This window comes from Vibrio gallicus, assembly GCF_024346875.1.
GTDB lineage: Bacteria > Pseudomonadota > Gammaproteobacteria > Enterobacterales > Vibrionaceae > Vibrio > Vibrio gallicus.
The window spans coordinates 1-57,671 of sequence record NZ_AP024871.1 but is presented as its reverse complement, the minus strand read 5'-3'; the positions used below and the strand labels follow the sequence as shown (position 1 = coordinate 57,671).

The following is a 57,671-nucleotide window of genomic DNA, read 5'->3' as shown; positions in this document are numbered from 1 at the left end:
GTAGTGGTCACTCTATCAACACAACTAATACTATTGTTAAAACTAAGTCAATTTAACGAAAAAAGCAGCCACTAATTTGTGGCTGCTTCTAATATACCTAGAAAAAATTAACCCTTATAAATCTTAGGGTTAAATGCATCTCTTAACCAGTCACCTAATAAATTGATCACTAAGACTAGAGTAACTAATACCACCCCAGGGAAGGCCGTAATCCACCAAGCTCCTGAGAATATATAGTTAAATCCAGTACTGATTAGTGCGCCCAATGAAGGCTGATCAACAGGCAATCCTAAACCAAGAAATGACAGGGCTGCTTCTGACATAATTGCATTCGCAATCTGTACGGTTGAGATAACCAAGATTGGCGATAAACAGTTTGGCAGAATATGACGAAACATGATTCGAGGAGCCTTAAAGCCCATCACTCGCGCCGCCTCAACATATTCCTTTTTCTTTTCGGCTAATACCGAAGCACGAATGGTCCGTGCATACTGCGGCCACTCCGCAATACCGATAATAACCACCAGCATAATCACTGCGTATTGGCTATAAAAGTCCCCACCAAAGCTGGCCTTAAAGATCGCTGAAACGATAATCGCAACCATCATAGTCGAGAACGAAAGCTGAATATCAGCAAAGCGCATTAAGAAACTATCAATACGCCCGCCAAAGTAACCAGCCGAAAGACCAATCACGATACCTAATACCATTTGTACAGCTACAGCAAGGAAACCAATGGTTAACGAAAGCCTAGCCCCATACAGAATAGTGGAGAAAATATCACGACCTTGCTCATCGGTGCCAAGCACAAAGTGAGCCTCGCCCTCGTCCATCCATGATGGCGGAAGCTCTGCATCCATAATATCGATAGCAGTCAGATCGTAAGGGTTTGTAGGTGCGATGATCGGCGCGGCAATAGCGGCGACCAAGAAGCAGGCAAATACAAACGCACTGAACATTGCCACTTTATCGCGTAAAAAGTAGTACAGAATGTCTGAGTTCTTAATGCGCTGCCAACGGCTAGGAGCGGTTGCTGCTTGTTCCATAATTAAGCTCCTTTGCTAGTTAGGTTAACGGTAGGGTTTATCAAACCATAGAGAAGGTCGACTATGGTGTTAGTAACAACAAATATCAGACCAACAAAGATAACGTATGCAGTTATAAGCGGTGTATCGACTCGGTTAATCGCCTCTAAGAATAAGAAGCCCATTCCTGGCCATTGGAATACAGTCTCAGTTAATATGGTATATGCCACCATAGTCCCTATCTGCACTCCCCCTACCGTAAGAACCGGTAACATGGTGTTCTTTAGGGCGTGTTGATAATGAATCTTCTTAAGCGATAACCCTTTCGCTTTACCAAATTTAATGTATTCAGAACCCAGTACCTCAAGCATTTCTGCTCGCACTAGTCGAATAAACAATGGAAGCATAATTGAGGCCAAGGAGACGCATGGCAATACCAGGTGCGCTAGGCCATCCTTGGTAAAGAAACCTGATTCCCAGCCAAAGATATTCGCCGTCTCTCCTCGCCCATATGAAGGCAGCCAACCCAAGGTGATAGAGAAGACATACATCAACATAATAGCGGTTAGGAATACTGGTATTGAAATGCCTACCGAGCTCATTGCCATTACAAACTTGGTGAAGAAGCTCTTAGGGTTAATTGCGGAATAAACCCCTAACGGAATAGAGAGGGCGATAATAATTAGACTGGCACCAAACACTAACTCTAGGGTTGGTATCAACTTATCTAATATGACCTCTGTCGCTGGGCGTTTAAAGAAATAAGATGTGCCTAAGTCACCCTGCACTGCAGCGGTAACAAAGCGGGTATATTTAGTAATGAAGGGGTCATTTAATCCCATTTCATCACGCAGAGCTTGTCGCTCAGCATCTGAAACTGACTGACCAACTAGTTCACGTAGAGGATCACCAAGATTATCTTGGATAGCAAACGCCACCAAACTGATCACAAACATCACTACCAGGGCCTGATACAGGCGTTTGACTAGAAACGAAAACATTCCTTTGCCCCTTAATCCAATCTAATAAAATTTTCAGTCTTAAAAATGGTACCTAATCCGACTGAAATAAGATTAGGTACCGAAAGTGACATTTCTGCCAAATTTTAAGCGGTCATGTCATTGCAGGGAGCTTAAGTATCTCTCCCCGCTTTTCTGTATGTACTATTTTTCGTCGACAACCAAATCGCCAAAGTATGGGAAGTTCATTGCGTTGACGATTGGTTCAATATGTACGTTAGACTTTGCACCCCAAGCTAGGTTTTGCCAGTGTAGAGGAACAAATGCCGCGTCATCGTAGAGCATCTTCTCAACCTTCTGCAGCATTGCCGAACGCTTAGCTGGGTCAGTCTCTACGTTTGAAGCCTCAACCAGTTTATCTAGCTCAGGATTCGAATAGTGACCACAGTTATACTGACCGCGACCCGTTTCTTCGTTACGCGTCATAGTTAAGAACTCAGAGAAGTTTGCTGAATCCTCTGTATCTGCATGCCAACCAATCATCAGCATATCTGCTGCACACTTATCAAACTCAGGCCAGTATTGCGCTTTAGGCATGGTCTTAAGGTCAACCTTGATACCAATCTTAGATAGCATTGCCGCAGTTGCTTGAGCTACTTTTGCATCATTCACATAACGGTTATTTGGTGCCATCATGCTCAAAGAGAAGCCATCTTCATAGCCAGCGTCTTTCATCAGTTGCTTAGCTTTCTTAAGGTCATAGCGAGGCACTAGATCTGCATCATAGCCTGCATAACCTTCTGGACCTTGTTGGCCCGCAGTGGTTCCAAAGCCTTTCATGATCTTCTTAACAATTCCATCATTGTTAATTGCATGAACAATAGCCTGACGCACGCGTACATCTTTAAGTGCTGGGTTACTTTCTTGGTTCAATTGGAAAGTGATGATTCGAGTGCCTGGTAGAGTCACAAGATTCACACCTTTCGCATTTTGCACGCGGTTGTGATCATTAGGTGCTACTGGTGCAATCATATCGACACCACCAGAAAGAAGCGCAGCAACACGGGTCGCATCTTCTTTGATAGGCACTAAAGTTAGGTTGTCTACATTGCCTTTAGATTCTTTATCCCAGTAACCGTCAAAGCGTTCAAACTCAACCTTTACGCCTTGCTCGCGTGATTTAACGACGAATGGACCCGTACCTGAAACATGAGTAGAAGCAAATGAGTTGCCATGTTTCACAACCTCAGACTTATCTAAACCATCAGTGGTTTTACCTGAGTAGAACTTACTATCCATTGGGAAAATGTAGGTTGCAGTTTGCAGCACAAGAGGAAAAGCCCCTTTAGATACAAGCTCTACGGTGTACTCATCTACCTTCACCATTTTCTCAAACGGAGAAAAGATAGCTTTAAAATCTGGAGAGTCTTTTAGACGATCAAATGTCCATACAACATCATCAGCTGTCATCTCATTGCCAGAATGGAACTTCACACCCTTGCGCAGGTTGAAACGCACGGTTGTATCATTAATACGGTCCCAGCTCGTTGCTAGGCGCGGTTCAAAATCTAGCTTTTGGGTATAACGAACAAGTGGGTCAAATACCATGTGTGACATTTGAAGTGTGCCACCTGATAGCTGCTCATGCGGATCAAGAGATACTGGATCGGCATCATAAGCAACTTTGATGTCGGCAGCACTTGCACCAAATGCAAGGCCAGCAGCTGCCAAAGCGACAGCCAATTTGGTCTTAATGGTTTTCATTGCATATCTCCTTTATGCGGGATTCTAGTCCCTAGTTTGTTTTAAGCGCTTTAGCCTAAGCATCGGCTAAAGCGGAGTTTTGTTCATTAATGTCGTATTCTCTTAATCCTTTGAATTCAGGCATTAATGAAATTAATTGCTGGCTGTAATCATGTTTAGGGGATTCGAATAGTTGTTCTGTCGGGGCAACCTCAAGCAAGGTTCCCATTTTCATCACACCAATTCGGTCACACATCTGACGGATAACAGGCAGGTCATGACTAATAAACAACATGGTTAGATTCAGTTCATCTTGAAGGTCTTTCAAGAGATTAAGGATCTGCGCCTGCACCGAAACATCCAGTGCAGAGGTAGGTTCATCACAAATAAGCAAGCGAGGTCGAGTCGCCAATGCGCGTGCTATCGATATACGCTGACGCTGTCCCCCTGAGAATTCATGCGGGTATTTCACCGCGGCCATACGCCCTAGCCCTACATGATCAAGCAGGTCATATACTATCTGGCGAGTTTCATTTTCATTGCGTGTAAGCTTATGAAAACGAATAGGTTCTGCGATGATATCCATGATCTTCATGCGCGGATTCATAGAGGTATACGGGTTCTGAAACACCATCTGCATCTGACGACGCATCGGGCGACGCTGTTTTTCAGTTTTAAGTGCGGTAAGGTCAATCCCTTCAAAGCTCACCTTGCCAGAATCAGGTGGGTACAGCCCTGCTATAATTCGAGCAATGGTTGATTTCCCTGATCCAGATTCCCCCACTAAACCAAAGGTTTCGCCCTCGAATACCTCAAAGCTAACCTCGTTCGAAGCTTGAACATATTCCCTGCGGCTCTCAAATAGTGAATCCTTGGTAACAAAGCGCAGGTTTACATCCTCAACCTTAAGTAAAGGACCGCTATAGTCACGTTGATCCTGGCTTTGACCTAACCAGTGATTCTTAACATCTAACGGTTCCATCTCCGTTGCTTCTTCGATGTAACTTACCAATGGAAAGCGGTCTAATTTTTTGTCTGAGCGAGGAACCGCTGAAATAAGACTACGCGTATATGGGTGGTCAGGGTCACTTAGTACCTTAGAGGTTGGCCCAAACTCAACTAAATCACCGCGATACATAACCGCCACACGGTCGGTGACATTTGAAACCACACCCATATCGTGAGTAACCAGCATGCAGCCAACATTTTGTTGAATACATAACTCTCGGATTAGATTTAGGATTTGATCTTGAATTGATACATCAAGTGCTGTGGTTGGCTCATCGGCGATAATAAGATCGGGTTCGCCAGCCAGTGCAATTGCAATCACAACGCGCTGACGCATACCGCCAGAGAACTGATGAGGGTATTGCTTTAACCTATTTTCAGGTTGTGGAATCCCAACCTTATTCATTAACTCAAGTGAACGAGAATATGCCTCCTCATCCGTTACCTTCATGTTGGCATGAATGGTCTCCTTGAGTTGGTGCTCCACTGTAAACAGAGGGTTTAATGACGTCATAGGGTCTTGAAAGATAAACCCTATTTTTGAACCGCGAACCTTACGCATCTCCTCAGGAGATAAACCAGATATTTTCTCACCATCTAAAAATACCTCGCCATCGGCAATCATTCCAGGAGGACTTAGCAGGTCGATAACCCCATTGCCAACCGTGGATTTACCCGCGCCAGATTCACCAACCACACCCACGATTTCGCCACGCTCAACGGTAAGCGATAACGATTTAACCGCAGCATGTACTCCATGACGCGACGGGTATTCTATACGGAGATTTTTAACTTCTAATAATGACATTACCAGACCTCTACTGCGGGACAGTTTTCTGCCTTGTCTGTAAATTGAATCCATTCTAATGGCGTGACTGATTTGCACTTCAGTCTGCGCTCTTGAGAGCGTCTTCACCCACAACACAAAACAAATGTTTCATGTTTGAGCCACAATCTGGCAAATAATTCACACAAAATCAACAACTGAAGAATAAAAACTGGTCTGGGCGCACAACAAAACAATTTAATAGGGCATAGAACGATTGAATTTGGCGCATAAACAGTCGGGGTAACCATACCCAAAGTGTCAGCAACCTCAACGATATCAAGGGGCGAGTTAGGCTAATAGTAAGAATAGTAACTTAGGAGTGGTTTTTTATTTACACGCAGATGAGGTTTATAAACAGGAGTAAATATCAGGGGGTGATTAACAAAATTTTCACAAGGTGATCCAAGGCAAATGCAGATTATATGCGACGAGTTTGCTTATTTGTGCAGAATATAAACCCGCCACCGGGGTTAATTAGCAGTAAATAATAAAAAAGCTCCCAATGGGAGCTCTTAACGTTATGAGTCGCTGTTAGTGAGAACAAACATTCACTTCATTAATACGCATCACTTCACCATCGAAGATAACCTTCTGGCGATCGATAAAAAATTGAACCATAGCTTCAAAATCAAATCCTTCACGGCTACAGGTTCTAAACTCTACCCCTTCACCAAACTCAGCAATCGCCCATTGGTTTAGCTCGGACTTTGTCATTGGCTGTAAACGAAGTTGATTTAATAGTTTATGTGCATGCACTGTCATAATTAGCTCCTAAGAAATTGGCCCAACTGTAGCGTATTTCACACAATTGAGTTTGCTCTGAATCAATGAATATAAGATTTATTTATTATACACCTTATAGGTGCACACTCAATTCAGCCCAATTAACATAGTAAAATCCAACAGCGGCTAAAGTCAGTAGCGCGACCAAGGCAAAGGCAATCCCCCAGATAAAGCGACCGCTACGAGGGGTCAGCCCCTGCTCACATTCTTTGCATACTTGTATAAATTGCTTACGGTCTTCTAGCTCAAATCCATCTTCATGCAGTATTTTATTACGGATGGTTGCCACATAACGCAGTTTCTTAATAATCTCATGTGGGAGGCGCTCCTCACTACTTGAGATTAATTGATGTAAACCGCGCCCGTTTGCGTGAAATTGAGTACGCAATAAGCTTTCGATACGGCGCGTTCTTGTTACAACCTGATCTATATCGGACATACCCTTACTCCATTCCTAATGGCCACTGCGGTTTCGATCCATAGAAAACCCAATAAAGTGTGGTCCAATATTACAATAAAAAATTAGTTCGGAACTCTATGTTGTTCAACTCGACATGTAAATAGCGCGCCCTGTTTCGCTTAGCAAGGCCGACTGTTATTTACGCTTAGACTCACTTATCGCGCTTCTGGTTCAGCTTGGTTATGTGAAGCTATCGTCAAATTTGATTACCTTTTATTATTCAGATCACGCTATGTGATTCATCTACAATCATTTTAGCCGTTCAACGGTACACTTTGATGCAAATTATCGACAGAAGGAACTGTCTTATGCCTCTATATTTTGTTGCTATTATCATTGCCTTAGTAGTTATTGCTGCCTTGCTTTTTCGAGCCAGTTTTACCCGCCATGTACAAGGAGAAGGCGCACAACCAAAAACTGCAAACGTCACTATTATCGATAAACAAGCGGTCGATATCCCTGATGCCACCATTGAACAAGAAGACCGTGAATACTGGATATACGTTCAAAAGGGAATGCTTGGACCTAAACGAGAGTTTAAGGTAGGCATTCATTACTTCGAAGCTTTGCAACCAGGCAACAAAGGCGAACTGACTTATCAGGGTGATAAGTTCATGCACTTCTCTCTAAAGCGCAATCACCAAGCCTAAGGTAATAGCCAAGCTGTTTTAGTTGAACGAGACAACAGCCAACTTGCCGCAAGTGATAAACTACCACTGATTACTATCCATATAGGGATCATCCATACAGGATGTCCCTCATACCATGCAAACTCATTCATTGGCCACAAGAAAATCGGGTGCAATATATATATTCCAAGGCTATGTTGGCTTATAAAACTGACCACTTTGTCTGTTTTCTCAGACAGGTTTTCACCCACATAACGGCACACCATAAACACCATGCTTGCCGCTAAAACCGTATTAAGTGTTTTATAAGATAGCCAGCGCCCAAAGGCGTACTTGTTCGCCTCTAGGCTCATCTGAACAACCTGATATATAGTTGCGGAAAACGCAGCTAAACCCAACACCACAAATACAAATACACTACGTCGGTTAAGTGGCACCTTTTGATACAAGATATACCCAAGAGGAAGTAAGCCTGAATAAAGCCATAGCTGAGCGCTCCATAGCCCATCAATACGCAACAGGAATAATCCGGTGGTCAATAACCACAAGCCCGTCAGTGCATACAAGGCCCAATCGTCATATCGACGAACAAACAGTTGATATAGGGGAATGACAAAATAAAGGGGAATGAAATAGTAAAAGAAGCCTAAGTGGTAATAGGTCGCCTTATCTAAGCTATTGGTTAAAACTTGTGTGGCATGAGCCGCATCAAAGCCATGCAGACTCCAACCAGAAAAATAGGCATAAAAAAGCGACCACGCTACAAATGGTACCAGCACCTTACCTAATCTGCGGCGCATGTAGTAACCTAAGTCAAACTCTCGCTTGTCACTTAGCATTAAGGCCCCGGTAATAAGAATAAACACCGGAACCGCCCAGCGGCTTACACTATTAACGCTGATTGCGGTAAACCATTCATTAAATGGAATATCACCAAATTGATATCGATACGGGGCTAGAACATGGATTGCGATTACGGCAACGGCAGCAACACAACGCGCTAAATCAAAAAACTTAACCCGATTTCTCATTCGCCTTTACCCTACCCACACATAAAAATAATCAAGCATATCAATCAAATATCACAGCCCTTGGATATACATCATAGCAACAAAAAAACCAGGCATATGCAACCTAACTTGTATTTCTTTATTTATTTTCGATAGCATCCACTCGTTTTGGAAGCTTGATAGAAATAAGGGTCGCGATGAACAGAAAGATAACCGAAACCCACAAACAAGCTACAAACCCTGCAACCTGAAATACCCAACCAGACAGTATTGTCCCAACCAAACGCCCCATAGCATTGGCCATATAGTAAAAGCCCACATCCATAGATACGCCATCACCTTTGGCATAACTGACAATAAGGTAAGAGTGAAGGGAGGAGTTAACGGCAAAGATAGCGCCAAAGATAAGAAGGCCGACCACTATAACCATCTCTGGCTGCCAACCCACTTGTACCCCATAAGCGATAATCCCAGTCACTACCGTTAACAATGCGGCCCATAGTAGCGCCGCCTTTCCGTCAGGCACTTTTCCTTGGGCTTTACCAGTAACGCGTGGAGCAAATCCCTGCACAACGCCATAGGCTATAACCCAAAGCGCAAGGAAACCACCAACCATAGAGTGATCCCAACCAAAGACACTGCCAAGGTAGATGGGCAATGCAATCACAAACCATACATCTCTAGCGCCAAACAAAAACATCCGCGCCGCTGAAAGTACATTGATGCTCTCAGACTTTGAAAACAAATGCTTGAATTTAGGCTTACTCTTAGCTTTACCCATATCGCTTTCTAGCCAAACAAGACTGCCCACTAATACCAAGAAGAGCACTGTAGCCATAGCTAACACCGCGCCTTGGAAGCCCAGAGTTGATAGCAACACACCACCTAAGAAGAACCCCGCCCCCTTAAGCGCATTCTTTGAACCCGTCAGTATCGCAACCCACTTGTATAGCGCACCTTGTCTTTCATCAGAAACAAGGGTCTTGATTGCGCTCTTAGCGCTCATCTTGTTTAAGTCTTTAGCGATACCAGACAGAGCCTGAGCGGCCATCACCCACGCAATGGTTAGCCATGCCTGAGGAACAGCCAGCATCACCAAGGCAAAAATTTGCATCCCTAGCCCCACATTCATGGTGCGATTGAGGCCCAGCCTTGCCCCTAACCAGCCCCCCACAAGGTTGGTCACTACGCCAAAGAATTCATAGAATAAAAATAGAGATGCAATAGTTAAACTGCTGTATCCGAGATCGTAGAAATACAGCACTACCAGCATACGCAGTGCACCATCGGTCAGGGTAAAGTTCCAATAGTTAAATGTCACCAGCATATATTGGCGAACACTTTTATCTAGAGTCGATAACATAGAAATGATCCGAGTGAATCTTATAAGGGCTGAGCATGCCTTTAATTAAAATAAAAGGCATGCCTGTATTACTTGTATGGGTTAATGATTTTGAGCAAGCGCTTCAACGTAGTTAACCTGAACTGGTTTACTAAATGCTCCTGGGCGAAGCTCTTTTACTTCAACCACAACCTTGGGCAGTGACCAACCAAGCTCCAGTAAAAGGTTGGCCGCCAATAGGCCGGTACGACCTGAGCCTCCCATGCAGTGCATTGCAATCTTGCCACCATCTTCAACAATCTGATGTAACTCAGGGCTTGCCACACTCCATTGCTCCGCAAACTCAGCATCGGGAGCGCAATCATCCTCGATAGGAAGATGGAACCACTTAAGACCTAGCGCTTTGGTTTTTTCACCTAGTTCGGCAACGTTTTTGCTCGCCATTTCTTCATTATTGATTGCAGTCACAATTGCAACAACACCTTGCTCCTTCAGTTGAGCAAGAGATTCATCGAGACCGAGTTCTTTGGTGCCTGGGCATGGCGTCAATACCAAAGCAGCGTCGTGCTCGATAGAAAGTTCCCAAGTAGGATGTGTCATTAGTATTTCCTCAAAACAAGAGCACAGCTACGTGTACTCTATATGGTATTTATTTATCGGTTATTTATTACTTATCAGCTAAGCCAACGGTACGAACTAATTCCGCAGTACGTGTTGCGTAACCCATCTCATTGTCATACCAAGCGTAAATTTTCAGCATACGAGTTCCGACTAACATGGTAGATAGACCATCAACAATGGTTGAGCGTTGATCGCCCTTATAATCAATTGATACTAATGGGCGCTCTTCAAATCCGAGAATGCCTTTCAGTTCATTCTGTGATGCCTCTTTCAGTAGTGCGTTGACTTCTTCAACCGTGGTATCACGTTTCACATCGAAAATAATGTCAGTTAGCGAGGCGTTCGCCAGTGGAACACGTACCGCATGACCATTAATCTTGTCTTTCAAATCAGGGAAAATCTCGACAATTGCTGTTGCTGAACCCGTAGTTGTCGGAATCAAGCTCATACCGCATGCACGAGCACGACGCAGGTCTTTATGCGGTGCATCAAGGATGGTTTGAGTATTGGTTAGGTCGTGAATAGTGGTAAATGCCGCCTGTTCAATACCCAACTTCTCGTGAATAACCTTAACCACAGGAGCAATACAGTTGGTCGTACATGAGGCTGCAGTCACAATTTTATGAATCGCAGGGTCAAAGATTTCATCGTTTACACCAACAACGATGTTAGCAATGCCTTCTTCTTTGACTGGAGCTGAAACGACTACTCGTTTAACACCTTGGTCTAGGTATTTATTTAAGAATGACGTCTTACGATGCACACCTGTTGCTTCAATCACAACATCACAACCAGACCAATCAATGGCATCGATATCGCGCTGTTGGGTGGTCTTCACTGATTGACCATCGATGACCATATTGCTGCCATCTACTGACACTTCGTGGTGCCAGCGACCTTGTACTGAATCGAATTCCAATAAATGCGCCAGTGTCTTTGTATCACCCGCCACATCATTAATCTGAACAAACTCAACTTCAGGCCAGTCAAAAGAAGCCCGAAGCGCTAAACGTCCTATACGGCCAAAGCCATTAATACCAATTTTAATTGTCATCGTTGTTGCTCTCTAAATACATTAAAAGTAAGCGGGAATTAGTCGCAAGAAACCGACTCTATGAGTCGTTGGATATCTTGCTGATACTGCTGCTGTAAACAGTTGGAGCTTTTTAGCCCATCAATAATGGCTAACGCCCAACCTGGGAGATCCGGCGAGATGTGGTAGAACACCCACTGTCCCCGACGCTCATCAATCAAGATTCCCGACTGTCGCAATTGAGCTAAGTGGCGAGAAACCTTTGGTTGGCTCTCTTGCAAAGACTGAGTTAAATCACATACACATAACTCATCATTGCGAGCTAACATCAATAGACAACGCAGGCGAGTTTCATCGGATAAAAGCTTAAAAAACTGATGGGGTAGCATTAGGTAACCAAAATCAAATATATGGATATGCGAATATGATACATAAAAAAAGAGGCGGTGCAATAATATTAAATTAATGTCATAAAAACTTAATAAAGCAGTGCCATTAATGATGATTGGAGTGACTACATAAGCCAGCAATGCGCAACTCCATATTACTTCTTAATTTCAGCAGTGGTATTCTGTTTGTAACTTGAACAGGAATGAAATTCGATGTCTATCAACGCTGCGCACACTTGCACCCAAGAAGCCGATTTTGAGTATCAGATAACATACCCTATCGCTAAATTTTGGAATAACAGGGAGCAAGGCTTTGCTCTAGGAAAGGATAACAAAAAGATCCACTGGATAAGCCTTACTTCACCATTACACGATAAAGCTATCTTAATGGTGAATGGTCGAACCGAAAGCGTATGGCGCTATCAAGAGCTGTTCTTTGACCTATTTCGACAAGGATTTGATATATATTCCTTCGATCATCGAGGGCAAGGTGTATCAGAAAGATTGTTAGACGACCCCCATATGGGGCATGTAGAGAGCTTCGATGACTATATCCAAGATATGGATACCATAATCAATCAATTTGATTTTAACCGCTATAGTCGCCGCTTTATTCTGGCTCACTCTATGGGTGGGGCTGTCTCTACTCGCTATATTCAAACCCACAGCTCTCATCCATTTCATGCCATCGCCGTTTGTGCTCCCATGTATGACATCAAGATGCCAGCCCCTCTGCGCGCAATAGCGAAGCCCTTATGCAGCACCCTAGTACAGTGGCGCAACCAACCACATTATGCTGTTGGGCAATCGGGTTATCAGCGCACCCCATTTGAAGATAATTCACTAAGCCACTGCAAAGCACGCTTTGAATGGTCGGCAGACTTGTTCGATAGTATGGATGAGATTCAGATGGGTGGCCCAACATCAAGATGGGTCTACGAAGCAATCAAGGGCGCAGAGCAGTGTGTACGTCACGCCAAAGAGATTAATGTTCCGTTATTATTAATTCAACCAAGCCAAGACACGGTTGTCGATAACCGAGCTCAGAATCAATTTATTGCCCGCTTGAGTAAGTATCGTCAAGATGCAGTTTTACTGCCAATCGCCAATGCTAAGCATGAAATTCTGGTAGAAAGAGACCAGCAAAGAAATCAGGCTTTGGATGCAATACTTGGCTTCTTTGAACAATAAAAGAAAAGAGGAAAGCGAGGTTTACCCTCTTTTCTTTACCGTTACTGACGTAAAATAACTACCAGTTATGTAGTTCTGCATAACTTAATTCAGGCTCTATCGAGCCTTTTATGCTCCTAAAATAAGAGAAAAGGTATGACCCACAACGCCAATGTATTTGAAGATATTTCAATTGTCGCATCAGACTTAGATGGAACACTGTTATCCCCCAACCACCAGCTATCTGAATTTACCAAGCAAACATTGAAGCAATTACATCAGCAGGGTTATACCTTTATCTTTGCCACAGGACGTAATCACGTAGATGTATCTTATATTCGAGAAACCGCAGGTATTCCCGCATATATGATCACCTCCAACGGAGCCCGAGTACACGACCAGCATGACAATCTTATGTACAGCAAGAATGTTGACGCTTCGCTCGTACAAGGCATTGTTGACACCATTCGCCAAGACCCAGAAATCATGATTCATATCTATGAGAATGAGCAATGGTGGGTAAATAAAGCCGATGAAAAAATCCTATCTTTTAGTAAGCAATCTGGCTTTAAATTTAAGGTTTTTTCCCAAGACAATGCTCCAAAACAGAACATAGCTAAACTGTTTTTTACCCATGAAAGTCATGAGCACTTAGCTAACTTTGAAGATCAGTTAAATCAGCAGTTTGGCGATCAGCTCAATATTGCCTTTTCCACACCATGGTGCTTAGAAGTCATGGCTGGCTCAGTATCCAAGGGGCACGCTCTTGAAGTGGTAGCCAACAGCCTAGGTAAAGAGCTTGCGAACTGCATCGCATTTGGTGATGGGATGAATGATGCAGAAATGCTCGCTGCGGCTAAGATTGGTAATATCATGCAAACTGCGCACCCCAAAGTAAAAGCCGCACTGCCAAACAACCCAGTGATCGGAAGTAACGAAGATGATGCAGTGGCTCACTATCTCAAGCAACACCTGTTAAACTAGCCTTTCTAGATTTATAAATTTGGCAGGTTGATTATGAAAATGCGTTATTGGGTAGCTCTTATCCCAAGCTTATTTATGTTGGGTTGTAGTCAGACTCCTACCCCACCTGCCAAAGCAGTCTCTAACCAGACTCAAGCAGTTACAATTGATAACTCAGGCCCTGCTCGCATCCTACTTAAGGGACAACTCGTGCTTGGACATGAGGTTCGAACCATCCAGCCCTGTGGTAGCCAGAACAGCTTTTGGGTCGATGTTGAACCTCAATTGCAGCAGTCTATTTCAGGTTTAACTAATCAGCCTTATCAACCGGTTTATGCGGAAGTGTTTGGCTACTTCAAGCCGACTGAGGTTGGGTTTTCTGAGCAATACTCAGCTCAATTTATCGTTACCGAATTAAATATGGTGAGCGCAGAAAATCAACAACGCTGCGATCTCCCAGCAAAGCCTGACCGTGCTTTTGGCAATGAGCCATCTTGGAGCGCTACTTACAATGAAAAGTCACTGACACTATCTTCAATACAAGCACAGCCTCAGCAATTTGCCATTACGAGTCTGGAGCAAGATTTAACTCAGTCCCGTATCAAATTTAAAGATGGCCAATTAAACATAGATAAGAAGCTATGTAGCGACACTATGAGCGATTCAATCTACGGCGCTACGGCATCACTTACTATTTCAGGAAAAAACTGGAAAGGCTGTAGCACCCAAAACAACCACACTAAATCTCAGGTTGTAGGTTCTTACTCGCAAACTCAAGAAGGTGGCACCACCACCACTCTAACCCTAAACCAAGACCATACATCCGAAACTCGCTACAGCTACGCTGATGGCAGTGCCGATATTGTCGAACACGGTTTCTGGCAGGTTCTACACAATGGTTTGCTTCAGGCTACCAATGTGAGTTATCAAGGCCAGAGGTTAATTGCGACGCGTGAATTTACTAAAGATGGGCAACAGTTATCTACCAAAACTGAAACCATCAATGGCATAGATTACCCCTTGATTGGCAATGGCTTAACCCTTAATAAAAAATAGGTATTAGAATATGAGCTGCCAACAATGTGGGTTTGCGCACAACTGTGTTTGTGAGCAATTGCCTCAAGTTAACATCGGTTTTGAGTTAGTCATTCTCTATCATCCAAATGAGCTGCAAAGGGCAACCAATACTGGAAAACTATTAACTAAAAGCCTTGTTGGAGCGACTCATTACCAATGGAGTCGTACCGAACCCCCAGCAGAGCTGCTGACGCGAATAGCTGAGCACGATAATGTTAAACTGCTATTTCCCAGCAACACGAGTGCCCCTTTAACTCACGATGAGCCAAACAAGGTACTCTACATAATATTGGATGCAACCTGGCAAGAAGCTAAGAAAATGTGGCGGCAAAGTCCATGGTTGCAGCAGCTAAGTCAGGTGCATATTGAGAGTAATAGGCTTTCACAATACACCCTTAGGCGAAATCAAGAACAAGGAAACCTATGCACCTTTGAAGTAGGGTCAGCTTTAGTCGCCACCCATGAAGGGACGCATAGCACCCAAAAACTAGAGCGCTTTTTTGAACACTACTTAAAGGTATTTCAGGCAGATCGATGCGGTCACAAACTAAATTAGGTCGAGTAGTTCTGGGATGCTATTTATCTCGATATCCGGTAATAGCGATAGTTTCGAGGCAGTGATCAAGGTTCGAGGCTTATCGTTAAACCATGCAGCTTGTAGACCAGCTCGCTTAGCTCCAGCAACATCACTAATTAGGTGATCTCCCACATGCAATACCTGCTGAGGTTGCAATTCAAGAGCGGTACACGCCTTATCAAACATATCAGAGAAAGGCTTGGCTCTTCCCGATTCCCCCGCCTTTAAAACATGTTGAAAATACCCATCAATACCAATCTGTTGCAGGTCAACATTTCCATTGGTAATCGCAACTAAAGGCATTGCGTTGCTAAGCTGCTGCAGTGTGTGCAATGAGCTATGGGGAACCGTCACCTGATTTCGTAATACATAGACCTGTTGCATGGTATCGGTTATCGCTTGAGAGGTAGCATCACAATCCAAACCGATCGCCTTGAAGGCGAGAAACAATTGCCCTGTTCGCGCTTTGGTAACATCGTGCCTTAATTCAGGTTGCTTGTTAATGGCTTGCTGTTTAAACCCAAACCAATCTTCACCACTAAAGCGTGCAAGGTTAGGGTAACGTGATTCCAACCAGTTTTTGAGCTGATGCTCAAGCGCTCGAATTACAGGATGATTATCATAGAGAGTATCATCTAGGTCGAATGTCATCGCACTAACTGGCTTTAATCCTCGGTAGAATCGCACTTATTCTTCTCGCTTCTTCTTGGCTCTAGGGTGGGCTTTGTCATACACCTGAGCTAGATGTTGAAAATCCAAATGAGTATAGATCTGAGTAGTTGAAAGGCTTTCATGGCCCAGCATCTCTTGCACCGCGCGTAAATTCCCACTGGATTCTAGGATATGTGTTGCAAAAGAGTGCCTCAATTTATGTGGTGTCACATGACTAGACACGCCTTGCTTTATTCCCCATTCCGCCATCCGTTTTTGTACATTACGGTGCGATATTCGCTTGCCCAGTTTCGAGATAAATAACGCAGGATCATGTTGCTTTAAAAGTTGCGGCCTAGCTTGACACCAGCGCTCTACCCACTCTTTTGCCTGTCCGCTAAAAGGAACGATTCGCTCTTTGTTTCCCTTACCAATAACGCGGATCTCACCACGTCCTCCTGAGATGTTATCAACATCTAGTTGAACTATCTCAGATAAGCGCATTCCAGTACCGTACATCAACTCCATCATCGCACGATCACGAATCGCCAGAGGGTCACTCATGTCTATCTCTAGTAACTGGTTGGTTTGATCTACATCGAGGTTTTTAGGCAATCGCTTATGGCTACGTGGTGAACTAACCCCTTTCGCTGGGTTTGCTTTCATTACACCTTTTAGCACTAAAAAATCAAAAAAGCTGCGTAAACAAGAAAGGCGTGTCGCTAAGCTATTTGGCTTTAGACCTTGCCGAGCTCCCTTAGCGGCAATTTGACGCACCCAAGCTGTATCAACCAGGTGCCATTCAACAATCCCTAAACTGGAAAGCTGCTCAGCAATAATAGTTAACTGCCTTTGGTAGTTAGATTGGGTATGATTGCTCAACCCACGCTCATGCGTGAGGTGAACAATAAATGCGTCAATGCGGCATTGTAAAGACTCAGCTACTGGATTCGGCATGCAGGGCTTGAACCTTTAGCCAAGGTAATCGGCTAAGTTGATGGGCCATAACTGTAGCAAGATGGCTTAAATAAAGAGTATCTTGGCTTGGTTCAAAATGACCGCCATCATCACTATAGAAACACAAGAAGCCTTCTACACCTGAATGATCGAAAGGAACAACTACCAAAGAACCCAGCTCAAATTCAGCCGCTTTTTCTCCTAGAATTAGTTCTCTATCGCTGCGCTTCAAGCGCCCTAGATACACACCGCGATCAACTAAATATTGCTTTTGAAATAGTTGCCATTGTTGATGGCCAATATTCACCGCAGAGTGAGCATGATCTTGAAGCCCTAAGGTCGCATGCAAACCCAATCGTTTTGCACAAGCCTCAAGAGCGCAATACACTTGCTCTCCACAATCCGCGGCTAACATACGCTTTTCAGCCTCCATAAAGCATCTAAGCGTATGATCATTGTGTTCAAGCAACTTTATAAGTTTTTCTTGTTCTGATTCTACAGCTTTAAGCTGCTCCCTTTGGCGCTGAAGCTTCAATTCAACCAAAGAGATAACACCCTTCTCATGATGAGAGAGGCTCAAGCTATCAAGAAGTGCCTCTCTACCGATAAAAAAATCTGGGTTATTTACTAAAAACTCTTCAACTAACAGAGCATTAAACTCAGACTCTGATATTTTTTGTTCCACTGTATGCAAATTAATTTCCTAGCAACTTATTTGACCATCAAACACATGAGTGGCAGAGCCAGTCATGTATAACGGTTTTCCTTCCCCTTGCCAGTCAATCCTTAACTGTCCACCAGGCAAAGATACTTCAACGGACGAATCAAGTAAGCCTTGTTGAATACCAATAGCAACCGCAGCACATGCTCCAGTACCACACGCTTGAGTCTCCCCAACCCCACGCTCATAAACACGAAGAGCAATGCTATCTCTGCTCTTTATTTGCATGAAGCCCGCGTTAACACGCTCAGGAAAGCGTTCGTGATTTTCTAGTAAAGGGCCTACTTGTTCAACATTTGCGGTTGCAACATCATCAACAGTGGTTACTACATGAGGGTTACCCATGCTTACTGACCCGCAAAACAGGGTGTGCTCGCCTGCTCTGAGGATATACGTCTTCTCCGCTTGCTTGGCCTTAAAAGGGATCTTGCTTGGCTCAAATTCGGGGATACCCATATTTACCACAACCTGATCGTCACCCTCTAGCTGTAGAAGGATCTTACCTTTCTTAGTACTCACTCGGATGCTGTACTTATTGGTTAACCCTTTCATCGTCACAAAACGAGCAAAGCAACGCGCACCGTTGCCGCATTGTTCCACTTCGGAGCCATCAGCATTAAAAATGCGATAGTGGAAGTCAGTTTCTGGATCATAGGGAGCTTCGACAACTAATAACTGGTCGAAGCCTACTCCGGTATGGCGATCCGCCAAACGACGTATAAGGTCAGGGGAAAAAAAGATGTTTTGGGTAATGCAGTCAACCACCATAAAGTCGTTGCCCAATCCGTGCATCTTGGAAAAATGAAAGTGCATTCTGTTTACTTACTCCGGGAGAAGGCTCTCTAACTGCCACAAACTCTCTAGGCTCTCACGCTGGCGAACTAGATGGATTTTGTCACCATCAACCATAACTTCCGCCACTCTAGGACGAGAGTTATAGTTTGAGGACATGGTAAAACCATATGCACCAGCACTGCGAACCACCAATAGGTCATTCTGTTGCAAGACTAAACTGCGATCTTTACCAAGGAAATCCCCTGTTTCACATATTGGTCCTACTATATCGTAAGTTTTCGCCTCACCATCACGAGGTTTAACCGGCACGATATCTTGCCATGCCTGATACAAAGCAGGACGCATTAAGTCATTCATGGCGGCATCAATAATTGCAAAGTTCTTGTCTGGCGTATGCTTTAAAAACTCAACCTTAGTCAACAGTACACCGGCGTTAGCGGCAATAGCACGACCAGGTTCGAAGATAAGCTCAAGCTCTGGGTGATTGTGCAGGCGAGCCAATAGTGCTTTAGCATAGTCCGACGGGCCAGGAGGCAGTTCATCTCGGTATACCACACCTAAACCACCACCAACATCAAGGTGCTTAATATCGATACCTTCAGCTTTCAAACCATCAATCAGGGTTAATAGGCGATCTACAGCATCAATAAAGGGTTCCATCTCCGTTAGCTGAGAGCCTATATGGCAATCAATACCTACCACATTGAGGTGCGGTAAGCCTTTCGCTATCTGGTAAACGCGTGATGCTTGGTCAAATGCAATCCCGAATTTATTGTCACGAAGCCCTGTTGAAATATAAGGGTGCGTTTTCGCATCAACATCAGGGTTAATACGAAGTGAGATTGGTGCCTTAACACCCATTTGAGCTGCAACCTGATTAATGCGGTCAAGCTCTGGCTCTGACTCAACATTAAAGCACTTAATCTTTAATTCTAATGCACGCTGAATCTCGGGTTCCGTCTTGCCAACACCGGAGAAGACCACTTTTTCTGGGTCACCACCCGCGACGATCACACGCTCCAATTCACCGCGAGATACAATATCAAAACCGGAACCTAAGCGTGCTAGCGCATTCAATACACCAATATTTGAGTTAGCCTTAACCGCGTAACATACCAAATGAGGGAATTCACCTACAGCTTGGTCAAATGCATTCCAATGACGCTCGAGCGTAGCTCGAGAATAAATGTATGTTGGGGTTCCGAATTGTTGTGCGATTTGAGTCAGAGTGACATCTTCTGCCCACAACAACCCATCGTCCTTAAAATTGAAATAATCCAAAAGTTAATCCTTACTACTGACTATTGCGCCGGTTGCTCTTGAGGTGATTGAGGCGTTGCGTCCTTTGGCATGTACAAAGGCCCAGTTTGGCCACAGCCTGCTAGAACTAATGCAGAACCAAGGCATAATAGCGTTATAATTTTTTTCATAGCACTTGAGTGATATTTTTAAGTATCCCTCTATAATCGCACCAACGTAAAGAAAAGCAATAGGAACAGCACATGAAGGATAGTGAGTTTCATCAATTAGCGGATGAACAATTGAACATCATCGAAGAAGCCATCGAAGAATCTGGTGCTGATATCGATTTTGAGATAACCGGAAATGTCATGACTCTCGAGTTTGAAGACCGCAGTCAAATTATTATCAACAAGCAAGAACCAATGCGAGAAATCTGGTTAGCGTCTAAATCTGGCGGCTACCATTTTTCATTACAAGATGAAAAATGGTTATGCTCTAAGACGGGAAAAGAACTGTTTGAGTTGGTAAAACAAGAGTGCGATAAGCAATCCGACGAAGAAATCGACTGGGCTTAAGCTGCACCAATTATGGCAGATGGGGTTGAATGCAGTTCGCTATCGCTACGATATGGAACGATAAAGCTTTCCTGCCCCTTCTGATGAATAATCTGATAGTACTGCGGCAGATTAAAGTTAGCTTTCTCGTCTGACTCTTTATTCTGACCATTGGTATAGAAGTTGTTCACCTCAGCTATCACATGATTTTTATCATTGTTATACCTGTGGTATGCCTCAACATTATTATCATCATCTAATACATAGATGTTGAACCCATCGGTTGTATCTTCGAAAAAGAACTGAATCAGTCCTTCACTGGCAAAGCCGTTCACCACATCTGGTAATGAAAATTTTGCTTCTTTATCAAGCTTATCCAGCGGTGAACCAGTCAGCTTGTTGGTGGAAATGCTTTGATAAAAATCAACCGAGTTTTCTAATTGTTGTACTGATACACCGCGGCGCTCAAAGAACAAACCATACATTTTCTCGCCAACACCAATCGCTTTAAATCGGCGGCGTTTTTCATTCTCGACAGGCTTCAAACGCATTTCAATACATTCAGCCAGTAGCTGATAAAGAGAATTACGCATCAAACCTCGGAAGTTCTTGCTGTAGCAGAACACGTCAACAGACTCTGGCGGCATAGCATCTTGGTGCATCTTGCCTAAAATGGTGGTGAGTGCGTTTAATACGCTAGTTTCACCCCTAAAATGTAAGGTTCGCACTTCATGCCACGAGTTTCTGTATACGAGGTCGATACTTCCGATCATGCATTTGTTGTCCTTACCACAAGAGAAAAGGTTGATGTTGCGGCTTTCTTTCTTGGTCTGCCTGGCACTAAGCGTCTCTGTTGGGTCTTCTTCTAAGTTAATAAACATCGCCAGTTGATTAACTTCACATGGGCTAGCCAGTGCTTCCATCGTCGGACGACGCTTACGCAAAGAAAATGTATTTCTAAGATCGCCGACCATCTGATACAGCTTATCTATATCAGTATTAGCGCTACGAACAACGGAGTGAAGATGAGTCGATTCGGTAATAACACCATTGAAAAACGCCCAAGCAACCAGTTTACTTAGTGATGTATGATGCTCAATCGGGGCTTGGCCTATAATCCGCTCTGCAATTAATGGCTGCTTGTACATGTACCAACCAGCAGGGTTGGCCCCACCGTCTTCTACCTGAATAAAACTCAGGTCGGGTTCATGTAAATCTTGGGCAATCTGTTGATTTAATAACGTTACTTTGCCCGGTAAAACCTCAAACGCAGCATAAAGCTTGCGAGCCAATATAGAGATATCTTGTGGGCTGATAACTGAGGTTATGTCATTACGGCGAGCAAACTGAATAAGATTGCGATAGCTCACCATTAAAGCGTCAAGTAGGCTGTGATGTACTACTTTAACACGCTCAACCTTCCAACTGCGGCGCGTATCAAGCTCTTCGATATGGTCTTGATTCCACCCCCACTCAGATACCATGTTTTCCATCGCCTCACGGCGCCAAGCCACAGATCCCACACTTGATTGTTGAGATAGCTTTTCACGGGTCTTCAAATAGAAACAACGACGCACTAAATCAAGGCGCTTTTGATCGCCAATGCGCTCTAAGTAACGAGTCACCTTTTCCAGCATAATACAATAAGCATCCATACCATACAGATCAGGAGTGCCAGCAAAGAAGCGACGCTTAGTATCAATGCTCAATAGCTGTGTATTAGGGTATTCCCAAGAATAAGCCTCAAGCAATATAGCTTTTAGAACGGACTTGTAAGGGGAATCAATACTCTTAAATAACTGCCATAAGCTAGAACCAAAATACTCTTCCGCAGGGATGGCATTGAGCTGACCAAAATCCAACCACTGCTCAATGTCTATTGCACCGCTATCAGATAGCTGAGCTATATAGTCGTCGTAACACGCTTCCATCTCTGGGGGAACTAGGTTCCACAACAAACGTTGCCCCGCCATGCGCATTGCTGAGCGATAAAACTCATCAAGCAATAACATGTGTTGAGAGGAGCCGCAGTTATCGCCAGTCATTGTCTCTGATAGTGCTTGTTTAAAGCGCTGGTCATCCATCAAGAAGAAGTTGGCTTCAACACCTTGCTGTAGAGCCCAATCTGTGATTTTTGAGCACTTATTTGCTAATTCACTGCGCTTGTCAGCCGGCATTTGAGGTGAGATACACACCCAAATATCAAGATCACTGGTTAGGCTTTGTCCAATTGAAGAGGTGCTGCCCATGGTATATAGGGCTAGGATATCGCGTTGTTCAGGGCTAGGTATATGATCACTACAAGACCTTGCAAGATCGGTAATCCAGTCTTGTTGATTAGGGTCTAATTCGAAATCAAAAATACCATGTGCAACATCATCACAAACATAACCAGGTACAGCGGGATGATTGTAATGAAGTAGAACGGGGATAGAAGAGAATACCTGCTTACCTCGTACATCCATCATTTCTAAAGATCGCTGTTTACGCTGCTCATTGAGCGCGTCGAGTCTAGCGATTAATTTGGAAATATATGCGAGCAAGTAAATCTCCTACCTAGAGGGTCATAATATTTGTGACTTTTTTTTAATCAAAAAGCCCTCAAAACGTGAGCAATCTAACACTTTCTAAGTATAAGGTAAAGATATTCAGATTTTCATACGCCTAACTTAGGCATGTCTAGATTAACCTAAAACATATATAGCATCACACTATTATGCTGCATCTAGGCTTTGAGCCGTGACTACCCTCACACATCAAAACAAAACTAATTCGTTTAATAATTTACTTCTCTAGCAAGTTAGCTTCTTCACTAATCTTTTGCCTGTCTCAGTGGTAGAATCAATGCAAATATATATCAAAACGCAGCGACCTATGCCTAACAAATCCTTAAGAATTGCTACTCGCAAGAGCCCGCTGGCTCTATGGCAAGCACATTATGTAAAATCTCGTCTTGAAGCATCTCATCCTGGCTTACAAGTCGAACTCGTTACCATGGTAACTAAAGGGGATATTATCTTAGACACCCCTCTGGCCAAAGTTGGTGGTAAAGGGTTATTTGTGAAAGAGCTTGAAGTCGCAATGCTAGAAAATAGAGCCGATATTGCAGTCCATTCCATGAAGGATGTGCCAGTGGACTTCCCTGATGGTTTGGGTCTTGCTGTAATCTGTGAGCGAGAAGACCCGCGTGATGCATTTGTGTCTAATCATTACGCCAGTATAGATGAACTCCCACAAGGCGCTATTGTGGGTACATGTAGCCTGCGACGTCAATGTCAGATCAGTGCTGCGCGACCTGACATCCAAATTAGAGAGCTACGAGGAAATGTCGGTACTCGCTTACAAAAATTAGATGATGGTAACTACGATGCTATAATTTTGGCGGCTGCAGGACTAAAGCGCTTACAGCTAGAACAACGCATCAAATCCTTCATTGAGCCTGAATACTCTTTACCAGCAGTAGGACAAGGAGCTGTGGGTATTGAATGTAGAACAGATGATCAGCGCATTCTTGATCTCATCGCACCACTAAATCATCAAGATACAGCCGATAGAGTCTATGCCGAGCGCGCCATGAATCTAGCACTTGAAGGTGGATGCCAAGTCCCAATTGGTAGCTACTGTGTCATAACCCAAGACAACCAACTGTTTCTGCGCGGATTAGTGGGTAAACCAGATGGTACTCAAATTATTAAAGCAGAGATTCGTGGTGAACGTAGCCAAGCGGTAGCTCTAGGTAATGAATTAGCGACAGAGCTGCTCGATGCGGGAGCGAAGGAAATACTTACTGAAGTTTATCAGCAGGCATAATAGATGAAGGTACTTATCGTAAGGCCAGAGCCCGATGCACATCAGCTCAACAACGAATTAAGTACCGTAGGGATAGCAAGCTTAAGCTATCCCTGTGTCTCCTTTTCGCCAATAACGCCCTCATTAGAAGACCTTTCTTTCTTGCATAACTCTGACTACATCATCGCGGTCAGTAAACCAGCAATACTATTCGCTGATACCCTGTTAACGGTCCCTTGGCCTAACACTCGTTATTTCACTATAGGAGCAGGCAGCTCCAAACAACTAACCGATTGCACAAAGCAGATCGTTATTAGTCCAAATACTGAAACTAGCGAAGGACTTATAGAGTTATTATCAGCCGAAACACTGCAAAACAAAGCCATTACTATATTGCGAGGAAACTCCGGTCGAGAATACCTTAAGCAACAATTAGAGAAGCAAGGCGCAGATGTTCGTTACTTAGAGGTATACCAACGCACTTGGCAGCCACTCTCTTCATACCAAGAAATATTAAATTGGCGCCTATTTGGTATCGACACCATGGTAGTAACTAGCTATGAGCAATTAAAATTCTTTGCACAACAAATACCTAGTAGAGATAAAAATTGGTTACACTCTTTACATCTCTTCGTTCCAAGCTTAAGGGTTGCTCAGCTCGCAACCCAAATGGGATTTAACACGGTGCGAAGTCTCAAGGGTGCCTCTAATCAATTAATCCTTGAGGCCTTACAGAGCGAAATCGATAGGAAATAAAATGACCGACGAAAAGAAACTCGAGAGTAACAACAACGACACTCAAGCCGATGTAGCTGCCACTCAAAAAAAACAGGCTCAGCCATCAAAAGAGACTGATAAAAAAGAATCGACCAAACCAGCTAAACGTATTGCAGTTGTAGCTCTGGTGATCTCTATAATCACCGCCGGTGGTGGCGTATTCTATATTCAACAACAGAACCAACTGTTAAAGCAGCAGATAACTCAGCTCAACTCTCAGTTAGGGTCAACACAGCAACGCCTTACACAACAGCTAGATTCAAACCAAAAAAACACCGAGCAACTCGCTAAAGATGCTATCAACAAGGCTCAAGTCGCTATCAGCCAACAACAGAAAAGCATTGAAAGCCTTCAACTAGCCATAGCCGATGTAAAAGGACGTCGACCAAATGACTGGTTGCTCGCTGAAGCAGACTATTTAGTTAAACTAGCCGGTCGAAAGCTATTCCTTGAGCATGATGTCGTTACAGCCACCAAGCTAATGGAAAGTGCTGACCAAAGAATTGCGACCTTAAATGATCCAAGCCTAGTGCCTCTGCGCAAAGTAATGGCCAAAGATATCACCACTCTAAGAAGCTTACCTCTGCTAGATAAAGATGGTTTAGTACTAAGAATCATCAGCTTACAAAATCAAGTAGACTCACTGCCTTTAGCCAATGCGATTCTACCTAAGGCAGAGAAAATTGAGAAAAAAGAGGTTTCAACCAACCTTCAAGACTGGCAAAGCAACCTAAAAACATCATTACAGAACTTTGCTGATAACTTCATCACATTTAGGGTTCGCGATGGAAGTGCCGTACCTCTGCTATCACCAGAGCAGCACTTCTACTTAAAAGAGAATATCAAAGCCAAGCTAGAAACTGCGATTAAGGCAACCTATTCAGAGCAAGAAGAGATTTATCAACTGGCACTGGTGACTGCTGAGAAATGGAGTCAAACCTACCTCAATCAAAATGATAGTGCGGTAAAACAATTCAATGCGTCGCTAGAAAAGCTATCTAAGGTTCAAGTAAACCTACAGTATCCAACTAAATTTGCCACCAATCAGGTTCTATCTGACATCATTCGTGAGCGTTTACGCCGAGAGGTGACCACCATTATTACGGAGGACAAATAATGGTACGCATCATATTTGTGTTTGTTGTTCTTGGTCTTGGGCTCTTCGCTGGAACCCTATTTGCAGGCCAGCAAGGGTATGTTCTTATCTCTATAGCTGACTACACCATTGAGATGAGTGTCACTACCCTAGTGATATTTGTTGTCGCAGCCTTGGTTGGTCTATTTCTTCTAGAGATGGTCATCAAAAGGTCAGTAAGGATCACAAACGCAACTTGGAACTGGTTTAGCATTCGTAAACAAAGACGTGCTCGCAGGTTTACTAATGAAGGCATCGTTAAGCTCATTGAAGGAGATTGGCAAACTGCAGAGAAGAAAGTAACCCGCTGGTCTAAGTCCCATGACATGCCTTTACTATGCTATTTGGTTGCCGCAGAAGCGGCACACGAGCAAGGAAAAACCCAAAAAAGAGACCACTATTTTGAACTTGCAGCAGAGCAACAAGACTCAGAGTTAGCCATAGGCCTTACTAAAGGCAAACAACATATGACTGACGGTAATTTTGCATCTGCGTTCGATATATTATCGAGCCTTACACATAGTCACCCTAACAACCCAAGATTACTCACCTTATTAAAAACATGTTATATCCAATTGGGTTGTTGGCAGCCTTTATTAGATTTACTGCCTAACTTGAAGCGTGTAAAAGGGGTCGAGAAAGATGAATATCATAAGCTGCTTGTTATGGGCCATAGTGGAAGAATAGCCGAACTGGCAACCCAACAAGGCATTGATGGCAGCATACGCTACTGGGATAAGTTACCAAAAAGCTTAAAGGGCGAAAGCCAGATTATCGTCGCTTTTGTCTCTGAGTTAATTAATCGAGGGGCAGATGCAACCGCAATTACGGTCCTTAAAGAGGCAACCCAAAGAAATCCAATAGCCGAGTTACTGAACATTTATCCAACCCTTAACATTACCGACTGGCACCCTGTGATTAGCCATTTAAAATCGCTACAAAAGCGTTACTCAGATAACGGTGACCTAGATAGTGTTATTGGCCAAATTCTAATGACAGAAGGCAAATGGAGCGAAGCACAGGGTTACTTTGAATCAGCGTTAAAGATACGTCCCGATGCACATGATTACGGGCAACTTGCCAACGCACTCCACAAACAAGATTACACCAACGCCGCTAATGAGGTATCACAAAAGGCACTGTTGTTACTGAGTAAGTAAATTTAGTCAATTAGTCGATGTTTGCTAAAGCCGCTACTTGTTAGCGGCTTTTTTGTATCGGTGTATCGGTGTATCGGTGTATCGGTGTATCGGTGTATCGGTGTATCGGTGTATCGGTGTATCGGTCAGTATGTGGGTCATGCCTGACGTGTCAACATCTAGTTCATAACTATAAGCCAAACTGAAGGCTGACTCCGTCGCCCCGGTAGTGTTTTAAGCCGGGGTCTGTCCTAGCATTAAGCTAGGCTTGTTGCTGTGGAAGAAGCCTTTAATAATCTCAATGGTAGAGAGATTCGAACTCCCAAACGCGCGCTGTTTTGGTATTAGGTGAATCCGCTGCTCTGTCGCCTTTCTCTATATTACACGCATTATTACACGCATTAAAAAAGGCTCCAGCATTTCTGCTAGAGCCTTTAATAATGGCAGGGGTGGAGAGATTCGAACTCCCAACACGCGTTGTCTTGGTATTAGGTGAATCCGCTGCTCTGTCGCCTTTCTCTATATTACACGCATTATTACGCGCATTAAAAAAGGCTCCAGCATTTCTGCTAGAGCCTTTAATAATGGCAGGGGTGGAGAGATTCGAACTCCCAGCACGCGCTGTTTTGGTATTAGGTGAATCCGCTGCTCTGTCGCCTTTCTCTATATTACACGCATTATTACGCGCATTAAAAAAGGCTCCAGCATTTCTGCTAGAGCCTTCGATAATGGCAGGGGTGGAGAGATTCGAACTCCCAACACGCGTTGTCTTGGTATTAGGTGAATCCGCTGCTCTGTCGCCTTTCTCTATATTACACACATTATTACACGCATTAAAAAAGGCTCCAGCATTTCTGCTAGAGCCTTTAATAATGGCAGGGGTGGAGAGATTCGAACTCCCAACGCGCGCTGTTTTGGTATTAGGTGAATCCGCTGCTCTGTCGCCTTTCTCTATATTACACGCATTATTACACGCATTAAAAAAGGCTCCAGCATTTCTGCTAGAGCCTTTAATAATGGCAGGGGTGGAGAGATTCGAACTCCCAACACGCGGATTTGGAATCCGCTGCTCTGCCAATTGGAGCTACACCCCTAAAACTGTGATTGAAGTCGATAATTTATCAGGCTTCAGATTCAGAAAAACCTCGCTTTGCGAGGTTATCTAAATAAGTGGCGGAGTGGACGGGACTCGAACCCGCGACCCCCGGCGTGACAGGCCGGTATTCTAACCAACTGAACTACCACTCCGCAGTGGTATCTTTTACTAAATAAAGTCTTAGCGTTGGTCGCTTTATTTAGTTTTGTTTCCAGATTATTCAATCTAAAAACGCAATTAAAGCCTGGCGATGTCCTACTCTCACATGGGGAAACCCCACACTACCATCGGCGCTACTGTGTTTCACTTCTGAGTTCGGCATGGAATCAGGTGGGTCCACAACGCTATGGTCGCCAAGCAAATTTCTTATTTGTCTTCAGCTTTTTCAAAAAAAGCTAAAAGCAAAAATTAATAATTCGGAAAGCTATATTTAAAAGTTTTTATCACACATTCAAAGTTCTACTTTGAGTCCACAAAACCCCTTGGGTGTTGTATGGTTAAGCCTCACGGGCAATTAGTACAGGTTAGCTCAATGCCTCGCAGCACTTACACACCCTGCCTATCAACGTTCTAGTCTCGAACAACCCTTCAGGACACTTAAAGTGCCAGGGAAGACTCATCTCAGGGCTCGCTTCCCGCTTAGATGCTTTCAGCGGTTATCGATTCCGAACTTAGCTACCGGGCAATGCCATTGGCATGACAACCCGAACACCAGAGGTTCGTCCACCTTGGCCCCTCTCGTACTAGGAGCAGCCCCCTTCAATCTTCCAACGCCCACGGCAGATAGGGACCGAACTGTCTCACGACGTTCTAAACCCAGCTCGCGTACCACTTTAAATGGCGAACAGCCATACCCTTGGGACCGACTTCAGCCCCAGGATGTGATGAGCCGACATCGAGGTGCCAAACACCGCCGTCGATATGAACTCTTGGGCGGTATCAGCCTGTTATCCCCGGAGTACCTTTTATCCGTTGAGCGATGGCCCTTCCATTCAGAACCACCGGATCACTATGACCTGCTTTCGCACCTGCTCGAATTGTCATTCTCGCAGTCAAGCGGGCTTATGCCATTGCACTAACCACACGATGTCCAACCGTGTTTAGCCCACCTTCGTGCTCCTCCGTTACTCTTTGGGAGGAGACCGCCCCAGTCAAACTACCCACCAGGCACTGTCCTCACCCCCGATAAGGGGGCTAAGTTAGAACATCAACACTACAAGGGTGGTATTTCAAGGACGGCTCCAACGATACTAGCGTACCGTCTTCAAAGCCTCCCACCTATCCTACACATGTAGGGTCAATGTTCAGTGCCAAGCTGTAGTAAAGGTTCACGGGGTCTTTCCGTCTAGCCGCGGGTACACTGCATCTTCACAGCGATTTCAATTTCACTGAGTCTCGGGTGGAGACAGCGTGGCCATCATTACGCCATTCGTGCAGGTCGGAACTTACCCGACAAGGAATTTCGCTACCTTAGGACCGTTATAGTTACGGCCGCCGTTTACCGGGGCTTCGATCAAGAGCTTCGACCGAAGTCTAACCCCATCAATTAACCTTCCGGCACCGGGCAGGCGTCACACCGTATACGTCATCTTACGATTTTGCACAGTGCTGTGTTTTTAATAAACAGTTGCAGCCACCTGGTATCTGCGACTCCTAGTAGCTCCATCCGCAAGGGACTTCACCGCCAAGAGCGTACCTTCTCCCGAAGTTACGGTACCATTTTGCCTAGTTCCTTCACCCGAGTTCTCTCAAGCGCCTTGGTATTCTCTACCCGACCACCTGTGTCGGTTTGGGGTACGATTTCTTATAATCTGAAGCTTAGAGGCTTTTCCTGGAAGCATGGCATCAATGACTTCACTGCACGTAGCAGCTCGACATCGTATCTCAGCGTTAAGAAAGTCCGGATTTACCTAAACCTTCCGCCTACATACTTGAACCTGGACAACCATCGCCAGGCCACCTAGCCTTCTCCGTCCCCCCCATCGCAATTATAAGAAGTACGGGAATATTAACCCGTTTCCCATCGACTACGCCTTTCGGCCTCGCCTTAGGGGTCGACTTACCCTGCCCCGATTAACGTTGGACAGGAACCCTTGGTCTTCCGGCGAGGGGGTTTTTCACCCCCTTTATCGTTACTCATGTCAGCATTCGCACTTCTGATACGTCCAGCAGCCCTTACAGACCACCTTCAACCGCTTACAGAACGCTCCCCTACCCCGCATACAAAAGTATGCAGCCGCAGCTTCGGTGTATAGCTTAGCCCCGTTACATCTTCCGCGCAGGCCGACTCGACCAGTGAGCTATTACGCTTTCTTTAAATGATGGCTGCTTCTAAGCCAACATCCTGGCTGTCTGAGCCTTCCCACATCGTTTCCCACTTAGCTATACTTTGGGACCTTAGCTGGCGGTCTGGGTTGTTTCCCTCTCCACGACGGACGTTAGCACCCGCCGTGTGTCTCCCGGATAGTACTCAATGGTATTCGGAGTTTGCAAAGGGTTGGTAAGTCGGGATGACCCCCTAGCCTTAACAGTGCTCTACCCCCATTGGTATTCGTCCGAGGCGCTACCTAAATAGCTTTCGGGGAGAACCAGCTATCTCCAGGTTTGATTGGCCTTTCACCCCTAGCCACAAGTCATCCGCTAATTTTTCAACATTAGTCGGTTCGATTCCTCCAGTTGATGTTACTCAACCTTCAACCTGCCCATGGCTAGATCACCTGGTTTCGGGTCTAATTCTAGCAACTCGACGCCCAGTTAAGACTCGGTTTCCCTACGGCTCCCCTATACGGTTAACCTTGCTACTAAAATTAAGTCGCTGACCCATTATACAAAAGGTACGCAGTCACGCTTCGAGGCGCTCCTACTGCTTGTACGTACACGGTTTCAGGTTCTATTTCACTCCCCTCACAGGGGTTCTTTTTTTCGCCTTTCCCTCACGGTACTGGTTCACTATCGGTCAGTCAGTAGTATTTAGCCTTGGAGGATGATTTTCCCCCCCATGTTCAAACAGGATATCACGTGTGTCCCGCCTTACTCGTTTTCACTTAAAATGCGTTGTCGGTTACGGGGCTATCACCCTATATTGCGAGACTTTCCAGACTCTTCACCTGACGCATTAAAAGCTTAAGGGCTAATCCAATTTCGCTCGCCGCTACTTTCGGAATCTCGGTTGATTTCTCTTCCTTCGGGTACTTAGATGTTTCAGTTCCCCGAGTTTGCCTCATTAACCTATGTATTCAGTTAATGATACGTGCTTATGCACGTGGGTTTCCCCATTCAGAAATCCCAGACTCAAATGGTTATTACTACCTAATCTGGGCTTATCGCAAGTTATTACGTCTTTCATCGCCTCTGACTGCCAAGGCATCCACCGTGTACGCTTAGTCACTTAACCATACAACCCCAAAGGGTCTTGCTTAACGCAATGCGTTTGCTACAACGCAGTATGACGTTTCCAAGGTGCGTTATCTCTTTATTATGAGCGAGATAACATTCGATTTTGCCGGACTCAAATTTGAATGCACTCTGGCAAGAATGCATTCCCAAGAACACTTGAATGTGTGTTGGTACCTAAATCAATAAAGACATAGGATTTGAGAACTTTTAAATTTGATTAGTAATGAAATCACATTACTAATCGTCAGCTTTCCAAATTGTTAAAGAGCATGTATTTCTAAGCAATAAAGCTTTTGAAACCATTTTTAAAGACACTTAAAGCAAATGTACTTAAAGATGGTGGAGCTATGCGGGATCGAACCGCAGACCTCCTGCGTGCAAGGCAGGCGCTCTCCCAGCTGAGCTATAGCCCCATCTTGGTATTTTTTCTTAGACAAGGCAGATTTTGAGGCCGTGTACATCAGTACACAACGAAGAATCTAACGCAGTATAAGGAAAAATTGGTGGGTCTGAGTGGACTTGAACCACCGACCTCCCGCTTATCAGGCGAGCGCTCTAACCCAGCTGAGCTACAGACCCAATTTTTCACAAAACAACACAAGTGTCATTTCGCAAAATACACAAGTGTCTCTCTTCACTTTCTAAACCATATCTGTGTGGACACTCATCGTGAATAATCATCGTATAAGGAGGTGATCCAGCCCCAGGTTCCCCTAGGGCTACCTTGTTACGACTTCACCCCAGTCATGAACCACAAAGTGGTAAGTTTCTCCCGAAGGTTAAACTACCTACTTCTTTTGCAGCCCACTCCCATGGTGTGACGGGCGGTGTGTACAAGGCCCGGGAACGTATTCACCGTAGCATTCTGATCTACGATTACTAGCGATTCCGACTTCATGGAGTCGAGTTGCAGACTCAATCCGGACTACGACGCACTTTTTGGGATTCGCTCACCATCGCTGGCTCGCCGCCCTCTGTATGCGCCATTGTAGCACGTGTGTAGCCCTACTCGTAAGGCCATGATGACTTGACGTCGTCCCCACCTTCCTCCGGTTTATCACCGGCAGTCTCCCTGGAGTTCCCACCATTACGTGCTGGCAAACAAGGATAGGGGTTGCGCTCGTTGCGGGACTTAACCCAACATTTCACAACACGAGCTGACGACAGCCATGCAGCACCTGTCTCAGAGTTCCCGAAGGCACTAAGCTATCTCTAGCGAATTCTCTGGATGTCAAGAGTAGGTAAGGTTCTTCGCGTTGCATCGAATTAAACCACATGCTCCACCGCTTGTGCGCCCCCGTCAATTCATTTGAGTTTTAATCTTGCGACCGTACTCCCCAGGCGGTCTACTTAACGCGTTAGCTCCGAAAGCCACGGCTCAAGGCCACAACCTCCAAGTAGACATCGTTTACGGCGTGGACTACCAGGGTATCTAATCCTGTTTGCTCCCCACGCTTTCGCATCTGAGTGTCAGTATCTGTCCAGGGGGCCGCCTTCGCCACTGGTATTCCTTCAGATCTCTACGCATTTCACCGCTACACCTGAAATTCTACCCCCCTCTACAGTACTCTAGCCTGCCAGTTTCAAATGCGGTTCCGAGGTTGAGCCCCGGGCTTTCACATCTGACTTAACAAACCACCTGCATGCGCTTTACGCCCAGTAATTCCGATTAACGCTCGCACCCTCCGTATTACCGCGGCTGCTGGCACGGAGTTAGCCGGTGCTTCTTCTGTCGCTAACGTCAAACGATGCAGCTATTAACTACAACGCCTTCCTCACGACTGAAAGTACTTTACAACCCGAAGGCCTTCTTCATACACGCGGCATGGCTGCATCAGGCTTGCGCCCATTGTGCAATATTCCCCACTGCTGCCTCCCGTAGGAGTCTGGACCGTGTCTCAGTTCCAGTGTGGCTGATCATCCTCTCAGACCAGCTAGGGATCGTCGCCTTGGTGAGCCATTACCTCACCAACTAGCTAATCCCACCTGGGCTAATCTTGACGCGAGAGGTCCGAAGATCCCCCTCTTTGGCCCGTAGGCATTATGCGGTATTAGCTATCGTTTCCAATAGTTATCCCCCACATCAAGGCATATACCCAGGCATTACTCACCCGTCCGCCGCTCGACGCCCAATAAATCACCCGAAGGGTCAATGTTGTCGTTTCCGCTCGACTTGCATGTGTTAGGCCTGCCGCCAGCGTTCAATCTGAGCCATGATCAAACTCTTCAATTAAAGTTTTGTGCATCTAAGATGCGGCTCAATGAATACTGACTTCAAAACTGTTCCTTACTCGAAAGTAAGAAGTAATTTTAAAGCTATTATCGTTCCAACAGAACGATAATGAATTGACTGTGCCAATGACTAAAAGTCATCGTTTTGGTCACTCAGTTCATTGATAAATCTTTTCGATTATCATCAACGAGTGCCCACACAGATTGATTGGTTTAAATTGTTAAAGAGCGTTACTTTCGAGGCTTACCTCTCAAGTGGACGGCCATTCTAGCGTTTTGAGCCTCAGTGTCAAACACTTTTTTGAATTTATTTTCGAAGAGAACCTAAACTCAAATGACTCGGCTAGTTAGCCTACTGAATCACGTTGAAGCGTTGTGCGCTCTACCGTGTCAGTGAGGCGGCATTATAGAGATTTCATCTGATCTGGCAAGTGCTTTTTGAAGGTTTTTAATGATTATCGTCTGTTTGAACAAAATCCAAACAGAACGTCTTATTAATGACTACTTTTAGCTAGATTTCGCTATTTTTTGAGCAAATAAAGAGACTTTTTCCCAGTTGGTATATTCAACCTCTTTCGTAGTGTCTGTTTCGCCACCAGTCATAGACATAATTAGGCGAATCATAAAACGGTCAAACAAATTGTAACGTGGGTAAAGCAGAGCGCCGGCAAATACTCCGATAACCTCTGGCTGCCAAGGCGACTTACTTAAAAAGGTCTTTATATAAGCACTTCCTTCTGGCGTATCTTTACCTTGGTCCTCTTTTCGAGCAGTTAGGTTCACACAAAAGAAAAAGGTTTTTGATGCACGCAGTTCATCCAGGTGCTGGTCGATAAAAGTATATAGCGCTTTATTAAGCTTCCCGTAACGAATAGATGCACCTATTACTACCTTTTGATATTTGGATAAATCGAGTCCATCCACTTGATGCAAGTCTAAGGTGTCACATTGATAGCCTTCAAGTTCCTGCTCAATATGGGCGAGTATTTTTTTAGTTTGCCCTTCACGACTCGAATAAAGTAATACGGCTCTTTTCACTGTTGTTCCTTTTTAAAAATGTTTAACTTCTCCAAAACGCTGGAGTAAATAGAATAAGTAAAGTGAACACCTCTAAGCGACCAAATAGCATAGAGATAACTAGCACCCATTTAGCCGATTCACTGATATCACCATAATGAAGTGATATGTCTCCCAAACCAGGGCCTAAATTATTCAGGGTCGACGCAACAGCTGAGAAGGCGGTTAATTCATCCATACCTGTTCCTATAAGAGCAAGCATGCAAATAATAAACACTAACGCATACGCAGAGAAAAAACCCCACACCGCATCAATGACATTTGAAGATAGAGCCTTGTTTCCAACCTTAATGGTAAAGATTGCCCTCGGGTGAACAAGGCGCTTGAGCTCACGCAGCCCCTGCAAGGTTAATAGTAAAATTCGAATAACCTTCATACCTCCACCGGTAGAGCCTGCACACCCTCCGATGAAAGAAGAAAATAGTAATAGGACAGGCAAAAATAGAGGCCATTCAGCAAAACCGGTAGTCGTAAACCCTGCGGTAGTAGAAATAGAAACACTTTGGAACAGAGCTTGATCAAAGACTTCATAATAGGAGCCATAACTATGATGGTTAAGAAGCACTAAAAAACACACTAAAAATAGAGCGAACTGAATGGTAATAAAAGCTCGAAACTCTGGATCACGTATATAGTATTTTGGGTGTACCCCACCAGAAGCAAAAGCGGCAAAGTGCAGTGAATAGTTACATGCAGAGATAAGCAAAAATACAACAGTAATCATATTCACAGCATAGCTATCAAAATAAGCCATGCTAGCGTCATGAGTAGAGAACCCACCAATCGCAATTGTCGAAAAACTATGACAGATAGCATCAAAAAAGCTCATCCCCGCCATCCAAAAAGCAAAGGCACACGCCATAGTTAAACTAAGATAGATATACCATAACGCTTTTGCGGTTTCAGCAATGCGAGGAGTCATCTTACTGTCTTTTACTGGACCAGGTATCTCCGCTCGATACAACTGCATTCCACCAATCCCCAATACGGGAAGAATAGCGACAGCCAGTACAATAATCCCCATGCCACCGAACCATTGCAAAAATTGACGATAAAAAAGAATCGCCTTTGGCAATTCATCAAGACCTACGATAACCGTAGCTCCCGTTGTGGTGAGGGCTGAAAAAGATTCAAAAAAGGCATCGGCAACCGAAACATCCGTTCGATCAACAACTAAGAAGGGCAAAGCCCCCGCACTACCTAGTACGGTCCAAAACAAAACTACAATTAGAAAGCCATCTCTAGCTTTAAGATCTCGCTTTTGATGGCGATTAGGAAACCAGCATATAAAACCGCAAATCAATAAAATAATAAAGGTAATGACAAACGGCACGCCCGCACCATCACGGTATATAAGAGCAATTCCGGCAGGAGCAAGCATAGAGACGCTAAATAGCGCAAGTAGCAAGCCGACAATTCGAATAATAGAGCGAAACTGCATTGAGGTTTAGCTTATCCTTGAAACTAACGCCCTTGCGCCAGTTTTATTGACCATAGTCTGAATGAATTCTTTCTCATTCAATAATTCAATCTCTACCACTAATTTCGCATCTATGCCATAGGTAGCAGATACTTCAGTCGCAGAGTAGAGCGACATTATAGACTGTGTAAGAGAAATCAGTGAGTAATCGATCTCAACAAGCAGTTGAACTGTGATCTTCTTTTCAACTGTGGATAATAATTTGAGTGCTTGTTGCACTCCACCACCATAGGCTTTAACCAATCCTCCAGTACCAAGACGAATTCCACCATAATATCGAGTTACTACTGCGGTGATTTCACCAATCCCAGATCCTGTCAATTGAGCTAATATCGGCTTACCGGCGGTTCCAGATGGCTCACCATCATCACTAAAACCCCATTTCATCGAATCTTCAGACCTACCCGCTACAAATGCCCAGCAGTTATGGCGAGCGTCGCGATGTTTCGCCTTAATGCCATCAACAAATGCCTTAGCCTCCTCAATAGACGGAGTGTGAGCCAAGTAAGTAATAAAGGTGCTTTTTTTTATTTCTTCTTCAAAAACAGTTTGCTGTGATGGAATTAGATAAGGCTTGGCATTCATTGGATTCTTAAATTTAGCTGCAATCTGGGAAGTCTACCACGCACATACACTTCTATTAATAGTTACCCTCACATCAAATTGTTGAATATTTGTTGCGTTTTTGTGTTGAAATGTTCATCGCAAATAGCCACACTGAACTGGTCTAACCACACACCCTTGGCTACTAAGGCCATTCAATTCAGGGAGAAAAGGGATGATTTATCAAGCAGAGACTCTAAAAGTCACGCTACTTGAACACAATATAGCGGAAGTATGTTTTTGTTCTCCACAATCAGTGAACAAGCTCGACCTTGTTACACTAGAGGCACTCGATAGAGCCAGTATTGCATTGCAATCGGTGCCGAACCTAAAAGGAGTCATCCTAACTAGTGATAAGGACACCTTTATTGTCGGTGCTGATATTACTGAATTTCTCGGCTTATTTGCTAAGCCAAAAGCAGAACTAGACCAATGGTTACAGTTTGCTAACTCCATTTTTAATCGTATTGAAGACCTTCCCGTTCCAACTGTATCAGTTATCAAAGGGCATGCATTGGGTGGCGGTTGCGAGGCAATACTCTCTACCGATTTTAGGATTGCCGATAAGACAGCTCATATAGGTCTACCTGAGACTAAGCTTGGTATCATGCCTGGGTTTGGTGGCACAGTAAGATTGCCACGCGTAATTGGTGCTGACTCAGCTTTAGAGATCATTACCGCGGGTAGCTCAAACAAAGCCCCTCACCTGCTCAAGATTGGGCTCATTGATGCGATTGTCGAAACTGAAGCTCTGTATCAATCCGCGATAAACCTCATTCTGGATGCAGACTCAGGTAAATTAAACTGGAAGCAGCGCCGTACTGAGAAAACCTCACCTTTAACTCTAAGTAAGCTTGAAGCCTTGATGAGCTTTACGACAGCCAAGGGCTTGGTAGCTCAAAAAGCTGGTCCGCACTACCCCGCTCCAATGATGGCAGTAAAAACAATAGAGGCAGCATCACGCTTTTCTCGCGATCAAGCTCTCAATATTGAAAGAGATAATTTTATAAAGCTGACTCAAACCGAAGCCGCTACCTCTCTGGTGGGGCTATTTTTGAATGACCAATATATAAAGTCACAAGCCAAGCAATCCGCTAAAAAAGCCTCACAAGGTACAACTCGAAGTGCCGTTCTTGGTGCCGGAATCATGGGTGGTGGGATAGCCTATCAATCGGCATCTAAAGGCGTACCTGTAATGATGAAAGACATTGCTCAGCCTTCCCTTGATTTAGGAATAGCGGAAGCAGCAAAGCTTCTGAATAAACTCCAAGCACGAGGCCGAATCAAGCAAGACAAGTTAACTCAGGTGCTTTCTTCCATAACACCAAGCCTACACTATGCCGGTATCGAGAATAGTGATGTGATTGTCGAAGCCGTTGTTGAAAACCCAAAGGTGAAATCTGCTGTACTGGCCGAGGTGGAACAGCACGTTGGCGAGCAAACAATAATAGCTTCCAACACTTCCACAATCCCAATCAACAATTTGGCTTCGGCGCTACAGCGCCCGCAAAATTTCTGTGGTATGCACTTCTTTAATCCAGTACACCGTATGCCTTTAGTTGAGATAATCAGAGGCAAGCACACCTCTGAAGACACAATAAATAGAGTCGTAGCTTACGCCGCTAAAATGGGCAAATCACCAATTGTGGTTAATGACTGTCCTGGATTTTTTGTTAACCGTGTTTTATTTCCTTATTTTCATGGCTTTAGCCAACTCATTAATGACGGTGCTGACTTTGTTCAAATTGATAAAGTCATGGAAAAGAAATTTGGTTGGCCGATGGGACCGGCATACCTACTTGATGTCGTCGGCTTAGATACAGCACATCACGCCCAGCAAGTCATGGCACACGGCTTCCCCAATAGAATGGCAAAAACAGGGCCTGACGCAATTGACCTGATGTTCGAGCACAAACGATTTGGTCAAAAAAATGGCCGTGGTTTCTACCAATATGAGGTAGATAAAAAGGGCAAACCGAAGAAGATAGTTGATGAGCAAGTTCCGGCCTTACTCGCAAGTCTAAACGACAAGCCTAAGCAATACTCTGAGCAAGAGATCATAGAGCGAACCATGATTCCGATGATCAACGAAGTTGTACTTTGTCTTGAGCAAGAGATTATTAGCTCAGCTCAAGAGGCGGATATGGCTCTAGTCTACGGACTTGGCTTCCCTCCCTTTAGAGGAGGAGTATGTCGCTACCTTGATAGCTTAGGAATAAATAACTACATCCAGTCATGTGAGCAGTATCAACACCTTGGTGCCTTGTATCAAGTACCTCAATTGTTGAAAGATATGGCCGAAACTGGGCAGACCTTTTACAGCGAACAACAGGTCACTTCGGTGTAATCAATAAAGGAGATTTAAGATGAAAAACGTTGTAATTATTGATTGCATCCGAACCCCAATGGGACGCTCTAAAGGTGGCGCTTTCCGTCATGTCAGAGCAGAAGAGCTATCAGCTCATTTGATGCAAGGTTTACTTGAGCGCAACCCTGAGGTTGATCCAAAAGAAATTGAAGATATCTATTGGGGATGTGTACAACAGACTCTAGAGCAAGGCTTTAATATTGCTCGCAATGCATCCCTATTAGCTGGCCTACCTGTTAATATTGGAGCCGTTACGGTCAACCGTTTATGCGGCTCATCTATGCAGGCCCTACATGATGCTAGCCGTGCGATTATGACCGGCGATGCTGACATCTGTATTGTGGGTGGTGTAGAACATATGGGGCACGTTCCAATGAATCATGGTGTCGATTTCCACTCTGGGTTATCTAAAAATGTCGCCAAGGCTTCTGGGATGATGGGACTTACAGCAGAAATGCTTGGTAAATTACATGGTATCTCAAGAGAACAACAAGATGAGTTTGCAGTGCGCTCTCATACCCGTGCTCATCAAGCAACTATCAACGGTCGATTCCAAAAAGAGATATACCCAACCGAAGGCCACGCTGCGGATGGTTCATTGATCAATCTAGATAGCGATGAGGTTATTCGACCTGAAACCAATATCACAGGCCTTTCTCAACTGCGACCGGTCTTCGACCCCGCAAATGGCACAGTTACGGCTGGGACATCTTCTGCCCTCTCCGATGGGGCCGCGGCAATCTTGGTTATGAGCGAAGATAAAGCTAACCAACTCGGCTTAACGATTAGAGCGAAAGTTAAGTCTATGGCGGTAGCAGGTTGTGACCCAGCAACCATGGGGTACGGTCCCGTTCCTGCAACTAAAAAAGCCCTGCAACGAGCAAAATTAACCATGGATGACATGGACATAGTTGAACTCAATGAAGCGTTTGCCGCACAAGCACTTCCGGTAGCCAAAGACCTTGGGTTACTTGAACATATGGATACCAAGGTCAACCTAAATGGAGGGGCTATCGCTTTAGGCCACCCGTTAGGTTGCTCTGGTGCTCGCATCACAACTACGTTGGTTAATTTAATGGAACACAAACAAGCCAAGTATGGGCTCGCGACAATGTGTATTGGGTTGGGTCAAGGTATCGCGACTATTTTAGAGCGACCTTAAACTGCCTAATAACATCTCTTAAATAGCGATTAAGGGTCTATTCTCCTTTCTAGATATCTTTCAACAGAAGGTTGATAGACCCTCATTTTTCAGCGCTTCAATTCTCGTGTATGCATAGAATGCATACTATGCTTGCTAACAATTCATTTTTTTTCTTGATTATTCTTCTCTAGACTTACCATCAAGCAATCAGACCATTCAATGGAGCACTCATGTTCAAAGCACTCGTACTAAATCAAGAAGACAGAAAAACTCTTGCTAGCATCCAACAAGTAGATGAGTCCCAGTTACCAGAAGGTAACGTAGAAGTCGCGGTAGACTACTCTTCTCTCAACTTTAAAGACGGTCTTGCTATTACCGGTAAGGGCCGCATCGTTCGCGATTTCCCTATGGTTCCAGGTATTGATCTGGTTGGTACTGTGACTCAATCTGATGATGAGCGCTATCACGCTGGTGACCAAGTGGTATTAACTGGTTGGGGTGTTGGTGAAAACCATTGGGGTGGCATGGCAGAAAAAGCACGCTTAAAGGGTGACTGGTTGGTTCCTCTCGTGAAAGGAATGACCCCAACCAAAGCAATGAGCATTGGTACAGCAGGCTTTACTGCAATGTTATGTGTTCAGGCCATTGTCGATGGTGGTGTTAAACCCGATGACGGTGAAGTATTAGTTACTGGTGCAAGTGGTGGCGTTGGCAGTGTAGCGGTAACTCTACTTGCTCAACTAGGCTATAAAGTAGCAGCGGTTACTGGTCGTGCATCAGCCAATGGTGAGCTTCTGCAGCAACTTGGCGCATCACGCATCGTAGAACGTACCGAACTAGAAGAGCCAGCTAAACCACTTGAGCGCCAAGTTTGGGCTGCTGCGGTAGATACTGTAGGTAGCAAAATGCTGGCTAAGGTTCTAGCTCAAACCAATTATAATGGCGTAGTCGCTGCGTGTGGCCTTGCCGGCGGTTTCGACCTTCCAACTACAGTTATGCCGTTTATACTACGTAACGTTCGCCTTCAAGGTGTTGACTCAGTTATGTGCCCTCGAGAGAAACGTATCCAAGCTTGGGAAAGCTTAGTGCAACTACTCCCAGACTCATACTTCGAGCAAGCGACCAATATCATTGCATTAGATGATGTTATCCAAGCTGCAGAAGATATTACCAACGGAGCAATTACTGGTCGTACAGTGGTTAAAGTAAGCTAATCCAGTCGCCTTCTATATTTAGGGTTAGGCTAGTATCTATCACTAGCTTAATCCTACATCCGTTACCCGTTTTTCGATTAAACCAATACACTCTTGCTTGATAACACTGCGTAACCACTTCTGTGCTGGTGCAGAGTCACATCTTGAATGCCAAACCAAAGAGTACTCAAACGGAGTAAACTCAAACGGCAGAGGCTTAACAACTAAATCATGTCGCTCAGCCATCAAATAAGCTAAATCTGCAGGGACAGTAAACACTAACGGAGCGTGGTCAATAATAGCTAGGGCTGCCTCTAAGTGATAAGTACGAAGCTTAAGGTTCAGGCCACCATAAGCCTGCAAACTCTGATCGATAAGCGCTTTAACCCCATCACTGATAGCAATCATCGCATGAGGCAAACTCAAGAAATCTGATAGCGTCAATTCACTCTCAGCTAAAGGGTGTTTTTTAGAAACCAAGCACGCAATACCCACATTTCCCAGCCCCTCTCTGCGTAAAGGTTCGACTGCAATTGCAGGCCGACAAATTGCCATATCTACACGTTCCATCGTTAACTGTTGGAATAGATTGTCGTGCTGCAGTGGTAAAAACTGTAATGATATATTGGGAGCTTGCGTATAAATTTGTGGTAATACAAAGGGTAAAATTGTTTGCATTGCATAATCAGAGGCTGCAATAACAAAGCTTTGCTCGCAGGTGGTCGGATCAAAGCTACTTGGCGTTAATAGGTCTCGAAATGCCTCTAAAGGCAGCTGAATCTGCTCATTAATCGCCAGTGCTTTCTCGGTCGCAATTAGAGCCTGTCCATTGCGAGTGAATAAAGGGTCATCCAATAACTCACGTAGCCTACCAAGAACACGACTCATAGCTGACTGGCTCAGGTTAAGTCGTTGAGCGGCGCGGCTAACACTACCTTCTTCTACTAAAATTTTCAGAGCTATTAATAAGTTGAGATCTCTTCGGTAAATTTCTTCTAGTTCCATGGACTGACTCAAAAATAATTAATTGGATGATAAGCTTGCAATTTAAATTAGCGGGGAGTAAAAAACAAAAAAAATCCCGCACAAATGCGGGGAAACCCAAGACAATGGGGATTTATTAGAAGCTATTACCTAACTCTTTCGCCACACAGCTGTTGACGTAAGGGTAATTTAAAAATAAGCGTATTTATCGTGTTTGCCAAGTAGGTATTGAATATATTTTACACATCAGTAAGATTCTGTTGTTGTCTCTAGAGGAATAATTATGTCGTTCAACCCTGAAGATGCCCATCAAGTATTGGAAGCCGAAGGTCTGCGCTGCCCAGAGCCAGTAATGATGGTACGCAAGGTTATCCGAAAAATGCAAGATGGTCAGATTCTGTTAGTAAAAGCAGATGACCCGTCTACAGTAAGGGATATCCCGAGCTTTTGTCGCTTTATGGACCACCAGCTGATTGCAGAAAAAACCGACGCAGCCCCATTTGAATACCTGATAAAAAAAGGGCTTGTATAGCCTTCCCTGTCTAATAAAACGCTGTGCTCAACTGCAAGTATTGTAAATTGCGCAGCAGTTACCTTTTTGGTCATAAACAATAACAAATGCTCTGCCGTAACTAACCAGCAATCTATACGGCCACAACCATCAAATGCCTCTTAAAACTATCCGCACTAAAAAAACTGTCCTACCTTTTAGTTACATTTAGCTATCAGGAAGGAACCCTATGAATAGCAAATTTTGGCTAACTTTATCTGTCATGACGCTTTTAACTGCGTGCAGCGATAACAATGATAACAATGATAACAATGATAACGATACACCAGAACCAACAACTGATACGTTTACACCGGATGTAATCAACACCGAGAGACAGACACTATCACCTGAGAACAATCGCGCACGTCAAGCCTCTGCGGCATATAACTCTACAGACCACCACTTCATGATTATTTGGAATGACAACACCTATAATCCAGATCTAGAAACCATAGAAGCGCGCCTAGTCAATTACGATGGTACTTTAGGTGAACCTATCATACTGGAAGAGTCGACAACGATAGATTTAGCCGACCCGACCATCAGTTATAACTCAATCGAAAATACCTTTCTTACCGCTTGGGAAAGCCCCGTTGCCACATCCACAAACCAATCATTAGATAAGTTGAGGCTTGCCGTCCTCGATGGACAAGGCACGATTATTAAGGAATCCTTATTAGATATTGGATGTGAACATGGTGATGCTAGCATTGCCTACAACGACAAACTAAATAAGTGGCTATTAGTTTGGGTTCATGACCTAAATAATGGCAACGACTGCAGTGCAGACCCTTCGATTGGTGGTGTTTATGCTCAGTACATTAATACCGACGGTCAACCGGAGGGAGAGCCCACTCTTATAAGGCAGGCATTTGATAGTAATAACATTTTAGGCCAAAGAAGCACAGATGAGTTAACTGGCTCCCAACTAGAATATAACTCTGAAAACAACCAATACCTAGTTGCCTGGCAACACAATTACGTTACCATACAATCAGAAACTCCTATCATATTTAGCGAACTATTTAACGGCCTAGAAGGGCAACGTATCGATGCAAATCTAGGCCATGTTGGTGACCTATTTATTATCGATAGTGACTCTGGAAAGGATGTTGGTGAGGGGGCAAGAACCTTTGATGACCCGCAAGAGATTTCACTAGCTTACTCCCCCGATAGCAACATTTATGCAATGGCTTATCGCTCTCGAGATGTGAGCACTATCGATGTTGATGACTCGATTATAAGCAAAATAAATGTACGCACATTATCAGCACAAGGAGTATTGAGTGGCATTACAATAGTTGCTCAGGTAGCGGAGGGAGAAGGAGATTATAGCGATACTGCAGTAGATGAACCTAGTATCGGATACAACCCTGCCTCCCAAGATTTTCTTGTTACTTGGCAACAATCACCTGCCTCTGAGGTAGTGGAAAATTATGATTATGACATCTACTCTAGCGTCATCAGTAATAATGCTACTGCTTCAACTCCTAGTGTTATATCCGATACTTCAGGGATCAATGACATGAAGGCAGACGACATACATGAGGATATTGTATGTAATGTCTATGCGTGCTTAGTTTTATGGCAACAAGTCGGAGCCCTACGGTCAGACGGTGAAGAGGTAATCCCCCGCACAATTAATTTTAAATTTATCAATAACTTAAACTAACTCCACACGCTCATCGTTGACCCGTCCACTGTAAACCACTCTGGGCGGGTCTTTAATTTCGCTCATATCCCCTTCCCTGCAAGTGAATTGACTGTTTTTTCACTACTACCAACCTCAATAACTCGGTATAATTCTAAGTTATTTCATTTTCAGACAAAAGAATCGCGCGAAACGACTATGCAAAAATACGATATCAAAACCTTCCAGGGAATGATCCTCGCGCTGCAGGATTATTGGGCTCAAAACGGATGCACTATTGTTCAGCCGTTGGATATGGAAGTAGGTGCCGGCACCTCTCACCCAATGACATGTCTGCGTGCACTTGGCCCAGAGCCAATGTCTACGGCATATGTTCAACCATCTCGTCGTCCAACTGATGGGCGCTATGGTGAGAACCCTAACCGCCTGCAGCACTACTATCAATTCCAAGTAGCTCTTAAACCTTCTCCAGATAACATTCAGGAGTTGTACCTTGGCTCACTTGAAGTGCTTGGTATCGATCCATTAGTTCACGATATTCGTTTCGTAGAAGACAACTGGGAAAACCCAACACTGGGTGCTTGGGGTCTTGGCTGGGAAGTTTGGCTAAACGGCATGGAAGTAACTCAGTTTACTTACTTCCAGCAAGTTGGTGGCCTTGAGTGTAAGCCTGTAACAGGTGAGATTACTTACGGTATCGAGCGTCTAGCTATGTATATTCAAGAAGTAGACTCTGTTTACGACTTGGTATGGAACGTGGCTCCTGACGGCTCCAACGTAACCTACGGTGATATATTCCACCAAAACGAAGTAGAGCAATCAACTTATAACTTCGAACACGCTGATGTCGACTTCCTATTCACCTTTTTCGACCAGTGTGAAAAAGAGTGTAAGAAACTCCTAGAGCTAGAGAAGCCATTACCGCTTCCTGCTTATGAGCGCATTCTTAAAGCTGGCCACGCATTCAACATTCTTGATGCTCGCAAAGCTATCTCGGTAACAGAGCGTCAACGCTACATCCTCCGTATCCGCGACCTAACCAAAGCAGTTGCAGAAGCATACTACGCATCGCGCGAAGCACTTGGCTTCCCTATGTGTAAAAAACAAGCTGAGGAGAAGTAATCATGGCTAAAGAATTTTTAATTGAACTGGGTACCGAAGAGCTACCACCAACACAGCTTCGTACTCTGGCAGAAGCATTTGCTGCGAACTTCGAAGCTGAGCTCAAGGGTGCAAGCCTCACTCATGAAGGTATTAAGTGGTATGCCGCACCTCGTCGCCTAGCACTAAAAGTTTCAGCTTTAGCTGAAGGCCAAGCAGACAAAGTTGTGGAAAAACGCGGCCCTGCAATTTCTGTAGCATTCGATGCTGAAGGCAATGCAACCAAAGCTGCACAAGGCTGGGCTCGCGGTAACGGTATTACGGTTGAGCAAGCTGAACGCCTTAAGACAGATAAAGGCGAATGGCTACTGTTTAAACAAGAAGTAAAAGGCCAAGCAACAACCGATATTGTTGTGGATCTAGCGGCTAAAGCACTGTCTAACTTACCTATCGCTAAACCAATGCGTTGGGGTGACAAAACCACTCAGTTTATTCGCCCAGTAAAGACACTGACTATGCTGATGGGAAGCGACCTTATTCAAGGTGAGATCCTTGGTGTAGCGTCAGGCCGTACTATCCGTGGTCACCGCTTCATGGGTGAGCAAGAGTTCACTATCGATTCTGCTGAGCAATACCCTGCGATTCTTGAACAGCGCGGTAAAGTTATGGCTGACTACGATGCGCGTAAAGCCATCATTCTAGCGGATGCTAAAAAAGCAGCGGCTGCGGTTGGCGGTATTGCTGACCTAGAAGATGACCTAGTAGAAGAAGTAACCTCTCTAGTTGAGTGGCCGGTTGTACTGACTGCAAAATTTGAACAAGAGTTCCTGAAAGTGCCTTCTGAAGCTCTGGTTTACACCATGAAAGGTGACCAAAAATACTTCCCTGTGTACACCGAAGATAAGCAGCTTCTACCTAATTTCATTTTCGTATCTAACATCGAGTCAAAAGAGCCTCGCCATGTTATTGAAGGAAATGAGAAGGTTGTCCGTCCACGTCTTGCTGATGCTGAGTTCTTCTTCAATACCGACCGTAAGCGTCCGCTTATCGACCGTCTACCTGAGCTAGAACAAGCTATCTTCCAAAAACAGCTTGGTACTATCAAAGACAAAACAGACCGTATCACTGAACTGGCTGGCTATATTGCTGAGCAGATTGGTGCTGACGTAGAGAAATCTAAGCGCGCAGGTTTGCTTGCCAAATGTGACTTGATGACCTCTATGGTATTTGAGTTCACTGACACCCAAGGTGTGATGGGCATGCACTACGCACGCCATGATGGTGAAGATGAGCAAGTGGCAATAGCCCTAAACGAGCAGTATATGCCTCGCTTTGCTGGCGATGAGCTGCCTTCAAGCGGGATCTCTGCCGCTGTTGCTATGGCTGATAAACTCGATACTATCGTAGGTATTTTTGGCATTGGTCAAGCACCTAAGGGCTCAGACCCATTTGCACTACGTCGTGCCTCTCTAGGTGTACTCCGCATCATAGTAGAGAGCGGCTATAAGCTAGACCTAACAGACCTAATTGCAAAAGCAAAATCCCTGTTCGGCGATCGCCTAACCAACGACAAAGTTGAAGGTGATGTTATCCAATTTATGCTTGGTCGCTTCCGTGCTTGGTATCAAGACGAAGGCTTCAGTGTTGATGTCATCCAAGCGGTATTGGCTCGCCATCCAACAAAACCAACTGATTTTGATCAGCGAGTAAAAGCCGTATCTCACTTCCGCAACTTAGAAGCAGCAGAATCTCTGGCTGCAGCTAACAAGCGTGTAGGTAACATCCTTGCTAAATTTGATGGTGAGCTTGCACAAGAAGTAGATTTAGTGTTACTTCAAGAAGATGCAGAAAAGCAACTAGCAGAGAATGTAGAGGTGCTTACAGAAGCCCTTGAACCTGCTTTTGCAACAGGTAACTATCAACAAGCTCTAAACCAGCTTGCAGACCTACGTGAACCGGTTGATGCTTTCTTTGATAATGTAATGGTTATGGCTGAAGATGAGGCTCTTAAAAAGAACCGTCTAACACTGCTAAATAACCTACGAAACCTCTTCTTAGAGATTGCCGATATTTCTCTTCTACAGAAATAACGCTTAAGGCCCAGCTTGCTGGGCCTTTCTTTTACAATTTATATCCTTCCTATTGAGTATTACCCAATATCTAAGCTAAGGTTTGTTTCTTATACGTTATGAGAAACAATGGGAACCTAGCATGTCGTCCTCCAAAAACTACTCTGCCTTTGGCGAAAAGTTTAATCGCAATTCTGGTATCACTCAGTTAATGGGAGATCTAAACGATGGCTTGCGAACACCTGGAGCGATCATGCTCGGCGGGGGCAACCCAGCTTCAATCCCCGAAATGATGGATTACTTTTCCGAATTAACTTCACAAATGGTCGCCAATGGTGAGCTCATTTCTGCAATGGCTAACTATGATGGCCCACAAGGTAAAGATACCTTCGTTAAGAGCCTAGCTAACCTTCTGCAACAGACCTATAGCTGGGATATTAGTGAAAAGAACATATCTCTAAGCAACGGCAGTCAAAGCGCATTCTTTTATCTGTTCAATTTGCTTGCCGGGAAACAACCAGACAATAGCCATAAAAAAATTCTATTACCCTTGGCTCCTGAATATATTGGTTACTGTGACTCTGGTATTGATGACGATATATTTATTTCTTATAAACCAGAAATTGAATTACTAGACAATAGACAGTTCAAATACCATGTTGATTTTTCAAAGATCAAGATTGATGAATCTATTGCTGCTATCTGCATATCTCGACCAACAAACCCGACAGGGAACTTGCTGACCGATGAAGAAATTACAAAGCTAGATGAGTTGGCTCGCGACAATAACATCCCACTAATTATAGATAATGCCTATGGCACGCCTTTTCCAAATATCGTATTTGAAGATGCGACACCATTTTGGAATGACAACACCATCTTGTGTATGAGCCTATCTAAGCTTGGATTACCCGGCCTTCGCTGCGGAATAGTGATTGCAAATGAAGAAACCATTCAAGCACTAACTAACATTAACGGTATTATTGGGCTAGCCCCAGGTAGTATCGGCCCAGCTGTGGCGCAGCATATGATCGAATCCAACGATTTACTTCGTGTGAGTGATAATGTCATAAAGCCTTTCTATCACAGCAAGTCTCAACACGCAGTTGCCCTGCTGCAAGACGCTATTGATGACCCAAGGTTTAGAATCCATAAACCAGAAGGTGCTATGTTCTTATGGTTATGGTTCAAAGACCTGCCGATAACTACAATGGAGCTCTATCAGCGTCTTAAGGCTAGAGGGGTATTAATAGTGCCTGGAGAGTACTTCTTTTTTGGTCAAGACGAAGAATGGGAACACGCCCATCAATGCTTGCGAATGAATTATGTTCAGAGCGATAACGATATGAAACGAGGTATCGAGGTCATTGCGGAAGAAGTAAAAAAAGCTTACGCCTAAATACAAAAAAGAGCGCCTAGGCGCTCTTTCACTCTTTATTAAAACTTAGCTATTTTCAATCAGGTTGCTACCATTAATCGCTATCTTGCGTGGCTTCATTGCTTCTGGTATTTCACGCTCTAGGTCTACATGAAGCAAACCATTAACCATATTGGCGCCCGTCACTTTAACGTAATCAGCCAATTGGAATTTACGCTCAAAATCACGCTCAGCAATACCTTGATAGATATAGCTTTTACCCTCTTCAGCGTTACGCTCTCCACGTACAATTAATACGTTTTCTTTCTGAGTAATATCGAGTTGTTCTTCTGCAAAACCTGCAACCGCCATTGTAATACGGTATTTATTCTCGTCTTGCTGTTCAATATTGTAAGGAGGGTAGCCCGCAGATGCTGATTTGGCTGACGATGCTTCCATCATGTTAAATAGACGGTCAAAGCCAATTGCGTTGCGGTATAAAGGAGTGAAATCTACAGTTCTCATAATACTATCCTAATCATTAGCAATAGCCCTAAATCCAGAGAGTTGGACTTAAGGTCGTTGTTCCCCATTTCATCTTGAACATGGTTCACAAAGGTAAGGTTTTAGTCACCAATACACCTCAAATGAGCGAGATTGGTTTCTTGTTTAGAAGGCCCGTATGGCACCCTTCCTATAAAAGAAATAGGGGCTGAATTTTTCAATTCAACCCCTAGACTTAAAAATTATTTGTAGATGGTAGAGAGATACTCATCTTTTTTCTGCCACTGCAGATTAAGCCAACTATGGAAACGACGCTTGAAGGCTTTATCATTAAAGTAATCACCGGATGTGTTCTCATCCATATCATGACGCTCAATCTTAACCACTATCTTGGTTAACTTACCCTGTAATAGGTCCATAAATGGGCTTTGCTGATTCTCTGGATAAGCCAGAGTGATATCGATAATACCGTCAATGTCATGGCGCATCGCATCCAGAGCAAAGGCAACACCACCGGTCTTTGGTTTTAGCAAATGATTATATGGTGTTTTTACTGAGGCTAGTTTCTCACGGCTTGCACGAGTTCCCTCAACAAAGTTAACCACTGTCGTCGGTACACCCTTGAATTGCTCACTTGCGCGTTTGATTGCATTAAAGTCATCATTGCGTCTCTCGGGATGACGAATTAAAAACTCACGAGAGTGACGCTTCATAAACGGCATATTTAGCCCCCAGCATGCGAGGCCAACAAACGGAACATACAACAATTCATATTTAAGGAAAAATTTAGGCATTGGTGCTTTATCTTTAATCACTGAAGATAAAATAACGATATCGGCCCAACTGAGGTGATTAGAGATCAGCATATAGGATTGCTTCAAAGAAACATCCTCGCCCCCCTCTATCTGCCATTCTATGCGGTTATTCACCTTCAACATCCAAAGGTTAAAGGTTGCCCACAATCTAAACTGAGCATTCCCTAAACGGGACATATTTACCTTAAAGATATTAATCGGAATTAAGAGCTTAAGGATCGAAAAAAAACTCACTACAACCGCAGTCCAAGCGGTATTCAAAGTAACCAATAATGCGAAAATAACCAATCTTAGATTTGCAAACATACTATTTCTTAAAATCTTTGTGGAACAAGGTCAAAGAGACACAAACGGTATCATATAAGAGCACTAATATCGCTCAAAAATAAAGCTGACCAGTTAGTCAGCTTTATTGTGGTAAACATCAAACAATCGTCAACTATACGTCTAGGTTTGCAACTTTAAGTGCATTCTCTTCGATAAATTTACGACGAGGCTCGACGTGATCACCCATCAAGGTTGTGAACAATTGATCGGCACCGACTGCGTCATCAATCGTAACCTGCATCATACGACGAGAATCTGGATCCATTGTTGTTTCCCAAAGCTGATCAGGGTTCATCTCACCTAGACCTTTGTAGCGTTGTAGAGAAAGTCCGCGACGAGACTCTTTCTGTAACCACTCCAAGACTTCAACAAAGCTTTCTACATCGCAGCGACGCTCACCACGCTTAGCATAAGCACCTTCTTCGATAAGGCCATCTAATGCCTCAGAAAGAGTGGCTAGCTTATCGTATTCGCGAGTAGCAAGTAGCTCGAGGCTAATTACGTATTCGTACATCACTCCATGCGTGCGAACAATAACCTTTGGCAGGCTAACATTTAGCTCATGGTGTTTTTCAATCTCAAAGCTATATTGACTAGCACCAACTTCTTTCTCGTTTAACTGACTTACAAGCTGTTGGCTCCAAGCTGTTACCGCACTCTCATCTTGACAGATTTCAGCGGTTAAACGAGGTACATAAATAAACTCTTCAACTAGAGCTTTAGGAAGTTGACGAGCAACTCGCTCTACTAGTTTCATCGCTTGGTTATATTGAACAACCAATGCCTCTAGAGGCTCACCAGACAATGCTGGAGCTTGAGGGTTTACATATAAAGCTGCGTTATCCAATGCCAATGCCATTTGGTATTGAGTCATTGCATCTTCATCTTTAATGTATTGCTCTTGCTTACCTTTTTTCACTTTATAAAGAGGTGGCTGTGCTATGTAAATATAGCCGCGCTCGATAAGCTCAGGCATTTGACGATAGAAGAATGTCAGCAATAGAGTACGGATGTGTGAACCATCCACATCGGCATCGGTCATGATGATAATGTTATGATAGCGCAGCTTATCTGGGTTGTACTCGTCACGACCAATACCACAGCCAAGTGCTGTAATCAGTGTCGCTACTTCTTGAGAAGAAAGCATCTTGTCAAAGCGTGCCTTCTCAACGTTTAGGATCTTACCTTTAAGTGGAAGAATTGCTTGGTTCTTACGGTTACGCCCCTGCTTGGCTGATCCGCCAGCAGAGTCCCCTTCCACAATATATAGTTCAGAAAGAGCAGGATCTTTCTCTTGGCAATCCGCAAGCTTACCAGGTAAGCCCGCAAGGTCGAGAGCACCTTTACGGCGGGTCATCTCACGCGCTTTACGCGCTGCTTCACGGGCACGTGCTGCATCGATGATCTTGCCACAAACGATCTTCGCTTCTCCTGGGTTCTCAACAAGGAACTCAGATAGTTTCTCACCCATTGCCGATTCAACTGCAGACTTAACCTCAGAAGAAACCAGTTTATCTTTAGTTTGGCTTGAGAATTTAGGATCAGGTACTTTTACTGAGACAACCGCGGTTAATCCTTCACGAGCATCATCACCAGAGGTTGATGCTTTGGCCTTCTTAGAAAAGCCTTCTTTATCCATAAAGGTATTTAGAGTACGAGTCAATGCTGAGCGGAACCCGGCAAGGTGCGTACCACCGTCTCTTTGTGGGATATTATTGGTAAAACAGAAGATATTCTCTTGGAAGCCATCATTCCATTGCATGGCCACTTCAACCGTGATGCCATCATCTCGCTCAGAATCAAAATGGAATATTTTCTGAATAATTGGGGTTTTATTGATGTTTAGATGGTCAACAAACGCCTGAATACCACCTTCAAACATGAAGTGATCTGATTTATCTTCTTCACGCTCATCAATTAGTTTGATTGACACACCAGAGTTCAAAAACGAAAGCTCACGCAGACGCTTAGCTAATATCTCATAGTGGAATTCAATATTGGTAAAGGTTTCTTCACTCGGCCAGAAACGAATCTCAGTACCGGTTTTATCGCTATCACCAATAACAGCTAAAGGAGCTTGTGGTTCACCATGGCAATAAGTCTGAGCATGAGTTTTGCCACCACGATTGATAGTCAATGTCACCTGCTTAGATAGGGCGTTTACAACCGAAACACCTACCCCGTGTAGACCACCAGATACTTTATAAGAGTTATCATCAAACTTACCACCAGCATGCAGTACCGTCATAATAACTTCTGCGGCCGACACCTTCTCTTCAGAGTGTAGTTCAGTAGGGATACCACGACCATCATCACTTACAGAAACCGAGTTGTCTTCATGGATGGTGACGATAATATCGTTACAGTGCCCCGCCAACGCCTCATCGATTGAGTTATCCACTACCTCGAATACCATATGGTGTAGACCTGTACCATCGTCTGTGTCACCAATGTACATACCTGGACGCTTACGAACAGCATCCAGACCTTTAAGTACTTTAATACTCGATGAATCGTAATTTTCTGCCATGAGTTACTCTCTATTAGGGGTTAAGGCTTATAGCCAAACCATCTATTTTGAATACGTTGTGAACTGCGACGTCATTCCGTCGGAGCCTGTCCTTATGCCAAACTAAAACTCGACTTTTACTGGCTTTAATCCCGTAAAGGTTCGATTTGGCTTATAAACTCAAAACTGGTAGGAAAACCCACCGAGTACCGAGTCAGAACCACTATTCAGGTTCAATAATTATTGCCTCTATTTTGCCACGTTCCACATGAAACATCTTGCTATTTTCGCTCATCATGTCAGAAATTTGGCTTTCAGTAATAGAACTTACAAATACTTGAGCACTGGTCTCTTTAAGACAAGTTGCAAGACGTGCACGCCGCTGGCTATCAAGCTCTGAGGCAAAGTCGTCAATTAAATAAATACACTGTTTACCGGTTAATTGGGTCAGGTGTTGCCCCTGCGCCACCCTTAGTGCGCACACCAATAATTTGAGCTGCCCACGAGATAAAATATCCTCAACTGGAGTCCCTTTTATGCGAATCTTTAGATCGGCCTTATTCGGCCCGCTAAAAGTATAGCCAAGGTGCTGATCTCTCTCGAAATTCTTTTGCAAAATTTCCGCATAATCTGCATTTTTCTCCCAACCTTGGTAAAACGATATATTCACGTCAAACTCAGGAAGGAAATCTTGGCAAAGAGGAGCGGCTACCTCTATAAGTTGCTCAACATATTGTGCGCGCCAAGCACTGATTTGAGAGGCAAGCTTAGCCAACTCTTGATCCCAATATTTGAGCTCTTGATAGTGTGTCGCAGTCTTGAGTAAGGCATTGCGCTGTTTGTGGAGGCGTTTGATTCTCCCCCACACCTCATAAAACAGAGGCTCACAGTGAAAAACACCCCAATCGATAAAAGCACGGCGATGTTTCGGTCCATCCGTAAGCAGGTCAAAGCCTTCAGGGTGAATAAGCTGCAACGGTAATACATGCGCTAATTCAGCTAATTTTTGTCCGGTTTGACCGGCAATTTTAACTTCCGTCGTTCCGTCACGACGCTTATTGATACCAATCGGTAAAGGCATACCAGATTCGGTATCTAAGCGGCCATGCACAAACAGGTCTTGGTGGTCGTGTTGAATAATACGTCCAGTAATAGAACTCTTGAATGAGCGTCCATGACCAAGCAGATACACAGCCTCAAGCAAACTGGTTTTTCCGCTGCCATTTGCCCCTATGAGAAAGTTGAAGCCTGACGACAGATTAATATCGCAGGCTTCAATATTTCTAAATTGTTTAACGATTAAACGGCTTAATGGCATTAGAGGCGAATTGGCATTACAACGTATTGGGCTGTGTTATCTTCAGTATTCTCAACCAAAGTACTGGTGTTGGCATCTGACATACCAAATGAAACCTTGTCACAACGCAGGGAATTTAACACATCAAGTACATAACTCACGTTAAAGCCTATCTCCAGCTCTTCACCTTGATAGTCGATATCTACAACCTCTTGAGCTTCTTCTTGCTCAGGGTTATTTGCTGTAATTTTCATTGTATCGTTAGACACATTGACTCGAACACCACGAAACTTCTCATTCGACAAAATAGCTGCACGAGAAAAGGCTTGGCGCAGCTCTTCACAATCAGCAATAACTGTCTTTGAAGGCTGTTTCGGCATAACACGACGATAGTCTGGGAATCGGCCATCAACTAGCTTAGAGGTAAATACAAAATTATTGACGCTAGCACGAATGTTAGAGTTACCAATTTGCAAGGTAACCATTTCTTCGGGTACCTCTAGGATCTTAGTTAGCTCTAGTACACCCTTACGCGGTACGATAACTTGATTCTGCGGTAATGATTGCTCGATACTGCTTTCTGAAACCGCCATACGATGGCCATCGGTTGCAATTGAACGCAACATATTGCCGTCAATCTCAAACAGCATGCCGTTTAAGTAATAGCGAACATCCTGATTTGCCATCGAAAACTGAGTCTTTTCAATCAGGCCTTTGAGCGCCCCTTGAGAAAGAGTTATCTCTGTTTCTGATTGCCAATCTTCTATATTTGGAAAATCGATCGCGGGCAGTGTCGCCAAAGAGAATCGGCTACGACCAGAGCGTATAACGACACGCTCACCATCAACAACCATTGTGATATCAGAGGTATCAGGCAGACCACGGCAGATATCAAGAAACTTGCGAGAAGGTACGGTAACGCTACCTGATTCAAATTCATTCTCAAGGCTGACTTTACTGATCAGCTCAACCTCAAGGTCAGTTGCTGTCATTGATAACACGCCATCTTCAACCTTAAGTAATACGTTACCTAAGATTGGCAAGGCTGGTCGGCCACCTAGTGCACCAGAAACTTGTTGAAGCGGCTTAAGTAGAGACTGACGGTTGATGGTAAATTTCATAGGTTTATAGACCTGTTAAGATGACAATGTACGAATAAGGTTAGAGTAGTCTTCTTTTATATCGTGACTCTCTTCACGCAGTTGATCAATTTTACGACAAGCATGCAGAACCGTTGTATGGTCACGCCCACCAAACGCATCACCTATTTCAGGTAAGCTATGGTTGGTTAATTCTTTTGCTAATGCCATTGCCAACTGACGCGGACGAGCCACTGAACGAGAACGGCGCTTAGACAATAAGTCCGCAACCTTTATCTTATAGTATTCAGCAACCGTCTTTTGAATATTATCTATCGTAACCAGCTTCTCTTGTAGAGCAAGTAGATCACGCAGTGCCTCACGAACAAAATCAATCGTGATAGGGCGACCGGTAAAGTTAGCATTTGCTATAACGCGGTTTAGCGCCCCTTCAAGCTCACGTACATTTGAACGTAGACGCTTAGCAATAAAGAAAGCAACCTCATCCGCCAGATGGATCTGATGGTCTTCTGCTTTCTTCATTAAGATAGCAACTCGAGTTTCTAGCTCTGGTGGTTCAATGGCGACAGTTAGGCCCCAACCAAATCGAGATTTAAGGCGATCTTCTACCCCAGTCATCTCTTTTGGATAACGGTCGGAGGTTAGAATGATTTGTTGATTGCCTTCAAGAAGCGCGTTAAACGTATGAAAGAATTCTTCCTGAGAGCGCTCTTTGTGGGCAAAAAATTGGATATCATCGATAAGTAGAGCATCAACACTTCGATAGTAGCGTTTGAATTCTTCTATAGCATTATTTTGCAGGGCCTTAACCATATCCTGAACAAAGCGCTCTGAATGCATATACACCACTTTCGCATTCGGCTTATTGTCGACAATAGCATTTCCCACAGCATGCAATAGGTGCGTCTTACCTAGACCGGTACCACCATATAGAAATAATGGATTATACGCGGCCCCAGGATTATCCGATACTTGACGAGCGGCAGCCAATCCTAGCTGGTTTGACTTACCCTCAACAAAGTTATTGAACCTGTGCTTCACGTTTACGTTAGAGCGATAAGCAATATCTACTACATCTGTTTCTTTATCCCACGCCTTGTGAGTCGGTTGACGGCGAGCAAGTTGGGCTGGAGCAGACGATTCAGCGGCAACATCCGCTGCAGATTTACGTGCAATAGGCGGAGCGGATACTGGTTTACTGCCGACCTCAAAACGAAGTGCTGGAATGTCATTACCACAAAACTGCTGTAAATGGCGGTTGATACTATTGATGTACTTGTCGCGCACCCAATCTAAAACGAAACGGTTTGGGGCAAACAGCGTTAGGGTGTTACCACTTAGCTCTGCTTGAAGTGGTCGAACCCACATTGAGAATTCTGCTGCAGGAAGCTCTTCCTGAAGTTGCTGCAAACATTGAGTCCAAAGCGAAGATGACAC

At 44.2% G+C, this 57,671-nt stretch carries 47 protein-coding genes, 4 tRNA genes and 3 rRNA genes; 18 read left to right on the top strand and 36 right to left on the bottom strand.

What is annotated here, in order from left to right:
* Positions 1-107: 107 nt before the first annotated feature.
* From OCU28_RS00270 to OCU28_RS00245, 6 genes are all read right to left on the bottom strand, one after another.
* The gene (locus OCU28_RS00270; protein ID WP_261816394.1) at positions 108-1,046 is read right to left on the bottom strand and encodes an ABC transporter permease; all 939 of its coding nucleotides are present in this window, start codon (positions 1,044-1,046) and stop codon (positions 108-110) included.
* Positions 1,047-1,048: 2 nt separating this feature from the next.
* Positions 1,049-2,026 carry an ABC transporter permease gene (locus OCU28_RS00265; protein WP_261816393.1) on the bottom strand — a complete coding sequence of 326 codons (978 nt, stop codon included), beginning with the start codon at positions 2,024-2,026 and terminating at the stop codon, positions 1,049-1,051.
* A gap of 162 nt (positions 2,027-2,188) precedes the next feature.
* On the bottom strand, positions 2,189-3,748 hold the full coding sequence (locus tag OCU28_RS00260; protein ID WP_261816392.1) for an ABC transporter substrate-binding protein: 1,560 nt from the start codon (positions 3,746-3,748) through the stop codon (positions 2,189-2,191).
* 55 nt (positions 3,749-3,803) lie between these two features.
* Positions 3,804-5,543: a dipeptide ABC transporter ATP-binding protein gene (locus OCU28_RS00255; protein ID WP_261816391.1), complete on the bottom strand. Its 1,740-nt coding sequence runs from the start codon at positions 5,541-5,543 to the stop codon at positions 3,804-3,806.
* 552 nt (positions 5,544-6,095) lie between these two features.
* On the bottom strand, positions 6,096-6,326 hold the full coding sequence (locus OCU28_RS00250; RefSeq protein WP_261816390.1) for a YecH family metal-binding protein: 231 nt from the start codon (positions 6,324-6,326) through the stop codon (positions 6,096-6,098).
* Positions 6,327-6,420: 94 nt separating this feature from the next.
* Positions 6,421-6,786 (bottom strand): DUF4145 domain-containing protein, encoded by a 366-nt coding sequence (locus tag OCU28_RS00245; protein WP_261816389.1) that lies wholly within the window; start codon positions 6,784-6,786, stop codon positions 6,421-6,423.
* Between the two features lie 329 nt (positions 6,787-7,115).
* On the opposite strand from OCU28_RS00245, the gene OCU28_RS00240 reads away from it, so the two are divergent.
* On the top strand, positions 7,116-7,457 hold the full coding sequence (locus OCU28_RS00240) for a DUF2500 domain-containing protein (protein ID WP_261816388.1): 342 nt from the start codon (positions 7,116-7,118) through the stop codon (positions 7,455-7,457).
* Here the strand turns inward: OCU28_RS00240 and OCU28_RS00235 are convergent.
* From OCU28_RS00235 to OCU28_RS00215, 5 genes are all read right to left on the bottom strand, one after another.
* Positions 7,454-8,467: an acyltransferase gene (locus OCU28_RS00235; RefSeq protein ID WP_261816387.1), complete on the bottom strand. Its 1,014-nt coding sequence runs from the start codon at positions 8,465-8,467 to the stop codon at positions 7,454-7,456. The genes OCU28_RS00240 and OCU28_RS00235 overlap by 4 nt on opposite strands.
* Before the next feature lie 118 nt (positions 8,468-8,585).
* Positions 8,586-9,809 (bottom strand): organoarsenical effux MFS transporter ArsJ, encoded by a 1,224-nt coding sequence (gene arsJ / locus OCU28_RS00230; protein WP_261816386.1) that lies wholly within the window; start codon positions 9,807-9,809, stop codon positions 8,586-8,588.
* Between the two features lie 81 nt (positions 9,810-9,890).
* Complete coding sequence (locus OCU28_RS00225) at positions 9,891-10,388, bottom strand: phosphatase domain-containing putative toxin (protein ID WP_261816385.1); 498 nt, start codon at positions 10,386-10,388, stop codon at positions 9,891-9,893.
* Positions 10,389-10,455: 67 nt separating this feature from the next.
* Entirely contained in the window at positions 10,456-11,463 is a 1,008-nt protein-coding gene (locus OCU28_RS00220; protein ID WP_261816384.1) for an ArsJ-associated glyceraldehyde-3-phosphate dehydrogenase, read from the bottom strand.
* Positions 11,464-11,501: 38 nt separating this feature from the next.
* Positions 11,502-11,831, bottom strand: coding sequence for a metalloregulator ArsR/SmtB family transcription factor (locus tag OCU28_RS00215; protein WP_261816383.1), 330 nt, complete (start codon positions 11,829-11,831; stop codon positions 11,502-11,504).
* Positions 11,832-12,044: 213 nt separating this feature from the next.
* On the opposite strand from OCU28_RS00215, the gene OCU28_RS00210 reads away from it, so the two are divergent.
* From OCU28_RS00210 to OCU28_RS00195, 4 genes are all read left to right on the top strand, one after another.
* Positions 12,045-13,022, top strand: coding sequence for an alpha/beta fold hydrolase (locus OCU28_RS00210; protein WP_261816382.1), 978 nt, complete (start codon positions 12,045-12,047; stop codon positions 13,020-13,022).
* A gap of 135 nt (positions 13,023-13,157) precedes the next feature.
* The gene (locus tag OCU28_RS00205; protein WP_261816381.1) at positions 13,158-13,985 is read left to right on the top strand and encodes a Cof-type HAD-IIB family hydrolase; all 828 of its coding nucleotides are present in this window, start codon (positions 13,158-13,160) and stop codon (positions 13,983-13,985) included.
* 33 nt (positions 13,986-14,018) lie between these two features.
* Positions 14,019-15,020 (top strand): hypothetical protein, encoded by a 1,002-nt coding sequence (locus OCU28_RS00200; RefSeq protein WP_261816380.1) that lies wholly within the window; start codon positions 14,019-14,021, stop codon positions 15,018-15,020.
* A gap of 10 nt (positions 15,021-15,030) precedes the next feature.
* The gene (locus OCU28_RS00195; protein ID WP_261816379.1) at positions 15,031-15,597 is read left to right on the top strand and encodes a tRNA-uridine aminocarboxypropyltransferase; all 567 of its coding nucleotides are present in this window, start codon (positions 15,031-15,033) and stop codon (positions 15,595-15,597) included.
* Here OCU28_RS00195 and yigB read toward each other — a convergent pair.
* From yigB to lptM, 6 genes are read right to left on the bottom strand one after another with little or no spacing between them, the layout of a single operon-like run.
* On the bottom strand, positions 15,589-16,305 hold the full coding sequence (yigB, locus tag OCU28_RS00190) for a 5-amino-6-(5-phospho-D-ribitylamino)uracil phosphatase YigB (protein ID WP_261816378.1): 717 nt from the start codon (positions 16,303-16,305) through the stop codon (positions 15,589-15,591). The genes OCU28_RS00195 and yigB overlap by 9 nt on opposite strands.
* Positions 16,306-17,226: a tyrosine recombinase XerC gene (xerC, locus tag OCU28_RS00185; RefSeq protein WP_261816377.1), complete on the bottom strand. Its 921-nt coding sequence runs from the start codon at positions 17,224-17,226 to the stop codon at positions 16,306-16,308. It abuts the gene before it with no gap.
* Entirely contained in the window at positions 17,207-17,911 is a 705-nt protein-coding gene (locus tag OCU28_RS00180) for a DUF484 family protein (RefSeq protein ID WP_261817395.1), read from the bottom strand. The genes xerC and OCU28_RS00180 overlap by 20 nt, the downstream gene beginning before the upstream one ends.
* Before the next feature lie 18 nt (positions 17,912-17,929).
* Entirely contained in the window at positions 17,930-18,760 is an 831-nt protein-coding gene (gene dapF, locus OCU28_RS00175; RefSeq protein WP_261816376.1) for a diaminopimelate epimerase, read from the bottom strand.
* Positions 18,761-18,769: 9 nt separating this feature from the next.
* Entirely contained in the window at positions 18,770-20,023 is a 1,254-nt protein-coding gene (gene lysA, locus OCU28_RS00170) for a diaminopimelate decarboxylase (RefSeq protein WP_261816375.1), read from the bottom strand.
* 20 nt (positions 20,024-20,043) lie between these two features.
* Positions 20,044-20,172 (bottom strand): LPS translocon maturation chaperone LptM, encoded by a 129-nt coding sequence (lptM, locus tag OCU28_RS00165; protein ID WP_261816374.1) that lies wholly within the window; start codon positions 20,170-20,172, stop codon positions 20,044-20,046.
* A 72-nt stretch (positions 20,173-20,244) separates the two neighbouring features.
* Here lptM and cyaY point away from each other — a divergent pair, with 72 nt between their 5' ends.
* Positions 20,245-20,559 (top strand): iron donor protein CyaY, encoded by a 315-nt coding sequence (gene cyaY, locus OCU28_RS00160; RefSeq protein ID WP_261816373.1) that lies wholly within the window; start codon positions 20,245-20,247, stop codon positions 20,557-20,559.
* Here cyaY and OCU28_RS00155 read toward each other — a convergent pair.
* On the bottom strand, positions 20,556-23,081 hold the full coding sequence (locus tag OCU28_RS00155; protein ID WP_261816372.1) for a class I adenylate cyclase: 2,526 nt from the start codon (positions 23,079-23,081) through the stop codon (positions 20,556-20,558). The genes cyaY and OCU28_RS00155 overlap by 4 nt on opposite strands.
* Positions 23,082-23,412: 331 nt before the next feature.
* Here OCU28_RS00155 and hemC point away from each other — a divergent pair, with 331 nt between their 5' ends.
* The 4 genes from hemC to OCU28_RS00135 are packed head-to-tail and all read left to right on the top strand — an operon-like array spanning position 23,413 to position 27,399.
* Positions 23,413-24,348, top strand: a complete 936-nt coding sequence (gene hemC, locus OCU28_RS00150; RefSeq protein WP_261816371.1) for a hydroxymethylbilane synthase — start codon at positions 23,413-23,415, stop codon at positions 24,346-24,348.
* Between the two features lie 3 nt (positions 24,349-24,351).
* Positions 24,352-25,083, top strand: a complete 732-nt coding sequence (locus OCU28_RS00145) for a uroporphyrinogen-III synthase (protein WP_261816370.1) — start codon at positions 24,352-24,354, stop codon at positions 25,081-25,083.
* A gap of 1 nt (position 25,084) precedes the next feature.
* Positions 25,085-26,221, top strand: a complete 1,137-nt coding sequence (locus OCU28_RS00140) for a uroporphyrinogen-III C-methyltransferase (RefSeq protein ID WP_261816369.1) — start codon at positions 25,085-25,087, stop codon at positions 26,219-26,221.
* A complete protein-coding gene (locus tag OCU28_RS00135; protein WP_261816368.1) occupies positions 26,221-27,399 on the top strand; it encodes a heme biosynthesis protein HemY in 1,179 nt (392 codons plus the stop codon). The genes OCU28_RS00140 and OCU28_RS00135 overlap by 1 nt, the downstream gene beginning before the upstream one ends.
* Positions 27,400-27,676: 277 nt before the next feature.
* On the opposite strand, the gene OCU28_RS00130 is transcribed toward OCU28_RS00135, so the two are convergent.
* The 11 genes from OCU28_RS00130 to OCU28_RS00080 all read right to left on the bottom strand — a co-directional run bounded on the left by OCU28_RS00130 (position 27,677) and on the right by OCU28_RS00080 (position 37,244).
* Positions 27,677-28,198 carry a hypothetical protein gene (locus OCU28_RS00130; protein WP_261816367.1) on the bottom strand — a complete coding sequence of 174 codons (522 nt, stop codon included), beginning with the start codon at positions 28,196-28,198 and terminating at the stop codon, positions 27,677-27,679.
* 197 nt (positions 28,199-28,395) lie between these two features.
* Positions 28,396-28,472, bottom strand: a tRNA-Trp gene (locus tag OCU28_RS00125).
* Between the two features lie 77 nt (positions 28,473-28,549).
* A tRNA-Asp gene (locus OCU28_RS00120) sits at positions 28,550-28,626 on the bottom strand.
* Positions 28,627-28,716: 90 nt separating this feature from the next.
* A 5S ribosomal RNA gene (rrf, locus tag OCU28_RS00115) occupies positions 28,717-28,832 on the bottom strand.
* A gap of 135 nt (positions 28,833-28,967) precedes the next feature.
* Positions 28,968-31,868 (bottom strand): 23S ribosomal RNA (locus OCU28_RS00110).
* A 339-nt stretch (positions 31,869-32,207) separates the two neighbouring features.
* A tRNA-Ala gene (locus tag OCU28_RS00105) sits at positions 32,208-32,283 on the bottom strand.
* An 88-nt stretch (positions 32,284-32,371) separates the two neighbouring features.
* Positions 32,372-32,449 (bottom strand) — tRNA-Ile (locus tag OCU28_RS00100).
* A 106-nt stretch (positions 32,450-32,555) separates the two neighbouring features.
* A 16S ribosomal RNA gene (locus tag OCU28_RS00095) occupies positions 32,556-34,103 on the bottom strand.
* The 16S, 23S and 5S rRNA genes sit together here with 4 tRNA genes alongside, the layout of an rRNA operon.
* Positions 34,104-34,609: 506 nt before the next feature.
* Entirely contained in the window at positions 34,610-35,140 is a 531-nt protein-coding gene (gene hemG / locus OCU28_RS00090) for a menaquinone-dependent protoporphyrinogen IX dehydrogenase (RefSeq protein WP_261816366.1), read from the bottom strand.
* Positions 35,141-35,162: 22 nt separating this feature from the next.
* The gene (locus tag OCU28_RS00085; protein WP_261816365.1) at positions 35,163-36,620 is read right to left on the bottom strand and encodes a TrkH family potassium uptake protein; all 1,458 of its coding nucleotides are present in this window, start codon (positions 36,618-36,620) and stop codon (positions 35,163-35,165) included.
* Positions 36,621-36,626: 6 nt separating this feature from the next.
* Positions 36,627-37,244 (bottom strand): YigZ family protein, encoded by a 618-nt coding sequence (locus OCU28_RS00080; protein WP_261816364.1) that lies wholly within the window; start codon positions 37,242-37,244, stop codon positions 36,627-36,629.
* Between the two features lie 193 nt (positions 37,245-37,437).
* On the opposite strand from OCU28_RS00080, the gene fadB reads away from it, so the two are divergent.
* The 3 genes from fadB (at position 37,438) to acuI (ending at position 41,988) form a co-directional block, all read left to right on the top strand.
* Positions 37,438-39,609: a fatty acid oxidation complex subunit alpha FadB gene (gene fadB / locus OCU28_RS00075; protein WP_261816363.1), complete on the top strand. Its 2,172-nt coding sequence runs from the start codon at positions 37,438-37,440 to the stop codon at positions 39,607-39,609.
* 19 nt (positions 39,610-39,628) lie between these two features.
* Positions 39,629-40,792 carry an acetyl-CoA C-acyltransferase FadA gene (gene fadA, locus OCU28_RS00070; protein WP_261816362.1) on the top strand — a complete coding sequence of 388 codons (1,164 nt, stop codon included), beginning with the start codon at positions 39,629-39,631 and terminating at the stop codon, positions 40,790-40,792.
* Between the two features lie 212 nt (positions 40,793-41,004).
* Entirely contained in the window at positions 41,005-41,988 is a 984-nt protein-coding gene (gene acuI, locus OCU28_RS00065; protein ID WP_261816361.1) for an acrylyl-CoA reductase (NADPH), read from the top strand.
* A 42-nt stretch (positions 41,989-42,030) separates the two neighbouring features.
* Here the strand turns inward: acuI and OCU28_RS00060 are convergent, their stop codons facing one another.
* Complete coding sequence (locus OCU28_RS00060; RefSeq protein WP_261816360.1) at positions 42,031-42,972, bottom strand: LysR family transcriptional regulator; 942 nt, start codon at positions 42,970-42,972, stop codon at positions 42,031-42,033.
* Positions 42,973-43,234: 262 nt separating this feature from the next.
* Between OCU28_RS00060 and tusA the strand changes: the two genes are divergently transcribed.
* The 5 genes from tusA to OCU28_RS00035 all read left to right on the top strand — a co-directional run bounded on the left by tusA (position 43,235) and on the right by OCU28_RS00035 (position 49,724).
* Positions 43,235-43,483 carry a sulfurtransferase TusA gene (gene tusA, locus OCU28_RS00055; RefSeq protein ID WP_261816359.1) on the top strand — a complete coding sequence of 83 codons (249 nt, stop codon included), beginning with the start codon at positions 43,235-43,237 and terminating at the stop codon, positions 43,481-43,483.
* Between the two features lie 208 nt (positions 43,484-43,691).
* On the top strand, positions 43,692-45,176 hold the full coding sequence (locus tag OCU28_RS00050; protein ID WP_261816358.1) for a hypothetical protein: 1,485 nt from the start codon (positions 43,692-43,694) through the stop codon (positions 45,174-45,176).
* Positions 45,177-45,353: 177 nt separating this feature from the next.
* A complete protein-coding gene (gene glyQ, locus OCU28_RS00045) occupies positions 45,354-46,277 on the top strand; it encodes a glycine--tRNA ligase subunit alpha (RefSeq protein ID WP_261816357.1) in 924 nt (307 codons plus the stop codon).
* A gap of 2 nt (positions 46,278-46,279) precedes the next feature.
* Complete coding sequence (gene glyS, locus OCU28_RS00040) at positions 46,280-48,346, top strand: glycine--tRNA ligase subunit beta (RefSeq protein ID WP_261816356.1); 2,067 nt, start codon at positions 46,280-46,282, stop codon at positions 48,344-48,346.
* Between the two features lie 121 nt (positions 48,347-48,467).
* Positions 48,468-49,724 (top strand): valine--pyruvate transaminase, encoded by a 1,257-nt coding sequence (locus OCU28_RS00035; protein WP_261816355.1) that lies wholly within the window; start codon positions 48,468-48,470, stop codon positions 49,722-49,724.
* Positions 49,725-49,769: 45 nt separating this feature from the next.
* On the opposite strand, the gene OCU28_RS00030 is transcribed toward OCU28_RS00035, so the two are convergent.
* From OCU28_RS00030 to dnaA, 6 genes are all read right to left on the bottom strand, one after another.
* Positions 49,770-50,207 carry an Hsp20 family protein gene (locus OCU28_RS00030; RefSeq protein ID WP_261816354.1) on the bottom strand — a complete coding sequence of 146 codons (438 nt, stop codon included), beginning with the start codon at positions 50,205-50,207 and terminating at the stop codon, positions 49,770-49,772.
* Positions 50,208-50,428: 221 nt separating this feature from the next.
* Positions 50,429-51,307 (bottom strand): acyltransferase, encoded by an 879-nt coding sequence (locus OCU28_RS00025; RefSeq protein WP_261816353.1) that lies wholly within the window; start codon positions 51,305-51,307, stop codon positions 50,429-50,431.
* A 133-nt stretch (positions 51,308-51,440) separates the two neighbouring features.
* The gene (gene gyrB, locus OCU28_RS00020) at positions 51,441-53,858 is read right to left on the bottom strand and encodes a DNA topoisomerase (ATP-hydrolyzing) subunit B (protein WP_261816352.1); all 2,418 of its coding nucleotides are present in this window, start codon (positions 53,856-53,858) and stop codon (positions 51,441-51,443) included.
* Positions 53,859-54,060: 202 nt separating this feature from the next.
* Complete coding sequence (gene recF / locus OCU28_RS00015; RefSeq protein ID WP_261816351.1) at positions 54,061-55,155, bottom strand: DNA replication/repair protein RecF; 1,095 nt, start codon at positions 55,153-55,155, stop codon at positions 54,061-54,063.
* Complete coding sequence (gene dnaN, locus OCU28_RS00010; RefSeq protein WP_261816350.1) at positions 55,155-56,255, bottom strand: DNA polymerase III subunit beta; 1,101 nt, start codon at positions 56,253-56,255, stop codon at positions 55,155-55,157. Before dnaN ends, recF begins: the two co-directional genes overlap by 1 nt.
* Before the next feature lie 15 nt (positions 56,256-56,270).
* Entirely contained in the window at positions 56,271-57,671 is a 1,401-nt protein-coding gene (dnaA, locus tag OCU28_RS00005; RefSeq protein WP_261816349.1) for a chromosomal replication initiator protein DnaA, read from the bottom strand.

Excerpts from the sequence above, each read along its gene's own strand:
- OCU28_RS00270 (WP_261816394.1), bottom strand. The coding sequence starts at position 1,046 with ATGGAACAAGCAGCAACCGCTCCTAGCCGTTGGCAGCGCATTAAGAAC.
- OCU28_RS00265 (WP_261816393.1), bottom strand. The coding sequence starts at position 2,026 with ATGTTTTCGTTTCTAGTCAAACGCCTGTATCAGGCCCTGGTAGTGATG.
- OCU28_RS00260 (WP_261816392.1), bottom strand. The coding sequence starts at position 3,748 with ATGAAAACCATTAAGACCAAATTGGCTGTCGCTTTGGCAGCTGCTGGC.
- OCU28_RS00255 (WP_261816391.1), bottom strand. The coding sequence starts at position 5,543 with ATGTCATTATTAGAAGTTAAAAATCTCCGTATAGAATACCCGTCGCGT.
- OCU28_RS00250 (WP_261816390.1), bottom strand. The coding sequence starts at position 6,326 with ATGACAGTGCATGCACATAAACTATTAAATCAACTTCGTTTACAGCCA.
- OCU28_RS00245 (WP_261816389.1), bottom strand. The coding sequence starts at position 6,786 with ATGTCCGATATAGATCAGGTTGTAACAAGAACGCGCCGTATCGAAAGC.
- OCU28_RS00240 (WP_261816388.1), top strand. The coding sequence starts at position 7,116 with ATGCCTCTATATTTTGTTGCTATTATCATTGCCTTAGTAGTTATTGCT.
- OCU28_RS00235 (WP_261816387.1), bottom strand. The coding sequence starts at position 8,467 with ATGAGAAATCGGGTTAAGTTTTTTGATTTAGCGCGTTGTGTTGCTGCC.
- arsJ (WP_261816386.1), bottom strand. The coding sequence starts at position 9,809 with ATGTTATCGACTCTAGATAAAAGTGTTCGCCAATATATGCTGGTGACA.
- OCU28_RS00225 (WP_261816385.1), bottom strand. The coding sequence starts at position 10,388 with ATGACACATCCTACTTGGGAACTTTCTATCGAGCACGACGCTGCTTTG.
- OCU28_RS00220 (WP_261816384.1), bottom strand. The coding sequence starts at position 11,463 with ATGACAATTAAAATTGGTATTAATGGCTTTGGCCGTATAGGACGTTTA.
- OCU28_RS00215 (WP_261816383.1), bottom strand. The coding sequence starts at position 11,831 with ATGCTACCCCATCAGTTTTTTAAGCTTTTATCCGATGAAACTCGCCTG.
- OCU28_RS00210 (WP_261816382.1), top strand. The coding sequence starts at position 12,045 with ATGTCTATCAACGCTGCGCACACTTGCACCCAAGAAGCCGATTTTGAG.
- OCU28_RS00205 (WP_261816381.1), top strand. The coding sequence starts at position 13,158 with ATGACCCACAACGCCAATGTATTTGAAGATATTTCAATTGTCGCATCA.
- OCU28_RS00200 (WP_261816380.1), top strand. The coding sequence starts at position 14,019 with ATGAAAATGCGTTATTGGGTAGCTCTTATCCCAAGCTTATTTATGTTG.
- OCU28_RS00195 (WP_261816379.1), top strand. The coding sequence starts at position 15,031 with ATGAGCTGCCAACAATGTGGGTTTGCGCACAACTGTGTTTGTGAGCAA.
- xerC (WP_261816377.1), bottom strand. The coding sequence starts at position 17,226 with ATGCCGAATCCAGTAGCTGAGTCTTTACAATGCCGCATTGACGCATTT.
- dapF (WP_261816376.1), bottom strand. The coding sequence starts at position 18,760 with ATGCACTTTCATTTTTCCAAGATGCACGGATTGGGCAACGACTTTATG.
- lptM (WP_261816374.1), bottom strand. The coding sequence starts at position 20,172 with ATGAAAAAAATTATAACGCTATTATGCCTTGGTTCTGCATTAGTTCTA.
- cyaY (WP_261816373.1), top strand. The coding sequence starts at position 20,245 with ATGAAGGATAGTGAGTTTCATCAATTAGCGGATGAACAATTGAACATC.
- hemC (WP_261816371.1), top strand. The coding sequence starts at position 23,413 with ATGCCTAACAAATCCTTAAGAATTGCTACTCGCAAGAGCCCGCTGGCT.
- OCU28_RS00145 (WP_261816370.1), top strand. The coding sequence starts at position 24,352 with ATGAAGGTACTTATCGTAAGGCCAGAGCCCGATGCACATCAGCTCAAC.
- OCU28_RS00140 (WP_261816369.1), top strand. The coding sequence starts at position 25,085 with ATGACCGACGAAAAGAAACTCGAGAGTAACAACAACGACACTCAAGCC.
- OCU28_RS00135 (WP_261816368.1), top strand. The coding sequence starts at position 26,221 with ATGGTACGCATCATATTTGTGTTTGTTGTTCTTGGTCTTGGGCTCTTC.
- OCU28_RS00085 (WP_261816365.1), bottom strand. The coding sequence starts at position 36,620 with ATGCAGTTTCGCTCTATTATTCGAATTGTCGGCTTGCTACTTGCGCTA.
- OCU28_RS00080 (WP_261816364.1), bottom strand. The coding sequence starts at position 37,244 with ATGAATGCCAAGCCTTATCTAATTCCATCACAGCAAACTGTTTTTGAA.
- fadB (WP_261816363.1), top strand. The coding sequence starts at position 37,438 with ATGATTTATCAAGCAGAGACTCTAAAAGTCACGCTACTTGAACACAAT.
- fadA (WP_261816362.1), top strand. The coding sequence starts at position 39,629 with ATGAAAAACGTTGTAATTATTGATTGCATCCGAACCCCAATGGGACGC.
- acuI (WP_261816361.1), top strand. The coding sequence starts at position 41,005 with ATGTTCAAAGCACTCGTACTAAATCAAGAAGACAGAAAAACTCTTGCT.
- OCU28_RS00060 (WP_261816360.1), bottom strand. The coding sequence starts at position 42,972 with ATGGAACTAGAAGAAATTTACCGAAGAGATCTCAACTTATTAATAGCT.
- tusA (WP_261816359.1), top strand. The coding sequence starts at position 43,235 with ATGTCGTTCAACCCTGAAGATGCCCATCAAGTATTGGAAGCCGAAGGT.
- OCU28_RS00050 (WP_261816358.1), top strand. The coding sequence starts at position 43,692 with ATGAATAGCAAATTTTGGCTAACTTTATCTGTCATGACGCTTTTAACT.
- glyQ (WP_261816357.1), top strand. The coding sequence starts at position 45,354 with ATGCAAAAATACGATATCAAAACCTTCCAGGGAATGATCCTCGCGCTG.
- glyS (WP_261816356.1), top strand. The coding sequence starts at position 46,280 with ATGGCTAAAGAATTTTTAATTGAACTGGGTACCGAAGAGCTACCACCA.
- OCU28_RS00035 (WP_261816355.1), top strand. The coding sequence starts at position 48,468 with ATGTCGTCCTCCAAAAACTACTCTGCCTTTGGCGAAAAGTTTAATCGC.
- OCU28_RS00030 (WP_261816354.1), bottom strand. The coding sequence starts at position 50,207 with ATGAGAACTGTAGATTTCACTCCTTTATACCGCAACGCAATTGGCTTT.
- OCU28_RS00025 (WP_261816353.1), bottom strand. The coding sequence starts at position 51,307 with ATGTTTGCAAATCTAAGATTGGTTATTTTCGCATTATTGGTTACTTTG.
- gyrB (WP_261816352.1), bottom strand. The coding sequence starts at position 53,858 with ATGGCAGAAAATTACGATTCATCGAGTATTAAAGTACTTAAAGGTCTG.
- recF (WP_261816351.1), bottom strand. The coding sequence starts at position 55,155 with ATGCCATTAAGCCGTTTAATCGTTAAACAATTTAGAAATATTGAAGCC.
- dnaN (WP_261816350.1), bottom strand. The coding sequence starts at position 56,255 with ATGAAATTTACCATCAACCGTCAGTCTCTACTTAAGCCGCTTCAACAA.